57 protein-coding genes and 2 pseudogenes (1 of these 59 only partly in view) are annotated in these 56493 nt (G+C 56.7%); 34 read left to right on the top strand and 25 right to left on the bottom strand.

From position 1 onward, the window contains the following. The 3 genes from LDK53_RS10210 to LDK53_RS10200 form a co-directional block, all read left to right on the top strand. A protein-coding gene (locus tag LDK53_RS10210) for an SDR family NAD(P)-dependent oxidoreductase (protein ID WP_045286216.1) crosses the window boundary here: on the top strand, positions 1 to 179 show its final stretch. 565 nt of this gene lie to the left of the window's left edge; only the last 179 of its 744 coding nucleotides appear in the window; its start codon lies off the left edge, out of view; it ends in the stop codon at positions 177 to 179. Positions 180 to 362: 183 nt separating this feature from the next. Next, a complete protein-coding gene (locus LDK53_RS10205) occupies positions 363 to 668 on the top strand; it encodes a type II toxin-antitoxin system RelE family toxin (RefSeq protein ID WP_047957999.1) in 306 nt (101 codons plus the stop codon). Beyond that, on the top strand, positions 640 to 1044 hold the full coding sequence (locus LDK53_RS10200; RefSeq protein WP_025756303.1) for a helix-turn-helix domain-containing protein: 405 nt from the start codon (positions 640 to 642) through the stop codon (positions 1042 to 1044). The genes LDK53_RS10205 and LDK53_RS10200 overlap by 29 nt, the downstream gene beginning before the upstream one ends. On the opposite strand, the gene LDK53_RS10195 is transcribed toward LDK53_RS10200, so the two are convergent. Next, a complete protein-coding gene (locus LDK53_RS10195) occupies positions 1041 to 1238 on the bottom strand; it encodes a YbdD/YjiX family protein (protein ID WP_014169079.1) in 198 nt (65 codons plus the stop codon). The two genes, LDK53_RS10200 and LDK53_RS10195, sit on opposite strands and share 4 nt — an antisense overlap. 60 nt (positions 1239 to 1298) lie before the next feature. Beyond that, entirely contained in the window at positions 1299 to 3404 is a 2106-nt protein-coding gene (cstA, locus tag LDK53_RS10190; RefSeq protein ID WP_047957998.1) for a pyruvate/proton symporter CstA, read from the bottom strand. Positions 3405 to 3672: 268 nt separating this feature from the next. On the opposite strand from cstA, the gene LDK53_RS10185 reads away from it, so the two are divergent. From LDK53_RS10185 to LDK53_RS10175, 3 genes are read left to right on the top strand one after another with little or no spacing between them, the layout of a single operon-like run. Beyond that, the gene (locus LDK53_RS10185) at positions 3673 to 4368 is read left to right on the top strand and encodes a nucleoside recognition domain-containing protein (protein ID WP_095449377.1); all 696 of its coding nucleotides are present in this window, start codon (positions 3673 to 3675) and stop codon (positions 4366 to 4368) included. Further along, a complete protein-coding gene (locus tag LDK53_RS10180; protein ID WP_045286221.1) occupies positions 4365 to 4829 on the top strand; it encodes a YjiG family protein in 465 nt (154 codons plus the stop codon). The genes LDK53_RS10185 and LDK53_RS10180 overlap by 4 nt, the downstream gene beginning before the upstream one ends. A 13-nt stretch (positions 4830 to 4842) precedes the next feature. Further along, positions 4843 to 5955, top strand: coding sequence for a M20 family metallopeptidase (locus tag LDK53_RS10175; RefSeq protein WP_225286757.1), 1113 nt, complete (start codon positions 4843 to 4845; stop codon positions 5953 to 5955). 67 nt (positions 5956 to 6022) lie between these two features. On the opposite strand, the gene entH is transcribed toward LDK53_RS10175, so the two are convergent. From entH to entC, 5 genes are read right to left on the bottom strand one after another with little or no spacing between them, the layout of a single operon-like run. Then, positions 6023 to 6436, bottom strand: a complete 414-nt coding sequence (gene entH / locus LDK53_RS10170) for a proofreading thioesterase EntH (RefSeq protein ID WP_225286755.1) — start codon at positions 6434 to 6436, stop codon at positions 6023 to 6025. Next, on the bottom strand, positions 6436 to 7188 hold the full coding sequence (entA, locus tag LDK53_RS10165; protein WP_225286748.1) for a 2,3-dihydro-2,3-dihydroxybenzoate dehydrogenase EntA: 753 nt from the start codon (positions 7186 to 7188) through the stop codon (positions 6436 to 6438). The genes entH and entA overlap by 1 nt, the downstream gene beginning before the upstream one ends. Next, complete coding sequence (locus tag LDK53_RS10160; protein WP_225286729.1) at positions 7188 to 8042, bottom strand: isochorismatase; 855 nt, start codon at positions 8040 to 8042, stop codon at positions 7188 to 7190. Before LDK53_RS10160 ends, entA begins: the two co-directional genes overlap by 1 nt. A gap of 10 nt (positions 8043 to 8052) precedes the next feature. After that, entirely contained in the window at positions 8053 to 9663 is a 1611-nt protein-coding gene (gene entE, locus LDK53_RS10155; protein ID WP_225286727.1) for a (2,3-dihydroxybenzoyl)adenylate synthase EntE, read from the bottom strand. A gap of 9 nt (positions 9664 to 9672) precedes the next feature. Further along, on the bottom strand, positions 9673 to 10848 hold the full coding sequence (entC, locus tag LDK53_RS10150) for an isochorismate synthase EntC (protein ID WP_225286716.1): 1176 nt from the start codon (positions 10846 to 10848) through the stop codon (positions 9673 to 9675). A gap of 189 nt (positions 10849 to 11037) precedes the next feature. On the opposite strand from entC, the gene fepB reads away from it, so the two are divergent. After that, entirely contained in the window at positions 11038 to 11997 is a 960-nt protein-coding gene (gene fepB / locus LDK53_RS10145; RefSeq protein ID WP_225286704.1) for a Fe2+-enterobactin ABC transporter substrate-binding protein, read from the top strand. 77 nt (positions 11998 to 12074) lie between these two features. Here fepB and entS read toward each other — a convergent pair. Then, positions 12075 to 13312: pseudogene (gene entS, locus LDK53_RS10140) on the bottom strand (enterobactin transporter EntS). A gap of 108 nt (positions 13313 to 13420) precedes the next feature. Here entS and fepD point away from each other — a divergent pair. The 3 genes from fepD to fepC are packed head-to-tail and all read left to right on the top strand — an operon-like array spanning position 13421 to position 16205. Further along, positions 13421 to 14425, top strand: a complete 1005-nt coding sequence (gene fepD / locus LDK53_RS10135; RefSeq protein WP_225286691.1) for a Fe(3+)-siderophore ABC transporter permease — start codon at positions 13421 to 13423, stop codon at positions 14423 to 14425. Further along, positions 14422 to 15414, top strand: a complete 993-nt coding sequence (gene fepG / locus LDK53_RS10130) for an iron-enterobactin ABC transporter permease (protein WP_225286685.1) — start codon at positions 14422 to 14424, stop codon at positions 15412 to 15414. The genes fepD and fepG overlap by 4 nt, the downstream gene beginning before the upstream one ends. Next, positions 15411 to 16205, top strand: a complete 795-nt coding sequence (fepC, locus tag LDK53_RS10125) for an iron-enterobactin ABC transporter ATP-binding protein (protein WP_225286684.1) — start codon at positions 15411 to 15413, stop codon at positions 16203 to 16205. Before fepG ends, fepC begins: the two co-directional genes overlap by 4 nt. An 82-nt stretch (positions 16206 to 16287) precedes the next feature. Here fepC and entF read toward each other — a convergent pair whose 3' ends face one another. From entF to fes, 3 genes are read right to left on the bottom strand one after another with little or no spacing between them, the layout of a single operon-like run. Continuing rightward, on the bottom strand, positions 16288 to 20145 hold the full coding sequence (gene entF, locus LDK53_RS10120; RefSeq protein WP_225286679.1) for an enterobactin non-ribosomal peptide synthetase EntF: 3858 nt from the start codon (positions 20143 to 20145) through the stop codon (positions 16288 to 16290). Further along, a complete protein-coding gene (locus LDK53_RS10115; protein ID WP_025759969.1) occupies positions 20142 to 20354 on the bottom strand; it encodes an MbtH family protein in 213 nt (70 codons plus the stop codon). Before LDK53_RS10115 ends, entF begins: the two co-directional genes overlap by 4 nt. Before the next feature lie 10 nt (positions 20355 to 20364). Then, complete coding sequence (gene fes / locus LDK53_RS10110; RefSeq protein ID WP_225286660.1) at positions 20365 to 21564, bottom strand: enterochelin esterase; 1200 nt, start codon at positions 21562 to 21564, stop codon at positions 20365 to 20367. A 144-nt stretch (positions 21565 to 21708) separates the two neighbouring features. Between fes and LDK53_RS10105 the strand changes: the two genes are divergently transcribed. The 5 genes from LDK53_RS10105 (at position 21709) to LDK53_RS10085 (ending at position 26233) form a co-directional block, all read left to right on the top strand. Then, complete coding sequence (locus LDK53_RS10105) at positions 21709 to 23949, top strand: TonB-dependent siderophore receptor (protein ID WP_225286648.1); 2241 nt, start codon at positions 21709 to 21711, stop codon at positions 23947 to 23949. A 61-nt stretch (positions 23950 to 24010) separates the two neighbouring features. Beyond that, the gene (entD, locus tag LDK53_RS10100) at positions 24011 to 24652 is read left to right on the top strand and encodes an enterobactin synthase subunit EntD (protein WP_225286626.1); all 642 of its coding nucleotides are present in this window, start codon (positions 24011 to 24013) and stop codon (positions 24650 to 24652) included. Between the two features lie 158 nt (positions 24653 to 24810). Further along, on the top strand, positions 24811 to 25371 hold the full coding sequence (locus LDK53_RS10095; protein ID WP_225286613.1) for a type IV secretion protein Rhs: 561 nt from the start codon (positions 24811 to 24813) through the stop codon (positions 25369 to 25371). Next, the gene (locus tag LDK53_RS10090; RefSeq protein ID WP_095441072.1) at positions 25368 to 25721 is read left to right on the top strand and encodes a putative T6SS immunity periplasmic lipoprotein; all 354 of its coding nucleotides are present in this window, start codon (positions 25368 to 25370) and stop codon (positions 25719 to 25721) included. Before LDK53_RS10095 ends, LDK53_RS10090 begins: the two co-directional genes overlap by 4 nt. 2 nt (positions 25722 to 25723) lie before the next feature. Continuing rightward, complete coding sequence (locus LDK53_RS10085; protein ID WP_059386208.1) at positions 25724 to 26233, top strand: Hcp family type VI secretion system effector; 510 nt, start codon at positions 25724 to 25726, stop codon at positions 26231 to 26233. Positions 26234 to 26390: 157 nt separating this feature from the next. Here LDK53_RS10085 and betT read toward each other — a convergent pair whose 3' ends face one another. Next, positions 26391 to 28424, bottom strand: coding sequence for a choline BCCT transporter BetT (betT, locus tag LDK53_RS10080; RefSeq protein ID WP_025759672.1), 2034 nt, complete (start codon positions 28422 to 28424; stop codon positions 26391 to 26393). A 128-nt stretch (positions 28425 to 28552) separates the two neighbouring features. Here betT and betI point away from each other — a divergent pair, with 128 nt between their 5' ends. From betI to betA, 3 genes are read left to right on the top strand one after another with little or no spacing between them, the layout of a single operon-like run. Continuing rightward, a complete protein-coding gene (gene betI / locus LDK53_RS10075; RefSeq protein ID WP_025759674.1) occupies positions 28553 to 29140 on the top strand; it encodes a transcriptional regulator BetI in 588 nt (195 codons plus the stop codon). Positions 29141 to 29153: 13 nt separating this feature from the next. Further along, positions 29154 to 30626 (top strand): betaine-aldehyde dehydrogenase, encoded by a 1473-nt coding sequence (gene betB / locus LDK53_RS10070; protein WP_225286611.1) that lies wholly within the window; start codon positions 29154 to 29156, stop codon positions 30624 to 30626. 13 nt (positions 30627 to 30639) lie between these two features. Beyond that, complete coding sequence (gene betA / locus LDK53_RS10065) at positions 30640 to 32304, top strand: choline dehydrogenase (RefSeq protein WP_225286600.1); 1665 nt, start codon at positions 30640 to 30642, stop codon at positions 32302 to 32304. Positions 32305 to 32392: 88 nt separating this feature from the next. On the opposite strand, the gene LDK53_RS10060 is transcribed toward betA, so the two are convergent. Further along, on the bottom strand, positions 32393 to 33091 hold the full coding sequence (locus LDK53_RS10060) for a GNAT family N-acetyltransferase (protein WP_225286590.1): 699 nt from the start codon (positions 33089 to 33091) through the stop codon (positions 32393 to 32395). Between the two features lie 199 nt (positions 33092 to 33290). Between LDK53_RS10060 and LDK53_RS10055 the strand changes: the two genes are divergently transcribed. The 5 genes from LDK53_RS10055 (at position 33291) to LDK53_RS10035 (ending at position 38324) form a co-directional block, all read left to right on the top strand. Beyond that, positions 33291 to 34859 (top strand): ABC transporter substrate-binding protein, encoded by a 1569-nt coding sequence (locus tag LDK53_RS10055; RefSeq protein WP_104557809.1) that lies wholly within the window; start codon positions 33291 to 33293, stop codon positions 34857 to 34859. Positions 34860 to 34957: 98 nt separating this feature from the next. Beyond that, positions 34958 to 35971 carry an ABC transporter permease gene (locus LDK53_RS10050; protein WP_047957974.1) on the top strand — a complete coding sequence of 338 codons (1014 nt, stop codon included), beginning with the start codon at positions 34958 to 34960 and terminating at the stop codon, positions 35969 to 35971. Continuing rightward, the gene (locus LDK53_RS10045) at positions 35971 to 36804 is read left to right on the top strand and encodes an ABC transporter permease (protein ID WP_225286579.1); all 834 of its coding nucleotides are present in this window, start codon (positions 35971 to 35973) and stop codon (positions 36802 to 36804) included. The genes LDK53_RS10050 and LDK53_RS10045 overlap by 1 nt, the downstream gene beginning before the upstream one ends. Continuing rightward, positions 36797 to 37633 carry an ABC transporter ATP-binding protein gene (locus LDK53_RS10040; protein WP_225286568.1) on the top strand — a complete coding sequence of 279 codons (837 nt, stop codon included), beginning with the start codon at positions 36797 to 36799 and terminating at the stop codon, positions 37631 to 37633. Before LDK53_RS10045 ends, LDK53_RS10040 begins: the two co-directional genes overlap by 8 nt. Continuing rightward, complete coding sequence (locus LDK53_RS10035) at positions 37620 to 38324, top strand: ABC transporter ATP-binding protein (protein WP_225286547.1); 705 nt, start codon at positions 37620 to 37622, stop codon at positions 38322 to 38324. Before LDK53_RS10040 ends, LDK53_RS10035 begins: the two co-directional genes overlap by 14 nt. Before the next feature lie 69 nt (positions 38325 to 38393). Here the strand turns inward: LDK53_RS10035 and LDK53_RS10030 are convergent, their stop codons facing one another. From LDK53_RS10030 to budA, 4 genes and pseudogenes are all read right to left on the bottom strand, one after another. Continuing rightward, positions 38394 to 38867 carry a cold-shock protein gene (locus tag LDK53_RS10030; protein WP_008499407.1) on the bottom strand — a complete coding sequence of 158 codons (474 nt, stop codon included), beginning with the start codon at positions 38865 to 38867 and terminating at the stop codon, positions 38394 to 38396. 138 nt (positions 38868 to 39005) lie between these two features. Continuing rightward, complete coding sequence (locus LDK53_RS10025; RefSeq protein ID WP_023618768.1) at positions 39006 to 39776, bottom strand: (S)-acetoin forming diacetyl reductase; 771 nt, start codon at positions 39774 to 39776, stop codon at positions 39006 to 39008. A gap of 20 nt (positions 39777 to 39796) precedes the next feature. Continuing rightward, positions 39797 to 41517 (bottom strand): annotated as a pseudogene (gene alsS, locus LDK53_RS10020) (acetolactate synthase AlsS). Next, complete coding sequence (gene budA, locus LDK53_RS10015; RefSeq protein ID WP_025759687.1) at positions 41489 to 42268, bottom strand: acetolactate decarboxylase; 780 nt, start codon at positions 42266 to 42268, stop codon at positions 41489 to 41491. The pseudogene alsS and the gene budA overlap by 29 nt, the downstream one beginning before the upstream one ends. 105 nt (positions 42269 to 42373) lie before the next feature. Here budA and LDK53_RS10010 point away from each other — a divergent pair, with 105 nt between their 5' ends. The 11 genes from LDK53_RS10010 (at position 42374) to LDK53_RS09960 (ending at position 51430) form a co-directional block, all read left to right on the top strand. Beyond that, entirely contained in the window at positions 42374 to 43255 is an 882-nt protein-coding gene (locus LDK53_RS10010; protein ID WP_225286545.1) for a LysR family transcriptional regulator, read from the top strand. Between the two features lie 214 nt (positions 43256 to 43469). Then, complete coding sequence (locus tag LDK53_RS10005) at positions 43470 to 44327, top strand: MurR/RpiR family transcriptional regulator (protein ID WP_025759689.1); 858 nt, start codon at positions 43470 to 43472, stop codon at positions 44325 to 44327. Between the two features lie 127 nt (positions 44328 to 44454). Then, complete coding sequence (locus tag LDK53_RS10000) at positions 44455 to 45783, top strand: aspartate aminotransferase family protein (protein WP_059386198.1); 1329 nt, start codon at positions 44455 to 44457, stop codon at positions 45781 to 45783. Further along, positions 45780 to 46334, top strand: coding sequence for a carboxymuconolactone decarboxylase family protein (locus LDK53_RS09995; RefSeq protein ID WP_176472018.1), 555 nt, complete (start codon positions 45780 to 45782; stop codon positions 46332 to 46334). Before LDK53_RS10000 ends, LDK53_RS09995 begins: the two co-directional genes overlap by 4 nt. Before the next feature lie 126 nt (positions 46335 to 46460). Further along, the gene (gene glnH, locus LDK53_RS09990; RefSeq protein ID WP_225286543.1) at positions 46461 to 47213 is read left to right on the top strand and encodes a glutamine ABC transporter substrate-binding protein GlnH; all 753 of its coding nucleotides are present in this window, start codon (positions 46461 to 46463) and stop codon (positions 47211 to 47213) included. 51 nt (positions 47214 to 47264) lie between these two features. After that, positions 47265 to 47921, top strand: a complete 657-nt coding sequence (glnP, locus tag LDK53_RS09985) for a glutamine ABC transporter permease GlnP (protein WP_025759694.1) — start codon at positions 47265 to 47267, stop codon at positions 47919 to 47921. Between the two features lie 2 nt (positions 47922 to 47923). Then, positions 47924 to 48646 (top strand): glutamine ABC transporter ATP-binding protein GlnQ, encoded by a 723-nt coding sequence (glnQ, locus tag LDK53_RS09980; RefSeq protein ID WP_225286772.1) that lies wholly within the window; start codon positions 47924 to 47926, stop codon positions 48644 to 48646. Positions 48647 to 48667: 21 nt separating this feature from the next. After that, positions 48668 to 49702: a C45 family autoproteolytic acyltransferase/hydolase gene (locus LDK53_RS09975; RefSeq protein WP_225286531.1), complete on the top strand. Its 1035-nt coding sequence runs from the start codon at positions 48668 to 48670 to the stop codon at positions 49700 to 49702. A 224-nt stretch (positions 49703 to 49926) separates the two neighbouring features. Next, positions 49927 to 50382, top strand: coding sequence for a hypothetical protein (locus LDK53_RS09970; protein WP_059386195.1), 456 nt, complete (start codon positions 49927 to 49929; stop codon positions 50380 to 50382). Between the two features lie 121 nt (positions 50383 to 50503). Then, on the top strand, positions 50504 to 51094 hold the full coding sequence (locus LDK53_RS09965; protein WP_225286511.1) for a hypothetical protein: 591 nt from the start codon (positions 50504 to 50506) through the stop codon (positions 51092 to 51094). 69 nt (positions 51095 to 51163) lie between these two features. Continuing rightward, entirely contained in the window at positions 51164 to 51430 is a 267-nt protein-coding gene (locus LDK53_RS09960) for a hypothetical protein (RefSeq protein WP_225286492.1), read from the top strand. 249 nt (positions 51431 to 51679) lie between these two features. On the opposite strand, the gene LDK53_RS09955 is transcribed toward LDK53_RS09960, so the two are convergent. The 8 genes from LDK53_RS09955 to LDK53_RS09920 all read right to left on the bottom strand — a co-directional run. Further along, on the bottom strand, positions 51680 to 52066 hold the full coding sequence (locus tag LDK53_RS09955; RefSeq protein WP_047957963.1) for a hypothetical protein: 387 nt from the start codon (positions 52064 to 52066) through the stop codon (positions 51680 to 51682). Positions 52067 to 52225: 159 nt separating this feature from the next. Then, positions 52226 to 52810 (bottom strand): hypothetical protein, encoded by a 585-nt coding sequence (locus tag LDK53_RS09950; protein WP_225286480.1) that lies wholly within the window; start codon positions 52808 to 52810, stop codon positions 52226 to 52228. Between the two features lie 109 nt (positions 52811 to 52919). After that, the gene (locus LDK53_RS09945; protein ID WP_225286470.1) at positions 52920 to 53264 is read right to left on the bottom strand and encodes a hypothetical protein; all 345 of its coding nucleotides are present in this window, start codon (positions 53262 to 53264) and stop codon (positions 52920 to 52922) included. A 145-nt stretch (positions 53265 to 53409) separates the two neighbouring features. Beyond that, a complete protein-coding gene (locus LDK53_RS09940; RefSeq protein ID WP_225286468.1) occupies positions 53410 to 53973 on the bottom strand; it encodes an imm11 family protein in 564 nt (187 codons plus the stop codon). 123 nt (positions 53974 to 54096) lie between these two features. Beyond that, positions 54097 to 54498, bottom strand: a complete 402-nt coding sequence (locus LDK53_RS09935; protein WP_225286457.1) for a hypothetical protein — start codon at positions 54496 to 54498, stop codon at positions 54097 to 54099. 244 nt (positions 54499 to 54742) lie between these two features. Beyond that, positions 54743 to 55309, bottom strand: a complete 567-nt coding sequence (locus LDK53_RS09930; protein WP_225286447.1) for a hypothetical protein — start codon at positions 55307 to 55309, stop codon at positions 54743 to 54745. A gap of 186 nt (positions 55310 to 55495) precedes the next feature. After that, positions 55496 to 56002, bottom strand: coding sequence for a hypothetical protein (locus tag LDK53_RS09925; RefSeq protein WP_225286445.1), 507 nt, complete (start codon positions 56000 to 56002; stop codon positions 55496 to 55498). Further along, positions 55995 to 56493 (bottom strand): RHS repeat-associated core domain-containing protein (locus tag LDK53_RS09920; protein WP_225286443.1); only part of this gene is annotated, 499 nt, incomplete at its 5' end. The genes LDK53_RS09920 and LDK53_RS09925, both read right to left, overlap by 8 nt.

Here is a 56493-nt window from a genome sequence, read left to right as displayed (position 1 = left end):
CCAACAGCGACATGAACCCGGAGGACGGAGAGCAGGCGGAAGCGCAGCGCCAGATGATTGCCGTCGGTCACTACGGCCAGCCGGAGGACATCGCCGCGGCGGTCACCTTCCTTGCCAGCCCGGCCGCCGGGCAGATCTCCGGCACAGGGCTGGACGTGGACGGCGGTCTGAACGCCTGATCGCACATTCTCTGCAAGCCTCTGTCGCCCGGCAGAGGCGTTTTGAAGCCGCCTCGAGGGAATGCGTTTTGCCTCTTACCGGCGTTTATTCTCCGCTCTACAGTACCCCATAAGAAATTCGGAATTTATCTAATAGTCTTATTATTTCCTTATATTTTGTGTGGGCGTACAGTGGAGGTACGGATGAAGATTGTCTGGTCCAATGGTGCAAAGAAGGCGTTTTCAAAGATTGACGAGCGGTATCAGCGACGCATTGAGGTAAAGCTTGCTGAGCTGGATGATCGTTCCGCTCCCCGGCCCGATATCAAAAAAATATCGGCGACAGAAGATCATTTCCGGCTACGCGTTGGCGATTACCGCATCATCTATACGCTTCGGGACGATCCCGATGACCATTGTTATGTTTTGGCCATCAAGCGTAGAACTTCAACGACTTACCTGCATGAGGAGAGTGCAACCTATGGCTGTACAGCTAATCAAGGACGATAACGGGAAAACGCAGTACGTCGTTATTCCCTATCACGAATATTTTCGTATGCTCTTACAAATGGCAGAAATTGACGACGAAACTGACGACGACCTGGAGGATATTGAAGTCGAACACGATAGTCTGGATGACGTTGAGCTTCCTGGCGAGGTTTGCAGCATCATGACCTGGCAGAACGTCAGCCTGCAGGCCGCATGGCGCATCCTGCGCGGCATGTCCCAGCAGGAGGTGGCAGAGAAACTGGGCATCAGCCAGTCCGCCGTGTCACAGCTGGAAGCGCTGGACTCGCGCCCGCAAAAGCGTACCCGCGAAAAACTCGCGGCACTTTACGGCTGTAAGCAGGAACAGATCAGCCTCTATTTACCGAAAGAGGGTTAACAGCACTTCGCACCGCCCTTACCGCCGTAGCGGGCGTCCTGGCGATCGCGGAAAAATGCTTCGTAGGTCATTGGCGTCTGGTCCGGATGGTTGACCCGCATATGTTCGACGTAGTTGTCGTAATCCGGTACGCCGATCATCATTTTGGCGGCCTGGCCCAGGTACTTACCTGCTTTGGAAAGGGTGTCGAACATAATTCTCATCTCACAGGAAAAGTAGGCCGGGTAAGGCGAAGCCGCCACCCGGCACAAAGGTTAATGCGCCCCTTTCGCCTGGGTGACAATCGTTTCCAGGTTTTCAGGCATTGGCTCATACGGTGTCTCTTTCGCCGTCGGCTTGTCTTCTTTCAGCGCCGCCAGCGCGGTCTTCAGAGAATACAACGCCAGCACCACGACCACCACCATAAAGAAGATGGTCAGCCCGGCATCCAGACGGTTGTTAAAGACCAGTTGCGACAGCTGTGATTCCGTGTACTGCGCCGGGATCTTACCGCTGTCGATCATCGCCTGGAACTTGTTGGCAATCGCCAGGAAGCCCACTTTATTGTCCGGACTGAAGGCTTTCTGCCAGCCCGCCGTCAGGGTACAAATCAGCAGCCAGGCGGTTGGTACCAGCGCCACCCATGCATAACGTTGACGTTTCATCTTGAACAGCACCACTGCACACAGCATCAGCGCCATGCCTGCCAGCATCTGGTTGGCAATCCCGAACAGCGGCCACAGGGTGTTAATCCCACCCAGCGGGTCGACCACGCCCTGATGCAGGAAGTAGCCCCACGCCAGCACGCACAGGGCTGTCGCCAGCAGGTTCGCCGGTAACGACTCAGTACGCTTCAGGTTCGGGGAGATCACCCCCAGCAGATCCTGCAGCATAAAGCGCGCCGCACGGGTTCCCGCATCCACCGCCGTCAGGATAAACAGCGCTTCAAACAGAATGGCGAAGTGATACCAGAACGACACATCCATCAGCCCGCCCAGCGCGCCGTGAAGGATATACGCCATACCGACCGCAAGCGTAGGCGCCCCGCCCGCTCGCGAGATAATGGACTGCTCGCCCACTTCACTGGCAATACTCGTTAACGTATCAGGGGTAATCGCAAAGCCCCAGCCGCTCACCACCTGCGCGGCAGACGCCACGACGTCAGCGGTGCCCGCCGGTGCCAGCACCGCCATCGGGCTGTTCATCGCAAAGTAGACGCCCGGGTCGATAACGCAGGCGGAGACCAGCGCCATAATCGCCACGAAAGACTCCATCAGCATGCCGCCGTAGCCAATCAGACAGGCCTGATTTTCATTCGCCAGCATCTTCGGCGTGGTGCCGGAGGCAATCAGCGCGTGGAAGCCTGAGACTGCACCGCAGGCGATGGTGATAAACAGGAACGGGAACAGGTTGCCGGTCCAGACCGGGCCGGTGCCGTCAATGAATTTGGTCAGCGCAGGCATGGTCAGGGTCGGGCGCATAATCAGAATGCCAATCGCCAGCCCGACGATGGTACCGATTTTCAGGAAGGTGGAGAGGTAATCACGCGGGGCCAGCAGGAGCCACACCGGCAGCACCGCCGCCACAAAGCCGTAGCCCACCAGCATCCAGGTGAGCTGTACGCCGGTAAAGTCAAAGAACGGTGCCCAGGTCGGACTTTCCGCTACCCAGCCGCCGGAGATAATGGCGAATACCAGCAGCACCAGACCAATGACCGACACCTCACCAATGCGTCCTGGACGCAGGTAACGAATGTAGATCCCCATAAAGATAGCCAGTGGAATGGTGAACGCGACGGTGTAGGTCCCCCACGGGCTGTGGGTCAGCGCTTTCACCACAATCATCGCCAGCACCGCAAGGATGATCACCATGATCATAAAGGTCGCCACCAGTGCAATCACCCCGGCGGTGGCCCCCATCTCCTCTTTCACCAGCTCGCCCAGTGAACGGCCGTCGCGACGGGTGGAGACGAACAGCACCATAAAGTCCTGCACCGCCCCTGCCAGCACCACGCCGGCGAGGATCCAGATCATCCCCGGCAAATAGCCCATCTGCGCCGCCAGCACCGGCCCCACCAGCGGGCCCGCTCCGGCAATCGCCGCAAAATGGTGACCGAACAGCACTTTCTTGTCCGTCGGAACGTAGTCCAGCCCGTCGTTATGGCGAACGGCGGGGGTCATGCGCGTGGCGTCAACCGCTAAAACGTTCTTCGCGATATAGCGGCCATAAAAACGGTACGCGATCAGGTAAATGCAGACGGAGGCAACGACGATCCACAGCGCGTTGATCTGTTCCCCCCGGTTGAGGGCGATATAACCCAGGGCAAAGGCTCCCACAACGGAGAGCCCTGCCCATAAAAGGTGTTTCCCTGAGTTGTTCATAATGGTGATCCGTTGTTGTGAAACAGTGAGATGTTACATTTTGTTTCTAGAACAACAGCGAAAATTTAACAACTTTGAAACGCAATAATGCGTGGTCAAACCAGACATTTACACCACATTGTTAAGCAGATCACTTTCGTACCGTCACCGGTCACACTTTTGCCTTTTTCGTCCCGCCCCGGCCTTACGGGATGATTTATATCATTTTTTTTGCCCGAAACCCCGCCAGAATGACCCTGCGCAATGGCGTGCATACAAGGAAAAGGATATGAACAGTTCAGTACCTCAGGATAGTAAGGTCGGGCCCGGCGCGTACTTCGCCCTGGCGTTTGCAGCCGTCTTCTTCTCTGGCCTGTTGGGCGGAAAAGAGTGGTACGGCGTGTTTGATTTCACCACCCTTAACGGTGCGTTTGGCAAAGTGGTCAGTAAAGCCAGCCTGGAGGATGGCACTCTGACGACGGCCAGCAGCGCCTTTCGCGGCACAGGCGGCAGCGGTGCGATGGACGGCTTTCTCTTCGCGCTCGGTCTCATTCCGGCCGTGATGTTTGCGCTTGGGATGATCAACGTACTGGAGCACTACGGCGCCCTGCGTGCCGCCCGCAAGCTCTTAACCCCGCTGCTGCGCCCCCTGCTGGGCATTCCCGGCACCACCGGGCTGGCACTGATAGGCAGCCTGCAAAGCACCGACGTGGGCGCGTCCCTCACCCGAAACCTGTCTGATGAAGGGCAAATCAGCGAAAAAGAGAAAGATGTCTTCGCCATGTTCCAGTTTTCCGCCGGGGCGATGATCACCAACTTTTTCTCCTCCGGCGCCATCCTCTTTACGCTGGTGGCCGTCGACGGCACGGCTGCCGTTCCCACCTCCATCGGCGCCTGTATCGCTGTGATGTTCATCATGAAAATCGTGGGGGCAAATCTGCTGCGTTTGCTCCTCTCTTTCACCGCTAAAGGAGACGCCGCATGAGTGCTCCACAATCCAACCCGGTTATTACTGATGTCTTCGTCGAGGGGGCACGCAAAGGCTGGAGCATTGCCACCAGCAGCACCCTGCCCAACGTGGTAATGGCGTTTATCATCATCAAAGCGCTGGAGATCACCGGCGCGCTAAAAGGACTGGGGATGCTCTTCGCCCCGCTGATGGGGCTGTTTGGCCTGCCGGGCGAAGCCGCCGCCGTGCTGATTGGCGGCTGGATGTCGATGGGCGGTGGGATAGGCGTCGCCATTGGCCTGTTTGATAAGGGCATTCTCACCGGCGAGCACCTGGCGATTCTGGCGCCTGCCATCTACCTGATGGGCTCGCAGGTGCAGTACCTGGGCCGCATTCTGGGGGTGATCGGCACCCGCGCCAGACGCATTCCGCTGATGATCGCCATCTCGGTAGTCAACGCATTCTTAGCCATGCTGCTGATGCGCATTATTCTCTGAACAGGACGTGAACATGAATCTTGACCATTACATCGAAGAACTGAAAAGCCTGGTGAACGTAGACTGTGGAACCCAGACGATTGCAGGCGTCGCCACCGTGGCAGCCATTATGCAGCAGCTCTGGCAGCGCGAGGGCTGGCATACCGAACAGGTGAACCTGGGCGACAAGGTGGGTCCCGGCGTTTTCGTCAGCAACAAGCCGCAGGCACAACAGTTTGACGTGCTGCTGGTGGGCCATCTGGACACCGTGTTTGCCCCCGGTACCGTGGCCGGGCGCCCGCTGAGCGAGGACGATACTCGTCTGTACGGCCCCGGCGTCTCGGATATGAAGAGCGGACTGCTGAATGTTTTATGGGCAATGCGTGAACTGGACACCGCTGACAAAGAACGTCTGGCGATAGCCGTGGCGATGAACCCGGACGAAGAGACGGGTTCCGTCTATTCCCACGAATGGATTGGCGCGCTGGCAAAACGCTCCCGCTGCGTGCTCGTCTGCGAAGCCGCCCGCGCCGACGGCTCGCTGGTGAAAGCGCGGAAAGGCATGGCGGGCTATCACCTCACCTTTAGCGGCGTGGCGGCGCATGCGGGTAACGACCCGGAAAAGGGCCGCTCGGCGATCGCCGCCCTGGCGAACAGCGTTATCGCCATTAATGCCCTGACGAACTGGGATCGCGGCACCACGCTGAACGTTGGGGTGATACAGGGCGGCAGCGCGGCCAACGTGGTCGCGGACAGCGCTGTAGCCGAACTGGACGTTCGCTTCTGGGAAAACGATGAGTACGACCGGGTAAATCAGGCGCTGGAGGCGTTATGTGAAAAAGGCTTTTTAGACGGCGTGACCACCACGCTGACGCGGGTCAACCACAAACCGGCGATGGCAGCAAGCGTTGCCACGCAGGCGCTGATGCATCAGGTTGAAGCGGCGGGGAAAGCGGAAGGTATCGCCATTACCTGGCAGGCGGTTGGCGGCGGCAGCGATGCCAACCACACCGCGGCGCTCGGCATCCCGACGCTTGACGGCTTCGGGCCCGTTGGCGCCGGGTTCCACAGCCCCGCGGAGTGGCTGGATAAAGCGTCCATAGCGCCGAGAATTCGGTTACTTAAGCGCGTCGTTTCAATGCTCTAATTTTGCACGACACTGTCCCCTCTCCCTGTGGGAGAGGGTTAGGGTGAGGGCAACAGGCCGCACAACACTAACCCAGCACCATCGTACTCAACCGGCAGGTACAGCACCGCCGTCCCTGCTCGTCGAAGACCACAATCTCCCAGCTCTGGCTGGAACGCCCCAGATGCAGCGGCTGACACACCCCGCGCACCTTACCGTGCGACACCGCGCGATGATGGGTGGCGTTCAGTTCCGTTCCCACCACGTTCTGCCCGTCCCGGGTCATCAGAAACCCGGCCATCGAGCCGAGCGTTTCCGCCAGCGCCGCCGAGGCCCCGCCATGCAGCAGACCAAACGGCTGGTGGGTACGTGCGTCCACCGGCATCTCCGCTTCCAGCGTGTCGTCACCGAGGCGGGTATAGACGATGCCAAGATGCGCCACCAGGGTGTTCAGGCTGGTCGCGTTCAGTTCATCGAGGGATAAATGACGTTTCCAGATCATTACGCCCCCAGCGTGGAGCCACCGTCCACCACAATATCCTGCAGGGTGATATGGCTGGCGGCATCGGAGGCGAGGAACAGCACCGTACTCGCAATCTCCTGCGGACGGGCGATTTTGCCGAGCGGAATGCCGAGCTTAAACTGCTCGCCAAAGCCGCGAATGCGCTGCTGCTCTGCATCGTCGCTTTTCCACAGCGTGCGCTGCATATCGGTGTCCGTTGAACCCGGCGACACCAGGTTGCAGCGCACGCCGCTGGCCGCCAGCTCCAGCCCGACGGTCAATGCCAGGCTTTTCAGCGCCGCTTTCGAGGCGCCGTAGGCGCTCATGCCAATGCGCGGGGTATGCGCCGCATCCGAAGCCACCGTCACAATCGCCCCGCCCTGCTGACGGCGAAACTGGCCCATCGTCTGCTGGAACAGATTAAACGCGCCGCCAACGTTGACCGCGAAGGTCTGCTGCCAGTCCGCCTGCGAGAGCTGGTCGGTTGCCCCCATCCGCAGAATACCGGCCGCGTTAACCAGTACGTCCAGACGTTCAACGGTAGTGAGCAAATGACCGCACACCTCGCTGACCTGCGCATCATTCGCCACGTCCAGCGCTTTGGTTGCAAAAGGATAATCGCCCAGCGGAAACGCCAGGTCGAACCCGGTTACCTGTGCGCCCGCCTCAGCGAACGCCAGCGCCGTCGCATAGCCAATGCCTTTACCCGCCCCCGTCACCCAGACGGTTTTACCGGTGAAGTCAAATCCCATTACTGCACCTCGCGGGAGAGCAGCGCCCACCAGGCGTCGAGAGTGGGATTTTTGGCCAGCATCACGAAATCAATGTCGCCATGCACTTTGCGCCAGCGGGCGGCCAGCGCCATCATGCGCACCGAGTCCAGACCGTAGTCGATCAGGTTTTCGTCATCCATCGGCTCGTCGGACTCGTCCAGCAGCGGCAGGATCATCTCACGCAGCGCGGCTTTTGAGGGCGGAACCGACGGCAGCAGATCGTCGGTCATCACCACGCGGCCAGAGCGCCCGGCCACGTAGTTCAGCGACATCAGATGCTCATCGCGGGTGAAATCCGCCAGCGCGTCGGCAATAAAGAACGGTTTGATGTCGCGCATAAAGGCATCGGTGGCGGTAGTCATGCAGCCGATGTGGGCGTACACACCGCTAATCAGCAGCTGGTTGCGGCCCGTCTCTTTCAGCATCTGCTCCAGCGGCGAGCGGTGAAACGCGCTGTAGCGCCACTTCACCAGCACGGTGTCCGCTTCGTCCGGCGCTAGCTGAGAGACGATACGCTGCTGCTCCGGCGAGCGGGTCAGGCCCGGCCCCCACATGTCGTTGAGCAGCGCGCGGTCTTCATCACTCTGCTCTTTCGGCTGGGCGGTGTAGTACACCGGAATATGATGCGCTTTGCAGTACGCGCGAAGTTTAGCGATGTTCGTCACCACCTGCTGCATCATCGCGCTGTTTTCGCCCCAGAAGTTCAGGAAGTATTCCTGCATATCGTGGATCAACAGCGCGGCGCGTTCAGGTTCAAAGGCCCAGTTCACTTTACTGGTTGGCAGCTCTGCGGCAGTTGGCAGCGCGTAAGCGGTTAATTTTGGGATAGTCATACTCTGTTCCTCAGCCCCGGGCGCGTTCAGCCAGCCACAGGCGCAACTGTTTCTTATCAACTTTGCCGACCGGCGTCAGCGGGAGCGCCTCCACGCTCTCCACGCGGTCCGGCAGCTTGAATTCGGCAACGCCCTGCTCGCGCAGGAAGCGACGCACCTCGACCGCGCGCAGGGGCTGTTTCACCACCAGATACGCACAGCTCTTCTCGCCAAGCAGGCTGTCCTCCATGCTCACCAGCGCGGCGTGGATCACCGCCTCATGGCGCAGCAACAGGTTCTCGATCTCTTCGGCGGCGATCTTCTCGCCGCCGCGGTTGATCTGATCTTTCTCACGCCCCTGCACGGTGATGTAGCCCTGCTCGTCGATGGCGATCAGATCGCCCGAGCAGTAAAAACCCTCAGCGTCGAAGGCGCTGGCGTTGTGTTCCGGGCTGTTGAAATAGCCGCGGAAGGTATAGGGTCCGCGCGTCATCAGACGACCGACTTCCCCGCGCGGAAGCGGGTTGCCGTGCTCGTCCGCTACCCACACTTCATCATCCGGGCACATCGGACGGCCCTGCGTGTTGATGATGCGCTCGGGCGCGTCGTCGAGGGCGGTGTAGTTCACCAGCCCTTCCGCCATGCCGAACACCTGCTGCAGCTGGCAGCCCATCTCCGCCGGAATACGCGCCGCGAGCGTGGCGGAAAGACGCGCGCCACCCACCTGCAGCAATTTGAGAGACGTCAACTGCGCGTTGCCCACCCCGTCGGCGATGGCCTGCAGCCACAGGCTGACCGCCGGAGGAACGAGCGAGGTGACGGTAATCTGATGCTGTTCAATCAGCGGGAAGCAGAGCGTGGCGCTCGGATCGCTCGCCAGCACCACGCAGCCACCCGCGGTAAAGACCCCTAACGATCCCGGCGAGCTCATGGCGTAGTTATGCGCCGCAGGCAGCGCGTTGAGGTAGCGAGTGTCGGCGGTAATGCCGCAAATTTCGTTGCTGCGGCGGATGCTGTAGTCGTAATCGTTATGCGTGCGCGGGATGAGCTTGGGCGTGCCGGTGCTGCCGCCGGAAAGCTGGAAGAAGGCCACTTCATCGGCGGGCGTCGGATTGGCAATAAAATTATCCGCCGGGCGGGAGATCGCCGCCTCCAGCGCATGCTCCCCCCTGTCACCGCGCAGCAGGACGACGCGTACCGAACGGTGTTCATCCACGAAAGCATTGAGGAAATCATCGCCTGCGAACAGCGCGTGGTCGCGGTCGGCAATCAGCACGGCGGGTTTGATTTGCACGGCGTAGGCATTCAGCTCGCTGCGCTGGTGGCTAAAGAGCGCGTTAACCGGCGCGACGCCAATTTGCAGCAGCGCGAAGAAAGTAATATAGAACTCGGCCACGTTGCCAAGCTGCACCAGCGCCGTCTCGCCGCGCTGCAACCCGCGCGCCTGAAGCGCTGAGGCCAGGTTGTTCACGGCCTGATTTAACGCGCGGTAGGTCACGCGACGTTCGCCATCGATAATCGCCACCGCATCGCTGTCCGCGCGATCGGTCAGGATGTGGGTTAACGGCAGATCCTGCCAGTAGCCTTTTTCTCGGTAGCGCCGGGCGAACGCCTCAGGCCAGCGGGTAAAGGGAATGGTCATCAGTCTTCCTTAGTGCAAACCAAAAACATTGAGCATGGTGGAGAGCTTCACACCGGTTTCACGCCACTCGCCCACCGGGGAGGAGGCAGGCACAATGCCCGCACCGGCAAACAGGCGAACGCGATTTTTATGCAGCCGCGCGCAGCGGATGGTCACCACCCACTCGCCGTTGCCTTCGCTGTCGCACCAGCCGACGATGCCGCCGAACAGCTCGCGGTCGAACGGCTCCAGCTCGGCAATCAGCGCTTTTGCCGCCTGATGCGGGAAACCGCTCAGGGCTGGCGTCGGGTGCAACAGGCAGGCCAGGGTCAGGGCATTCTCGTTTTCGCACGCCTCGCCTTCCACGGGCGTCGCCAGGTGCCACAGCGTCGGCGTGGTGATCAGCTGCGGAGAGTCAGGCATGCTGAGGTGATGGCTCCGGGGCGCGAGAATGGCTTTCATCGCCTGGGTCACGAGGTCGTGCTCGTGGCGGTCTTTTTCGGAGGCCAGCAGCTTATTGCCCGCTTCACGATCCAGCACATCGTCCGGCTGGCGGCGCGCCGAGCCTGCCAGCGGCAGCGAACTAAAGTGCGCGCTCTCTTTGCGCAGCAGCAGCTCCGGGCTTGCCCCGAGCAGCACCCCGCCGTCTTCCAGCGGTACATGGAAGTTAAAGCTCGCCGGGTTCTGGGCGATAAGACGCTCCATCAGGGCGCCGCTGTCCATCGGCTTGTCGGTCGCGATATCAATCAGGCGCGACAGCACCACTTTGTTCACCTGCGGCGTGGCGGTGAGCGACGCGGCGCGGGCGACCATCTCTTCAAACACGGGCTGCGGCGGGATCTCGGTGCGTTGTTCCACCTTCAGCGTCTGCGAGCCGGAAAAATAGCGCGCGGACTGCTGACGTGCAGGACGGGAAAAGGTCTGCCAGTGCTGCGGAATAAACAGCGATGAGGGCTTGCGGGTATCGAACGGGATCGCCCCTACCATCACCGGATGAGCGATACCGCTGGCTTTGGCATTCCGGAAGGCCTGGGTTAATTTTTGCTGGAAGTGACCCGTCGGATCGTCGCCGCCGACTGCGGGCTCATTGAAGCGAGAAAAGCAGCCTGACGTGGTAAAGCTGCGGTAAGGCGACATAAAGAAAAAGCGGTCTGATTGCAGCGTGCTTGCGGTGTGCTGAACTTCCTCAGCCAGGGACGTATCCATATCATCCTCCTCAAAAATGATAAAAGAAGCAATAATGATTATCATTTATATTTTCGTCGGCTAACCTAATCCCACATCGCTTCGCTGTCAACCGTTGGGCAAATAACGTGTGCGACAAAAGCTTGCATCCCTGCGCGGCAACCATGAAAATGAGAAGCATTATCTTCAACAAAAACAGGATACCGCGCTGTGAAATGCCCTGCCGTTTACCGTACTCCCCTGCTTTTATTGGGACTTTTTGTTTTAGGACTTACCTCAGCCGCCGCCGCCGACTGGCCCCGCCAGGTGACCGACAGCCGCGGCGTGCATACCCTGGAGAGCAAGCCGACGCGCATTGTCTCCACCAGCGTGACCTTAACCGGCTCCCTGCTGGCGATTGACGCCCCGGTTGTCGCCAGCGGTGCAACCGCACCGAACAACCGCGTGGCGGACGCGCAGGGTTTCCTGCGCCAGTGGGGGGATATTGCGAAACAGCGTAAGGTCGCGCGGTTGTATATCGGTGAGCCGAGCGCCGAAGCGGTGGCAGCCCAAATGCCGGACCTGATTTTGATCAGCGCGACCGGCGGGGATTCCGCCCTGGCGCTGTACGACCAGCTCTCCGCCATCGCCCCGACGCTTGTCATCAACTACGACGACAAAAGCTGGCAGGAACTGCTGACCCAGCTCGGTACTATTACGGGTCAGGAAAAACAGGCCGCTGCGCGTATTGCCGCATTTGATAAACAACTTGCGCAGGTGAAGCAGCAGATGACACTGCCGCCGCAGCCGGTGAACGCCATCGTCTACACCGCCGCCGCGCACAGCGCCAATTTGTGGACCGCGGAATCGGCCCAGGGCAAGCTTTTGCACCAGCTGGGCTTTACGCTGGCAGACTTGCCTGCCGGGCTGCATACCTCAAAAAGCCAGGGCAAACGTCACGACATTATTCAGCTGGGTGGGGAAAGCCTGGCGACGGGGCTCAACGGCGAAGGGCTGTTTGTGTTTGCCGGGGACGAGAAAGACGTCGACGCGATTTATGCCAACCCGCTGCTGGCGCATCTGCCAGCAGTGAAGAATAAGCGCGTCTGGGCGCTGGGAACGGAGACGTTCCGTCTGGATTATTACAGCGCGATGCTGGTGTTGCAGCGTTTAAATTCAATGTTTAAATAAGTGGCACGTTCTCCGTAGGCCCGGTAAGCGCAGCGCCACCGGGCGTTTTGTCGGGTGGCGGCTCCGCCTTACCCGACCTACGTGGTCACCACACTCTCCTGCCTGAATCGCCGCAATTCTGCCAACGACATCAATAAGATCCCGCCAATAGCGGCTAATACAAACCCGCTGCTGCTCGCCGATGCCACCGGGGTCATTATCGTCCCCAGGCCGCCGAGGATCGCCGCACCAATGGCATCGCCCGTCACGTTCTGCGCGGTCCACAGGCCGTTAATGCGCCCCAGCATCCCTTCCGGCGTCTGGGTCTGGATCAGGGTGTACTGTAACAGCGAGCTGATGGCGCTCAGCCAGCCGAAAATCACCAGGCACATCACGCCCAGCGCCCACACCGGCATCAGGCTGAAGAAGCCAATGGCGATAAACGAGGCCAGCGTGGCAAGCAGCATAATCAATCCCGGACGCGCGGTCTGCGCCAGGTTACGCTGGTCAGCGCACCGCACGCCGCGCCGAGCGGAATGGCAGCGTAGAGAATGCCTATCTCCGAAGCGCTCATCTGCCACTCGCCCGCCAGCGCCGGGTACAACACGCGCACCGCGTTTGCCATGGTCAGCAGGCCGCCGAGCAGCGCAATCCCGCCGAGCAGCGGGTTGCTGAACAGAAAACGAATCGCCGCCATCAGTGATTTCAGCGGATGCTCGCGCGGCTGCGTCGGCGGGGGCAGAAGCGGCAGGCGCAGCAGCGTCAGCGTGGTGATAAACGTGCCCGCTGCCGCCAGCCCGTAGTTCCAGGCCACGTTACCCGTTGCCAGCAGCAGACCGCCCACCATCGGCGAAATCACCGAACCCAGACGGACGGTGAGCATGGTAATCGCCCCGGCCTGCATCAGGTTTTCGCGCCCCACCAGCGCAGGCGTGGCCGCCAGCAACGCCGTCACGCCCAGCGAGGCAAAGAAACCGTCCCACAGGCCAAGCGCGTAAATGACCACCAGCGACGGCTCAGGCAGCAAGGCGTTCAGACACAGCCCGACAAACCCCACCCCGCAGGTGCCGCGCGCCAGCAGGATCAGCTTTTTACGCTCGTAGCGGTCCGCCAGCACGCCGCCGACCATCAGGCCGATAAACATCGCCCCACCGGTTAAGGTGACCGAAAGGCCCACCAGCCAGCTGGAGTGCGTCATGGTCTGGATCTGTACCGGCACGGCCACGCCGAGCAGGCCGAGGGACAAAATGGAGATAAAGCGGGCGATAAACACAGCGCGATACGCCGGGTGTGTTTTAAGCAGGCTGAGGTTGAGCAGCCAGGATTTTTGATTCATGACAAAGCCTTGAGTGTAATTCTACCCTTTCCATGGGCGCACATGCTAACATAGCCAAATAAGATAGATAACGATAATCACTATCATTATCAAATCATGGATGTTGCTATGTCGTTTTCCTCTTCTTCGGTGCGCGCCCTTGCCGTGCCCGTTTTATTGCTGCTGTTAATTCTGGCGATTGCACTCAGCCTGCTGGTCGGCGCGAAGCCGCTGCCTGCATCCATTATCGTTGATGCGCTCACCGGCACCTGTCAGAGCGCCGACTGCGTTATCGTGCTCGACGCCCGTCTGCCCCGCACGCTCGCCGGGCTGCTGGCCGGTGGCGCACTCGGTCTTGCCGGTGCGCTGATGCAAACCCTCACCCGTAACCCACTGGCGGACCCCGGCATTCTCGGCGTTAACGCCGGAGCCAGCTTTGCCATCGTGCTCGGCGCGGCGCTGCTCGGTTTGACCTCGCCGTCTGAACAACTGGTGATGGCCTTCTGCGGCGCGCTCGCCGCCTCGCTGGTGGTGGCGTTTACCGGCAGCCAGGGCGGCGGCCAGCTGAGTCCGGTTCGCTTAACGCTGGCAGGCGTGGCGCTCGGCGCGGTGCTGGAAGGGTTATCCAGCGGCATCGCCCTGCTCAACCCGGACGTCTACGATCGGCTGCGTTTCTGGCAGGCCGGCTCGCTGGATATCCGCACGCTGGACACCTTGAAAGTGGTGGCGATCCCGGTGGTTATCGCCGCCGCCGTGGCGCTGTTTTTAAGCCGGGCGCTGAACAGCCTGAGTCTCGGGAGCGACACCGCCACCGCGCTCGGCAACCGCGTGGCACGGACCCAGCTGACGGGATTACTGGTCATCACCGTTTTATGCGGCAGCGCGACGGCGGTTGTCGGCCCGATAGCCTTTATCGGCCTGATGATGCCGCACATGGCGCGCTGGCTGGTGGGGGCGGATCACCGCTGGTCGCTGCCGGTGACGCTGCTGGCAACGCCCGCCCTGCTGCTGGTGGCCGATGTTGCGGGTCGTCTTCTGGTGCCCGGCGAGCTGCGCGTCTCGGTGGTCAGCGCCTTTATCGGCGCGCCGGTGCTGATCTTCCTCGTGCGCCGTAAACGCGGAGGTGCCGCATGATGGCCCCGTCCCGTCGTTTAATGACCAGCGTCGCGCTGCTGCTTATCGCCATTCTGCTGCTGGCGGTCTGGAGCCTGCGCAGCGGCGCGGTCACGCTCGATTTTACTCAGGTCTTTAACGCCCTGCTCGGCAGCGCACCGCGCAACCTCTCCCTGGTGGTCACCGAATGGCGACTGCCGCGTGTGGCGATGGCGATTCTGGTGGGCGCGGCGCTCGGCGTCAGCGGTGCGATATTCCAGTCGCTGATGCGCAACCCGCTCGGCAGCCCGGACGTGATGGGCCTCAATACCGGCGCCTGGAGCGGCGTGCTGGTGGCGATGGTGCTGTTTGGTCAGCACCTGACGGCCATCACCTTTACGGCGATGGCGGGCGGCATGCTCACGTCCCTGCTTATCTGGCTGCTTGCCTGGCGCAACGGTATCGACACCTTCCGCCTGATCATCATCGGTATCGGCGTGCGCGCCATGCTGATGGCGTTTAATACCTGGCTGCTGCTGCAGGCCTCGCTGGAAACCGCGCTCTCCGCCGGGCTGTGGTACGCCGGCTCGCTCAACGGTCTGACCTGGGGCAAAACCTGGCCCGCCGCGCCATTGATTGTGCTGATGTTTATTGCCGCATTGCTGCTGGTGCGGCGCATGCGTCTGCTGGAGATGGGCGATGACAGCGCCTGTGCGCTGGGTGTCGGCGTTGAGCGCTCGCGCCTGATGCTGATGCTGGCGGCGGTCTTGCTGACCGCTGCCGCTACGGCCATCGCCGGGCCAATCTCATTTATCGCCCTCGTGGCACCGCATATCGCCCGTCGTCTTAGCGGCACCGCGCGCTGGGGTCTGACCCAGGCGGCGCTGTGCGGTGCGGTGCTGCTGCTGACTGCGGATCTCTGCGCCCGGCAGCTGTTTATGCCTTATCAACTGCCGGTGGGCGTCGTGACCGTCAGCCTCGGCGGGATTTACCTCATCGTCTTGCTCGTTCAGGAGTCACGCAAGAAATGACCGATACCACCTCCCGCCTGCGCGGCGAAAACCTCACCCTCGGCTACGGCAAAAAAATCATTGCCCGTGATTTAACCGTCGCGATCCCGGACGGCCATTTTACGGCAATTATCGGCCCGAACGGCTGCGGTAAATCGACACTGCTGCGCACGCTGAGCCGCCTGATGACGCCGGTTGAGGGCAACGTGTTCCTCGACGGCGAGCAGATCCAGCGCTTCCCCAGTAAAGAGGTGGCCAGGCGCATCGGATTGCTGGCGCAAAACGCCACCACGCCGGGAGACATCACGGTGCTGGAGCTGGTTTCGCGCGGGCGCTACCCGCACCAGCCGCTGTTTACCCGCTGGCGTAAAGAGGATGAGGAGGCGGTCAACCGCGCAATGCGGGCGACCGGGATTACCGATCTCGCACTGCAAAGCGTGGACACCCTCTCCGGCGGGCAACGCCAGCGGGCGTGGATCGCGATGGTGCTGGCGCAGGAGACCGCCATCATGCTGCTGGACGAGCCGACGACCTGGCTGGATATCAGCCATCAGATTGACCTGCTGGAGCTGCTGAGCGAGCTGAACCGCACGCAGGGCTACACCCTGGCGGCGGTACTGCATGATTTGAACCAGGCGTGTCGCTACGCCACGCATCTGATTGCGCTGCGCGACGGCGAGATTATGGCGCAGGGCGCGCCGAAGGAGATTGTGACGCCAGAGCTGATCGCGCGGATCTACGGCATGCGCTGCATGATTATTGACGATCCAGTGGCGGGAACGCCGCTGGTGGTGCCTTTAGGTCGGCGGTAATTGCCGGGTGGCGGCTTCGCCTTACCCGGCCTACACTCAGCTCCCGTAGGCCCGGTAAGCGCAGCGCCACCGGGCAGTTTCACTACCCCAATATCTCCCTCAACACCGGCCCAATCTTTTCAAACGCCTGCGGTGAAATGATGTCCACGTGGGCACAGTCCTGGCTATACACCTCCAGCTCCCCCACCCACGGCGACCAGGCCTGCTGCGGATCCTGCGTGCGCGTGCGCTCGGCCACAAACAGCGTCGCTTTACCCTCGAAGCGTGCGCTGTGTGCCGTGGTGAGCAAGCGCACCGCGTCAGCGTAGTTGCCCTCAATAGCGCTAAACAGTTCGCTGGAGCCCTGTCCCTGCTGAGCGGCGATAAACGCCTGTCGCTCGCGCTCGATTTCCGCCAGCACTGCCGGGTCGAGGCCGTTCGCCTCTTTCTCTGCCCAGTTCTGGGTTTCCGGCGGCCAGGTATCCAGCAGGCCGAGGAACGCGACGACTTCCCCCTGCGCGCACAGACGCGCGGCAATGCCCTGCGCCAGCGTGCCGCCAAGGGAATAACCGAACAGGTAATACGGTCCCTGCGGCTGCTGTGCGCGCAAGGTTTTCAGGTGATGTTCGATGACCTCATCCAGATCCGCACACTGCTGCATCGGCCCGTCCGGGCGAGGTGACTGAATGCCGGTAATGGACCAGCGCGGACTAAGATAGCGAGCCAGCACGCTAAACTGCCACGCAAAACCGGAAGCCGGATGGAAGCAGAACAGCGTTGGGCCGTCGCTTTCACGCAGCGGGAGAAGGGTTTCAAACCCCAGACGCTGCGCCTGCGCGTCGCTCATCGACGAGTCCAGCAGCGCGCTGAGTTTGCTGACCGTGGAGGCGACCATAATCTGCCCCGGCGTGACCTTGCGGGCAAACGTACGGCTGAGCTGCGCCGCCAGGCGCATCGCCAGCAGCGAGTGGCCGCCAAGGGCAAAGAAGTCGGCTTCGGTATCATTGACCTCGCAGCCCAGCAGCGCGGCAAACGCCTGCGCGACGCCGATTTCGGTTGCGCTTTCCGGCGCGCGACCGGATGTTTTGCTGGTCAGCTCCGGCAGCGGCAGCGCCTTGCGGTCGAGCTTGCCGTTGGCGCTTAACGGCAGCGCGCTGATTTGCAGTAGTACCACCGGCACCATATGCGGCGGCAGCTGTGCTTTGAGTGATGCCAGCAGCACGTCGCGATCCAGCGGCAGACCCGATTCAGAGACCACATACCCCACCAGCTGGCGCGCATCGCCGCCCGTTGCCGCCGCCTGATTGAACACGCAGGCGTGCGCCACGGCCTGGGCCACGTCCGGCAGCGACAGCATCGCCCGGTCGATTTCGCCGAGCTCGATGCGCTGGCCGCGAATTTTCAGCTGATCGTCGCTGCGGCCCAGATACTCCACCGCGCCGTTGTCCAGCCAGCGGGCGACGTCGCCAGTGCGGTACATCCGCTCGCCAGGGGCGAACGGATCGGCGATAAAGCGGCTGGCGGTCAGATCAGGACGACCCAGATACCCCTGCGCCAGCTGGATGCCGGTCAGGTAAAGATCCCCCGCCACGCCAAAGGGCACCGGGCGCATCATCGCATCCAGAATGCGCAGCCCCGTGTTCCACACCGGGAAACCGATCGGCACGCTGTTGCCTTCAACAGCCGCCAGTTCCGGGCCAAACGCCGGATACCAGCTGACGTCCACCGCCGCTTCGGTTGGACCATAGAGGTTATGCAGCGGCACATGGGTCAACGCTTCCCACTCGCGGCACAGCGCCGTCGGCAGCGCTTCGCCGCTGCAGAACACCTGCTTAAGCGTGTTGCAGCACCCGACGTTTTCTGGCGTCAGCGAGGCGACAAACGCCGCCAGCATCGACGGCACAAAATGGGTAGTGGTTACGCCGTAGTGCGCGAAGAAGCTCTGCATCGCCTGCGGATCGCGATGCGCATCCGGCTCGGCCATCACCAGCTTCGCCCCGGCGATAAACGGCCACCAGAACTCCCACACCGACACGTCAAAGCTGCACGGCGTTTTCTGCGCCACCACGTCGCTCGCGTTCAGCGGGTAGTGATCCTGCATCCACTTCAGACGGTTAACGATGGCAGTATGCCCGACCATCACCCCTTTCGGACGCCCCGTCGAACCGGAGGTAAAGATGATGTACGCCGTCTGCTCCGGCTTCGCCAGGCGCAGCGGCTCAGCCCCCGCGGTCGGTAATAGTGTGTTGTAACTAAAGGAGGGAATCGGCAGATCGCTAAAGCGCGGACGCTGCTCGTCGGTGGTAATGAGCAGGGACGGCTTCGCGTCCTCCAGCATCATCCGCAGGCGGTCGTCCGGGTAGCCGGTGTCCAGCGGCAGCCACGCGGCACCCGCTTCGACAATGCCGTGTAAGGCCAGCGTCAGGAACACCGAGCGCGGCAGCGCCACCGCCACGCTGTCGCCCGGCTTCACGCCGCGCTCGCGTAGCAGGTTTGCCAGAGCCACCACCTGCTCACGCATCTGGCGATAGGTAAGCTCGATGTGCGCATCCGCCAGCGCGGAGGCGTCAGGCGTGTTGCTTGCCTGCTCCGCCACCAGATCGGCGAGCGTAGTGGACGGCAGCGCCAGCCCGGTATTGTTGATGCGCGCGAGCTGCGCGTACTCCTGTTCCGAAACGGTCTCCACCTCGCCACAGCGCAGGTCCGGGTTGGCGGCAAACTGCATGAGCATCGCATTCAGACGGGCAACATGACGGGTAAGCGTCGCTTCATCATAACGCAGCTTACTGGCGAGGATTTCAATACTGAGTCCCCCCTGTTCATCCGGGAACAGCGCCAGCTCAAGGTCATTCACCGGGCCGGTCGCCAGCGTGTGGGTGATGGCCTCCACACCGTCGAGTTCCAGCCGGTAGTCGAACACCTTCACGTTCAACACGGGGCCAAACAGGGGCTCGTCGCCCGCCGCCTTCCCGCTATCGCGCACGATCTGCTCGGCGTCGTAGCGCTGGTGGCGGCGCATTTTTTTTAGCTGGTTTGCCAGGCGCTGCGCCAGGTCCGGCAGGCTCTCCTGCGGATTGATATTCACCGCCAGCGGCAGGACGTTGAGCACAGGCCCGGTTGCGGTCAGCGCGGCCGATCCCATCCTGCGCATAAAGATAAACCCGGCGGCGTAGTCCAGCCGTCCGGTGAGGCGCCCTAGCCACAGCGTCACCAGCGCAAGCGCCAGTTCGGCGCGCTGCACCTGCCCTGCCGCCTGTACAAGCTGGCTAAAGGCGCGACCGTCAGTGGCGATTTTCAGGCGCAGAATATCCGTTGTCGCGGCACGACCCGGCAGCGGCGCAGAAGAGAGCGAGACCGGCGAAGGCAGCTGCTTGCGCTGTTCGGCCCAGAAGGCACCGTCGCGCCGCCAGGCTTCACTGTCGCGATAGCGCTGGTACTCTTCCACTACCTCCGCAAACGGCGTGAACGGAGACTCAGGCGTGGGTTCGCCCTTTTGCCATGCGGAATAAATTGCAGCAATCTGGCGGGCAATGGCCGGGAAACTGAAGCCATCCACCACCAGATGGTGATAACGCTGATACCAGTACCAGCACTGCTCCCCCACCTGAATCAGCTGGTGAAACGCCAGCGGCTGGCCGCTGTCAACGCGCAGGTTCTGGTTGAGATCGCCCTCCATCAGCGCCATAGCGGCCTCATGCGAGTCGACGCGCACGATGGACGGTTCCGGCAGAATGAAGGTTTCATCAACCCACTGCCACACCTCACCGTTCTCTTGCGTAAAGCGCGTGCGCAGGGTATCAGCCTGCATCATGCCTGCCGCAATGGCTTTTGCCATCAGCGGCGCGTCGATATCCCCTTTCAGCTCGGTGTAGTGCGCCACGCTCCAGGCGTTTGGCAACGTGGATAACTGTTCCGCCATCCAGATACCCGGCTGGGCGGCAACGAGAGGCAGACGGTTCATGCGTTCCCCTTTGCAAAATGAGACGGTTCCAGCGTTTGCCAGCGTTCCGCCAGCCACTGCTGGCACGCTTCCTGGGACTGTGCTTCGCACACCACACGCCACCCTGCCGGCAGTTCGCACTGCTGCGGCCACAGGCTGTACTGCCCCTGGTCGTTTTGCAAAATGGCAAACTGTCCCTGCGGATTATCGAAAGGATTGCTGAATTCCATACAGACTCCGTTATTGAATAAGCGGCTGCCAGAGGGTGATCAGCCCCTGCGTCAGCCCCCCGCGCCAGCAAAGCGCGTCGTGCCCGCCGTCAACCTGACGCCAGTAAACCTGCTGTTGCGCATGCAGTTCGGCGTAAATCGCCTGATTCGCGTTGAAAATGAGCGGCTCGTTGCGCCCGGCCTCCAGGACAATGCGCAGCCCACGCGCGGTTATCTCCCCCGCCCTGAGTTGTTCGATAAGGCGTCCCTCCTGCTGCCCGCCGCGATGCGGCCACCAGTAGGAGCCGGACTGGCTTAGCACGCAGCCAAAACGCTGCGGCCAGTTGAGGCCCGCATACAGGGAAGAGAGTCCGCCAAAGCTTTGGCCCGCCACCACCGTACGGTCGGCGCGGTCGCTGAACGGCGCACGTTTTTTGACAAGCGGGAGAAGTTCTTCCTGCACCGCCAGCCAGAAATCGGGGTTACAGGGCAGTTCGCTGTTGCGATGCGCCATGTCGATCACATCGATTAACACGTAGACGGCTGGCGGCAGCTTGCGCCCGGCAGTAAGCGACGCCAGCGCAGGCCAGACGGGCATGCTTTCGGCCCAGAACTGACCGTCGAGCAGCACGGCCAGCGGGCGTTCAGGGTTATCGTCCCCGGTGGTAAAAATCCATACGCGGCGGCGGTTTTTCAGGCGCGCGCTTTCCCATTCAATGCAGACCGGCGCGTTGTGAGGGGTATCGGAATGTTGCCAGCCCGGCTGAACCGGTGCTTCCGGCATCTCCAGCGCCGAGACGGCATGGCCGCGCCCGCCGCGCCAGCTCTGCGGATTCAGCGGGTCAGACACCGCGTGCGGCAAAAGTTTTCGCCAGCCTTCGCGCAGCGCCAGGCGGTCCGGCTTCTGGCCTGCGAACACGGCGTCGGCAAAATCGTTTTCATTCACAGAGGGGATAAAACAGTAGCTCCCGCGCCACGCGGGGAAAAACTCGCCCTGCCACTGCCAGACGTCGGTATCCGGGATGCGTTCGAGGGATTGCGGGCGGGCATTCTGGTGGTGATCGGTCACGCCGGTGATGTAGAGCCAGACGCGTTTGATCGGTGACGTTCTTTGCGTTCCTGCCGGGTCACGCCACCAGAACGTGACGCGATATTTCCCTTTTTCCCGTGTCCATTCAGGCCCGTTTTTCGACTGCCACCACGATTCACTGCCCGTTGTTAACGCCGTCACCCTTATAACCTCATGTTTAACAGTCTTTTTTGTTTCAGAGCAAATTTTATTGATAATATTATTGATAACTATTTGCATTTGCAATAGCGTAGTGGCCGCGCTGTGGGAAGCGCTCATAAAACAACCATAAAAGCAGGACGTACAATGAATAAGAAGATTCACTCTCTGGCCTTGCTGGTCAATTTAGGGATTTACGGCGCCGCGCTGCCCGCGCTGGCAGACGATAACAACGCCTCCGCGCAGCACGAAGACACCATGGTCATCACCGCCGCCGAGCAGAACCTGCAGGCACCGGGGGTATCAACCATCACCGCCGATGAGATCCGTAAAAACCCGCCCGCGCGCGACGTGGCGGAAATCATCCGTACTATGCCGGGCGTGAACCTGACCGGGAACTCCACCAGCGGGCAGCGCGGGAATAACCGTCAGATTGATATTCGCGGCATGGGGCCGGAAAACACCCTGATCCTGATCGACGGCAAGCCGGTGACCAGCCGTAACTCCATCCGTCTGGGCTGGCGCGGCGAGCGTGATACCCGCGGCGATACCGGCTGGGTACCACCAGAGATGATCGAGCGCATCGAAGTGATCCGCGGACCGGCGGCCGCGCGCTACGGCAACGGTGCGGCAGGCGGCGTGGTGAACATCATCACCAAAAAGTTCGACGACCAGTGGCATGGCTCCTGGAACACCTACCTGAATGCGCCAGAACACAAGGACGAAGGTTCCACCAAACGCACCAACTTCAGCCTGAGCGGCCCGCTTGGCGGCGATTTCAGCTTCCGCATGTTTGGTAACCTGGACAAAACGCAAGCCGACGCGTGGGACATCAACCAGGGTCACCAGTCTGAGCGTACCGGCGCCTACGCCAATACTCTGCCGGCTGGCCGGGAAGGTGTGGAGAACAAAGAGATTAACGGGGTGGTCCGCTGGGACTTCGCGCCGATGCAGTCCCTGGAATTTGAAGCAGGTTACAGCCGTCAGAACAACCTCTACGCGGGTGATACTCAGAACACCAACAACGACAACGCGCTGGTGAAAAAGAATTACGGCAAAGAGACCAACCGTATCTATCGCCAGAACTTCGCCGTTACCTGGAACGGCGGCTGGGATAACGGCATAACCACCAGCAACTGGGCGCAGTACGAGCACACCCGCAACTCCCGTCTGGGCGAAGGGCTGGCAGGGGGGCTGGAAGGCCTGTTCAACAGCGAAAAATTCACCGACACCGACCTGGCCGACGTGATGCTGCACAGCGAGATCAACCTGCCGATTGATTTCCTCGTCAACCAGAATCTGACGCTGGGCACCGAATGGAACCAGCAGCGCATGAAGGATTCCACCTCCTTCACGCAAACCCAGCAGGGCGGCACTATCCCGGGGATGAGTAACGATCGCAGTCCGTACACCTCGGCAGAGATTTTCTCCCTGTTCGCCGAGAACAATATGGAGCTAACCGACAGCACCATGCTGACCCCGGCGTTGCGCTTCGACCATCACACCATCGTCGGCAACAACTGGAGCCCATCCCTGAACCTGTCGCAAGGTCTGGGGGATAACTTCACGCTGAAGATGGGGATCGCGCGGGCTTACAAAGCGCCGAGTCTGTACCAGACCAACCCAAACTACCTGCTCTACAGCAAAGGCCAGGGCTGCTACGCCAGCTCCGATGGTGTGGGCTGCTACATGATGGGTAATGAGGATCTGAAGGCCGAAACCAGCATCAACAAAGAGATTGGTCTGGAGTGGAAGCGCGACGGCTGGCTGGCGGGCGTGACCTGGTTCCGCAACGACTACCGCGACAAGATTGAAGCGGGCTACGCGCCGATTGGTCACACCTCTTCCGGTAAAGTGCAGACCGATATCTACCAGTGGGAAAACGTGCCGAAAGCGGTAGTTGAAGGGCTGGAAGGCTCCCTGAACGTGCCGGTCAGCGACACGATTAACTGGACCAATAACATCACTTACATGCTGCAGAGCAAGAACAAGGAGACCGGCGATCGTCTGTCGATTATCCCGGAGTACACGCTGAACTCGACCCTGAGCTGGCAGGTCCATCAGGACGTGTCGCTCCAGTCAACTTTCACCTGGTACGGCAAGCAGCAGCCGAAGAAGTACAACTACAAAGGTCAGCCGGTGACCGGTTCTGAGAAAGACGAAGTCAGCCCGTACAGCATCGTGGGTCTGAGCGCGACCTGGGACATGACCAAAAACATCAGCCTGACCGGCGGCGTGGATAACGTATTCGACAAGCGCCAGTGGCGTGCGGGTAATGCCCAGACCACGGGTAACGCCACCACCGGCGCGTATATGTACGGTGCAGGGGCGTATACGTATAATGAACCGGGTCGCACCTGGTATATGAGCGTGAATACGCGTTTTTAAGGCACTGAAGTCAATCCTTCCCTCTCCCCTCAGGGGAGAGGGTCAGGGTGAGGGGAAAACCATGCACACCACCCACCGCACGCTCATTCTCGCCAACCACACCGTCCACCACGTCACCTTCGATCCCACGACCTTCACCGACGCCGATCTCCTCTGGCTCCCTCATCACGCTGAACTTGCAAACGCCGGACGCAAACGCAAAGCAGAGCATCTGGCTGGCCGCATCGCCGCCGCGCATGCCTTACCTGACCACACCGTTCCCGGCATCGGCCCCAGCGGCGAACCACTCTGGCCAGAAGGCATTTCAGGCAGCATCACCCACAGCGGCACGCAGGCAATGGCGGTTGTCGTCCGTCATCCCGATGCGCGGGTGGGTATTGATTGCGAAGCCATACTTCCAGACCGTGAAGCCCGGGAAATCCAGGACGGTATTATTGATGCGCAGGAAGCGATGTGCCTGACGCGTTCGGGCTACCCTTTCGCGCTGGCGCTGACGCTGACGTTTAGCGCCAAAGAGAGTCTGTTTAAGGCGCTCTTTCCGCAGGTGAAGACTTTTATGGATTTTGACTGTGCTCGTATTACGCGACTCGATGAAAGAATACTTACGCTGGCGTTGACCCGCCCACAGGCGGATTTTAAAGAAAACACGCTATTTACACTTCACTGGTTACTTGATGGTAATCAAGTCATCACTTTGCTGTAACGCGCGTCAGGCATCGAAAATCTTTATTCAGCCACTCTTTCACTTCTTTTATTTCTCGCAATGCAAAAAACACTTTTTAGGAATATATCAATCTTCTTTTCCATTTCGGCAGGAGTAGGATAAAAACCCAACAACCATAAACTTTAAATGGATTTATAATGCCGGTAAATGAACGCATTATTCCCACCTCAGGTACCCCGATTAATCCAGGCGGTATTCGACAACTAACCATCGGTGAGATAGCCCTCGCGAAGACGCTTTACGGTTACAGTATCCATTATCATCTGGTGTGGGTACACAGGGAAAGTTATCTTCCTTTTAATCTCCAGCCTGTCGATATAGCGATGAGTCCCAATGGTGAAATGTGGTTTAGAGAAGAAACTTATTCACCTGATTTCTCTTTAGAGGACGACTTAGTTAAGAAACATAGATTTATGCATGAGATGATGCACGTCTGGCAAACACAAAAGGGGATGTTTGTCAGGACCAGAGGATTATTTTCCGGTATTGCTGACTATACTTATAGTTTAGATAAAGTAGATTTATTGCATTATGGGTTAGAGCAGCAAGCATCAATTGTAAGCGATTACTGGTTATTGAAATGCTTTGGCCTGGAAAAAAATCAGAATTTATTACAATACAGGGATATGCATCTTAAAGAAACGCTCTATTACCTCCTGAGTAAATATAAAACAGTTTTAAAAGGATTTCCTGGATGAAAAAACTGCTGATTATTATTGCCATGAGCATTTCAATTACCGGTTGTCCCGGTGGTAAACGAGCCCCCAAAACACGACTAACTTTTATTAACGGCAATCACATTTGTTTCAGCACAAATAAAAATGACATTTTGAAATATTATACAATTTATTCAAGCAAAGCCCATCAGATAAGCATAGTGACGGGTTCCGGATACGGTGATTTAAACGCTTCCTATCCTGATACCTGTATGAATGTTAAATGGGAGAATGAACATACCTACGTAATTCACTACGGCTTAAATGGCAAAGAATATGTACATCAGTTCGATATTGATAAAAATGGCAAGCTAATAAATTTAGGAGAATGATAATGTCACTACCCGCTTACCTATTTCTCTACGACGAGAACGGAATGCTCGTTCAGGGCGAATGTATGATGCCAGGTCGAGAAGGTGCTATCGAAATCATGAACAGCAGCTATGGTGTAAAACAAGCCGTCGATAGCCATACCGGAAATATGACCGGAACACGACAGCATGGCCCGGTTACGCTGCATAAGCAATTAGATAAGGTCAGTCCTTACCTTGCCATTGTCGCTTGCGAAGGAAGACGCCTGCAGAAAGCTATTATTAAATATTATGAAATTATTGAAGCGGGAGCAGAAAGAGAGATCTACACCATCACGCTTGATAGCGTGGTAATCTCATCTTTAGATTTTACACATGTATACTATCCAGGTAGTTCTGCGCCTAACATGCATGAAGTAGTAGGCCTGCGATTTCGGGGCATTCAATGGAACTATGTGAAAGGAAATATCAGATATGATGATGCATGGATGAAACCTGCGCAGAAAGAAAAACAGAATGGTGAATATAAATAAAAAAAATATTGCCCTTCAGTCCCATAGCACATTTAACGCCTGATGGCGCTTCGCTTATCAGACCTACGGTAAACCGGTTTTGTAGGCCGGGTAAGGCATCGCCGCCACCCGGCATGAGGGATGCGACGATGCCTTTGTACGTTCTTCAGATCAAGCCTCAAACATCCGGAAACATCACACTATTCCCCGGCGCTTCCCTGTGCAGATGGATAAAGTTCAGGTGCCGTTCATACTGGTCCAGAATGTCCGTAATCACCTGCTCCTTGCTGTAATCCATCAAATCATTCCCCTGGCTCCCTTCCAGCAGGAAGGTCTCCAGCCGGTAGTAGGTCGATTTCCCGCTGCGCGCCCGGTAGGTGAATCCGGGTACCGAGTACTGCTGCGGCCAGATCTGGTAGACAAAGTTCTGCTCGTCGCCCATATGCACCAGCAGATCCAGATGCCCCAGGTTTTCCCCCTCTTCCGGCGGCAGGTTTTTCAGCTCCACATAAGCACCACGCAGTTTCAGCTCCTGCGCCACCTCCTCCATCGCCGGGAAACAGACCGTCTCCATCATCTGGCGTGTGTAGCGCGTGCCCGGGTAGTTCATCAGACGCGACAGACGTTTCTTCCAGCTCAGCCTGTCCTGCGCCCCCATCGGACGTGGCGCGGTGTCGCGGCTGGCGCTGACGCGGCGGTAATCTTCCACTTTGAGCGATTTATACAAACCGGCCATCACGAAGAAGATGACGAAGCTGAACGGCAGCCCCATGATCACCGTGGTGTTCTGCAGGGCGGAAATGCCGTTGGTCATCAGCATGCCGAGCGTCAGCAGGCCGATGGCGACGGACCAGAAGATGCGCAGCCAGTTTGGCGCGTCGCTGTTGATGTCTTTAAGCTTCGAGGTGAAGTTGCCCAGCACCAGCGCGCCGGAATCCGCCGAGGTGACGTAGAACAGCAGGCCGGTAATGGTCGCCACGGACGCGCTAAAGGTAAACGCCGGATACTGCGCCAGCAGGCTGTAGAAGCCGCGCTCCGGGTGCGCCATCGCTTCCTGCGCAAAGGTCGCGTTGCCGTGGATAATCTCATGCAGCGCGCTGTTACCAAACACCGACAGCCACAGCAGTGTAAAGGTGAACGGGATAATCAGCGTGCCCATCACAAACTGACGGATGGTGCGGCCACGTGAAATACGCGCCAGGAACAGGCCAACGAACGGCGACCAAGCCACCCACCACGCCCAGAAGAAGAGCGTCCAGTTGTTCATCCACTCCACCGGACGATCAAAGGCGAAGCTGTTCAGCGTCATGCCCATAAAGCGGTTCACGTAGTCGCCCACGTTCAGTACTAAGGCATTGAGCAGGAACGAGGTATCACCCATAAACAACACGAACAGGATCAGACCCAGCGCCAGCGCGACGTTCAGCTCGGAGAGCACGCGGATGCCCTTATCCACGCCGGAGGTCACCGAAATGGTGGCGATAATCACCGAGAGCGCAATCAGCGCCGCTTTCGCCGCCATCGAATCCGGAATATCAAACAGCACGCTCAGCCCATAGTTGAGCTGCACCACGCCAATCCCCAGCGTGGTGGCGATCCCGAAGATGGTGCCGATCACCGCTGCAATATCCACGCTGTGGCCAATCGGGCCGTTTATTTTTTTCCCGAATATCGGGTACAGCGCGGAGCGGATGGTCAGAGGCAAATTATAACGGTAGCTAAAGTATCCCAGCGCCATCCCCATCAGGGCGTACATCGACCAGCCGGTCAGGCCGTAGTGGAACAGGGTCCAGACCATCGCCTGGCGCGCGGCCTCCATCGTCTGCCCTGCCCCTTCCGGCGGCTGCATATATTGCGTGACCGGTTCGGCCACCGAGAAGAACATCAGATCGATGCCGATACCTGCGGCAAACAGCATCGCCGCCCAGCTCAGCAGGCTGAACTCGGGTTTTGAGTGCTCGGGCCCGAGCTTCACGGAGCCGAAACGCGAACAGGCCACGCAGACCACAAAGACGATATAGAGCGTCGCCGCCAGTAAGTAGTACCAGCCGAAGGTCTTCGACACCCAGTTCAGGGTGCGTCCAATCCACTCGGCAGAGAAGTTGCTAAAGAAGATCGTCGTCAGGGAAAACAACAAAATCAGTCCTGCGGAGGTATAAAAAACAACCGGATTGATTTTGTCCTTTTCTCTGTTTTGCGAAAGATCTGTCATCCAGTATCCCCACTGTTTTTGTAACTATTAAAATCCAAATCCGCAACAATTAAGACACATTTTATATTGAACGTCCAATCAAAAACCGCTTTAATGGTTAACCAACGCTGATGAATGGAGTGGCAATAATGCCCAAAGTGGGGATGCAGCCGATCCGGCGCAGGCAACTGATCAACGCCACGCTGGAAGCAATAAATGAAGTGGGAATGCATGACGCGACGATCGCGCAGATCGCCCGTCGCGCAGGCGTTTCCACGGGGATCATCAGTCACTACTTCAGAGACAAAAACGGCCTGCTGGAAGCGACCATGCGCGACATTACCGGCCAGCTGCGCGACGCGGTATTAAGCCGCCTGCATGCCCTGCCGGACGGCAGCGCGGAGCAGCGCCTGCAGGCGATTGTCGGCGGTAACTTTGATGAAACCCAGGTCAGCAGCGCGGCGATGAAGGCCTGGCTGGCCTTCTGGGCGAGCAGCATGCACCAGCCGATGCTCTACCGCCTGCAGCAGGTGAGCAGCCGCCGCCTGCTCTCAAACCTGGTGTACGAGTTCCGCCGCGAGCTGCCGCGCGAACAGGCCCAGGAAGCGGGCTACGGGCTGGCGGCACTGATTGACGGCCTGTGGCTGCGTGCCGCCCTGAGCGGTAAACCGCTGGATAAAAATCTGGCCCAGTCGCTCACCAGCCACTTCATCAGCCAGCATTTACCGACCGAATAACCGAGGAGAATTTATGTCCCGAATGGCAGAACAGCAGCTTTATATCAATGGTGGTTATACATCCGCCACCAGCGGTCGCACCTTCGAGACCATTAACCCGGCCAACGGTGAAGTCCTGGCAAGCGTGCAGGCCGCCGGGCGCGAGGATGTGGACCGCGCCGTGGAAAGCGCAAAGCGCGGGCAAAAGATCTGGGCGTCAATGACTGCGATGGAGCGTTCGCGCATTCTGCGTCGCGCCGTCGACATCCTGCGCGAGCGTAACGACGAGCTGGCAAAGCTGGAAACCCTCGACACCGGTAAAGCGTATTCCGAAACCTCAACCGTGGACATCGTCACCGGCGCGGACGTGCTGGAGTATTACGCGGGGCTGATCCCGGCGCTGGAAGGCAGCCAGATCCCCCTGCGCGAGACGTCGTTCGTCTACACCCGCCGCGAACCGCTGGGCGTAGTGGCGGGCATTGGCGCGTGGAACTACCCGATCCAGATCGCCCTGTGGAAATCCGCCCCGGCGCTGGCGGCAGGTAACGCGATGATCTTCAAGCCAAGCGAAGTGACCCCGCTCACCGCCCTGAAACTTGCCGAAATCTATACCGAAGCGGGTCTGCCGGACGGCGTGTTTAACGTCCTGCCGGGCGTGGGTGCGGAGACCGGCCAGTACCTGACTGAACATCCGGGTATCGCTAAAGTCTCCTTTACAGGCGGCGTCGCCAGCGGCAAAAAAGTGATGGCCAACGCGGCGGGCTCGTCCCTGAAAGAGGTGACGATGGAGCTGGGTGGCAAATCTCCGCTGATTATTTTCGACGATGCGGATCTCGATCTCGCGGCCGACATCGCCATGATGGCGAACTTTTTCAGCTCCGGCCAGGTGTGCACCAACGGCACCCGCGTGTTCGTCCCCGCAAAGGTTAAGGCAGCGTTTGAGCAGAAAATCGTTGAGCGCGTGGGCCGCATCCGCGCGGGCGATCTGTTCGATGAACGCACCAACTTTGGCCCGCTGGTCAGCTTCCCGCACCGTGACAATGTGCTGCGCTACATCGCCAAAGGCAAAGCAGAAGGCGCGCGCGTGCTGTGCGGCGGTGACGTGCTGAAGGGCGAAGGTTTTGATAACGGCGCGTGGGTAGCCCCGACCGTGTTCACTGACTGCACCGACGAGATGACCATCGTGCGCGAGGAGATCTTCGGCCCGGTGATGTCCATCCTCACCTACGCGTCCGAGGAAGAAGCGATCCGCCGCGCCAACGACACCGACTACGGTCTGGCGGCGGGTATCGTCACGGCCGACCTGAACCGCGCCCACGGCGCCATTCATCAGCTCGAAGCGGGCATCTGCTGGATCAACACCTGGGGGGAATCCCCGGCGGAGATGCCGGTTGGCGGCTACAAACACTCCGGCATTGGCCGCGAGAATGGGGTGATGACGCTGCAAAGCTACACCCAGGTGAAGTCCATCCAGGTTGAGATGGGTAAATTCCAGTCCATATTTTAACCGGGAGGTTTTTTTGCAATTTGACTACATCATTATCGGAGCTGGCTCTGCCGGCAACGTTCTGGCGACACGACTGACTGAAGATCCGGCTACCACCGTCCTGCTGCTTGAGGCGGGCGGCCCGGATTACCGCTTTGACTTCCGCACCCAGATGCCCGCCGCGCTGGCGTTTCCGCTGCAGGGCAAGCGCTACAACTGGGCGTACGAAACCGAACCTGAGCCGTACATGAACAACCGCCGCATGGAGTGCGGACGCGGCAAAGGGCTGGGCGGCTCGTCGCTGATCAACGGCATGTGCTACATCCGCGGTAACGCGATGGATCTGGACAACTGGGCCAAAGAGCCAGGTCTGGAACACTGGAGCTATCTCAACTGCCTGCCCTACTACCGCAAGGCAGAAACCCGTGACGTGGGCCCGAACGACTACCACGGCGGCGACGGCCCGGTGAGCGTCACCACCTCTAAGCCGGGCGTGAACCCGCTGTTTGAAGCGATGGTGGAAGCGGGCGTGCAGGCGGGCTACCCGCGCACCGACGATCTTAACGGCTATCAGCAGGAGGGCTTCGGCCCGATGGACCGCACGGTGACGCCGCAGGGCCGACGCGCCAGCACCGCGCGCGGCTATCTCGATCAGGCCAAACCGCGCCCGAACCTGACCATCCGCACCCACGCCATGACCGATCGCATTCTGTTTGACGGCAAACGTGCGTCAGGCGTCGAGTGGCTGGAGAGCGAAAGCACTATTCCGTCCAGAGCGACGGCGAAAAAAGAGGTGCTGCTGTGTGCAGGCGCGATTGCTTCGCCGCAGATCCTTCAGCGCTCCGGCGTGGGCAACGCGGACCTGCTGAAGCAGTTCGATATTCCGCTGGTCCACGACCTGCCCGGCGTGGGCGAAAACCTGCAGGATCACCTGGAGATGTACCTCCAGTACGAATGCAAAGAGCCGGTCTCCCTGTACCCTGCCCTGCAGTGGTGGAACCAGCCGAAGATTGGCGCCGAGTGGCTGTTTGGCGGCACCGGCGTGGGGGCGAGCAACCACTTCGAGGCGGGCGGGTTTATCCGCAGCCGCGAGGAGTTTGAATGGCCGAACATTCAGTACCACTTCCTGCCGGTAGCCATTAACTACAACGGTTCAAACGCGGTAAAAGAGCACGGCTTCCAGTGCCACGTGGGCTCCATGCGCTCGCCAAGCCGTGGGCACGTGCGTATTAAATCGCGCGATCCGCACCAGCATCCGGCGATCCTGTTCAACTATATGTCCCACGAGCAGGACTGGCAGGAGTTCCGCGATGCGATCCGCATCACCCGTGAGATCATGCACCAACCGGCGCTGGACAAATACCGCGGCCGCGAAATCAGCCCGGGTATCGAATGCCAGACCGACGAGCAGCTGGACGAGTTCGTGCGTAATCACGCCGAAACCGCCTTCCACCCGTGCGGGAGCTGCAAAATGGGCTATGACGAGATGGCAGTGGTCGACGGCGAAGGCCGCGTTCACGGGCTGGAAGGGTTACGCGTGGTGGATGCGTCGATTATGCCGCAGATCATTACCGGCAACCTGAATGCCACGACCATCATGATTGGCGAGAAAATTGCCGACGCCATTCGCGGGCGCGAGCCGCTGGCGAAGAGCACGGCGGCGTATTATGTGGCGAACGGGGCACCGGTGAGGCGCTGAGTGCCCCTCACCCTAACCCTCTCCCCAAAAGGGCGAGGGGACTTAAAACACCCTCTCCCCTTTGGGGAGAGGGCTGGATGAGGGAAAATTACGTCCGAAACGCCTCTAACCGCGTAATCTGCCGCCCTTCTCCGTCAAAATTCTCCGCCGCCAACCAGGCGCGCAGCTCTGCGTCTCTTTGCGGCCATTCGCCGTCTATAATAGAAAGCATATCGCTGTCGCGGTTACGCCCTTTGCGCACCAGCTTCTGCCGCAGGCGCCCTTCCCAGACAAACCCCAGCCGCTCTGCCGCCCTGCGCGAGGCGATGTTCATCGAATCGCACTTCCACTCCACCCGGCGGTAGCCGTGTTCGAACGCATTTTTCAGCAGCAGCCATACCGTTTCGGTGCCGATGCGGGAGCCTTTCATCTTCCGCGACCAGGTCACGTGACCGATTTCGACCGACCCCAGTAGCCGCTCGTTGGCCATATAGCTCACCAGCCCCACCGCGCGCTCGGTGCGTAAATCAATGACGGCAAACGGCACCAGCTCATCGTCCATCACCTTCGCCATGATCCAATGCGCAGTGGCTTCCACACTCATGGGCTGTGTGCTGGCAAGCCACGTCCAGTCGCTGTCGTCGCCCAGCGCGTAGGCCTCGTAAAGATCGGCCGCGTGGCGATCGGCCTCCAGCGGCTCCAGACGGCAATACTGGCCGAACAGCGGCGTGCGGGTCAGCACGCGCGCGCCTTTCCAGTCGGGAACAATATCGTTGACGGTTTGACCATGTTGATTAATTTCGGGCACGGCAGTGACTCCCTGAAAGGTAAGGATTTTGTTATAGCAGGTTAAAAAGCGGGCGAAAAGCAGCGTATGTTAATAGCCCGAACGCATGCATTATTCCTGGAGGGCATAAGCAAAGCAGAATTTCGACTTTGCGTATGTCCTTCGCCAGCCTAACGTAGCGGAACATAAAACAAACAATATATTTTCTTCAGGGATCGCTATGACAAAAAAACTGCTGCCTTTACTGGTGCTGGCTACACTCTCCGCTGCGGCTCACGCGGCTACGCCCCCCAATACGCTGGTTGTCGCCCAGGGACTTGATGACATTGTGAGCCTCGACCCGGCCGAAGCCAACGAGCTTTCCAGTATCCAGACCGTGCCCAGCCTGTATCAGCGCCTGGTGCAGCCGGACCGCAACAACCCGGAAAAAATCACCCCGATTCTGGCAGAAAGCTGGCAGGCGGACGCGGCAGCAAAAACCCTGACTATCAAACTCAGGCCCGATGCCAGATTTGCCTCCGGCAACCCGCTGCGTCCGGAAGACGTGATCTTCTCCTATACCCGCGCCGTGACGCTGAACAAATCCCCGGCCTTTATTCTCAACGTGCTGGGCTGGGAGGCAAGCAACATCGCCAGCCAGCTGAAGAAAGTGGATGACCACACCGTGCAGCTGCACTGGACGGCGGACGTCAGCCCTGCCGTGGCGCTCAACATTCTCTCCACGCCGATCGCCTCCATCGTCGATGAGAAGCAGGTCGCGGCGAACGTGAAGGATAACGACTTCGGCAACGCGTGGCTGAAAATGCACTCGGCGGGCAGCGGCGCGTTCAAAATGCGCGTCTACCAGCCGCATCAGGCCATTGTGCTGGAAGCCAACGACTCGGCGCCCGGTGGCGCGCCCAAGCTTAAGAGCATCATCATTAAAAACGTTCCCGATCCGGCTTCCCGCCGCCTGCTGATCCAGCAGGGCGACGCGGACGTGGCGCGCGATCTGGGTGCAGACCAGATCAGCGCGCTCGACGGCAAGCCGGGCGTGAAGGTACTGAGCATCCCGTCTGCGGAGCAGAATTACCTGGTGTTTAACACCGGCAACAGCGCCAACCCGCTGCTGAACAACCCGGCCTTCTGGGAAGCGGCGCGCTGGCTGGTGGACTATGACGGCATTACCAAAAACCTGCTGAAAGGCCAGTATTTTGTCCATCAGAGCTTCCTGCCGGTCGGTCTGCCGGGCGCGCTGGAAGATAATCCGTTTAAATTTGATCCGGCGAAAGCGAAAGCCATCCTCGCCAAAGCGGGTATTAAAGACGCCCACTTCACCCTGGACGTGGAGAACAAACCGCCGTTTATCACCATCGCGCAGTCGATGCAGGCGAGCTTTGCGCAGGGTGGCGTGAAGGTGGATCTGTTGCCCGCCGCCGGTAGCCAGGTGTACGCCCGCGTGCGCGCGAAGCAACATCAGGCGGCAATTCGTCTGTGGATCCCGGACTACTTTGACGCGCACTCCAACGCCAGCGCCTTCGCGTGGAACGACGGCAAATCCAGTACCGTGGCCGGACTGAACGGCTGGAAAATTCCGGAGCTGAACAAGGCCACGCTGGCGGCGGTGGCCGAGCCGGATCCGGCGAAACGTCTGGATCTGTACAAGAAAATGCAGGAACAGCTGCAGCACAACTCGCCGTATGTGTTCGTCGACCAGGGCAAAACCCAGATCGTGGTGCGCGAAAACGTGAAGGGGTATCAGCAGGGGCTGAACGCGGATATGGTCTGGTACGATCGCGTCACAAAATAGCCCTTGTTGCCGGGTGGCGCTGCGCTTACCCGGCCTACGTTCTCGGTTTTTGTAGGCCGGGTAAGGCGAAGCCGCCACCCGGCATGAAGAGATTTCCCATGCCACATCTTTCCACCCGCGTGCTTCAGGGTCTGCTGACCCTGCTGCTGACGCTTTTCGGGCTGCTGCTCGTCACCTTTGCGCTTTCGGCGTTTTCCCCGGTCGATCGCGTGCTGCAGATCGTCGGCGATCATGCCAGCCAGTCCACGTACGATCAGGTTCGCCACCAGCTCGGACTGGATCGGCCTCTTCCCGTGCAGTTCTGGCACTATCTGCAGAGCCTCGCCCACGGTGATTTAGGCACCGCCAGCGCCACCGGACAGCCGGTGCTGCAGGATCTGCTGCACGCCTTTCCCGCCACGCTCGAACTGGCCACGCTGGCGCTGATTATCGGCACCGTGCTCGGCGTGGTTGCCGGGATACTGTGTGCCCGCTACGCCGGTTCGCCGCTCGATTTAGCCATCAGAACGCTCACCCTGCTCGGTAACTCGGTGCCGATTTTCTGGCTCGGGCTGCTGATGCTGGCCCTGTTCTACGCAAAGCTGCAGTGGAGCGCGGGCCCCGGCAGGCTGGACGACATCTGGCAGTTTACCGTGGAGCCGCGCACCGGCTTTGCACTGATTGATACCTGGCTTTCCGGCGACCGGGAGGCATTTCGTAATGCCGTCAGCCACCTGGTGTTGCCGGTGCTGCTGCTGGCCTACTACTCGCTGGCGAGCATTACCCGCCTGACGCGCTCGGCTTGTCTGAGCGAGATGAACAAAGAGTACATCCTGCTCGCCCGCGCCAAGGGCGCCGGGGAGATGACCATTCTGCTGCGCCACGTGCTGCCGAACATTCGCAGCACCCTGCTGACGGTGATTGCCCTGGCCTATACCAGCATGCTGGAAGGCGCGGTGTTAACGGAAACCGTCTTCTCGTGGCCGGGCATCGGGCGCTATCTCACCACCGCTCTGTTCGCCGGAGACACTACGGCGGTGATGGGCGGCACGCTGCTGATTGGTATCTGTTTTGTGCTGATCAATAACCTTACCGACCTGCTTGTGCGGGCAACCGATCCCAGGGTGCGCTGATGCCGTTTTATCTTTTCTTACGCCGCCTGCGCCGCTCCCCCGCCGCCTTTTGCGGGCTGGTCGCCATCGCGCTGCTGGTGCTGACAGCCCTGTTCGCGCCGTGGCTTGCGCCGGTGGACCCAAACTGGCAGGACGCCGCCGCGCGCCTGCAGGCACCGAACGCCCAGCACTGGCTGGGCACCGACAGCTACGGGCGCGATCTGCTCTCGCGCCTGATTTACGGCACACGCCCGGCGCTCGGGCTGGTCGCTTTAGTGACCGTTATCACCCTCCCCGCCGGTCTGCTGGTGGGCATATTATCCGGTTACTACGGCGGCTGGCTGGAGCGCATCCTGATGCGCTTTACCGACGTGGTGATGTCGATGCCGCGTCTGATCCTCGCCTTCGCGTTTGTGGCGATGCTCGGCCCGGGGCTGGTCAACGGTGCGCTGGCGCTGGCCTTAACCACCTGGCCGGCCTATGCGCGTCAGGCCCGGAGTGAAATTCAACGCCTGCGCCACAGCGATTACCTGTCCGCCGCCGAGATGATGGGCATTCGCGGCCTGCGCCTGCTGGTCGGCCATATTCTGCCCCTGTGTCTGCCCTCCGCGATTGTGCGCTTAGCGCTGGATCTGGCAGGGATTATTCTGGCTGCCGCCGGGCTGGGCTTCCTCGGCCTCGGCGCACGTCCGCCGATGGCTGAATGGGGAGCGATGATTGCCGACGGCATGCAGGTGATTTTCGACCAGTGGTGGATTGCTGCCATTCCGGGCGGGGCCATTCTGTTTGCCAGCCTGGCCTTTAACCTGCTGGGCGATGGCCTGCGCGACGTACTGGAGCCACAGCATGACTGAACACCGCGTTATCGTCGATGCGCTGAGTATCGACTACCCTTCCGCCCGCGTGGTCAACGGCCTGAGCTTTACGTTAGGCAACGAGCGACTGGCGCTGGTGGGTGAATCCGGCTCGGGGAAATCCATGTCTGCCCGCGCCCTGATGGGGCTGGTACGCCAGCCCGGCATCGTGCGCGCTAAGCAGCTTAACGTGCTGGGCAATGATGTGCTGACCCTGAACAGCCGCTGCTGGCAGGCGCTGCGCGGCAACGGCATTGCGATGGTCCTGCAGGATCCGCGCTATGCGCTTAACCCGGTGAAAAGCGTCGCCGCTCAACTGCAAGAGGCATTGACTCTGCATCAGCGCCTGCCCCGTTCAGAACGCCTTGAACGTATACACGATATTATCCGCGCCGTCGGGCTCAATGAGCACGTGCTTCAGCGTTACCCCGGCGAACTCTCCGGCGGCATGGGGCAGCGGGTGATGATTGCGATGGCGCTGATCAACAACCCGCAGGTGCTGATTGCCGACGAACCGACGTCGGCGCTGGACGCCCGCCTGCGTAACCAGATCCTCGAACTGCTGGTGCAGCAGTGCGAAGCGCGACAGATGGCGATGCTGTTAATCAGCCACGACCTGCCGCTGGTGGCGGAGCACTGCGACCGGGTGCTGGTGATGTATCAGGGCGAAAAGGTCGACGAGATGGCGGCACGCCAGCTCCCGCAGGCAACGCATCCGTACACCCGCACCCTGTGGACCTGTCGTCCGAACGCCAGTACCTATGGACAGATGCTGCCGACGCTTGACCGTTCGCAGCCGTGGAAGGAGGCCGACAATGTCGCTCGTTGAGGTGAATCAGCTCCACGTGAGCTTTGGGGAGAAAACGGCGGTATCCGCCGCCAGCTTTAGCGTCGAAAAAGGGGAAACCTTCAGCCTGATTGGCGAATCCGGCTGCGGGAAATCAACCCTTCTGCGCGTGCTGGCGGGGCTGCAGCGCGAGTGGCGCGGAAGCCTCTCGCTGCTGGGCGGCGCGGTTCGGCCTGGGCAGCGTTTTACCGGCCCGCTGCGCCGCAACGTGCAGATGGTGTTTCAGGATCCGTGGGCCTCGCTGCACCCAAACCACACGATTGCACGCACCCTTTCGGAGCCGTTAACAATCCACGGTGAAACGCAGATTGCCCGAAAAGTCGAAGACGCCTTGCAGCAGGTAGGGTTGCCTGCCGACGCGGGTAAACGTTATCCGCACCAGCTTTCCGGCGGCCAGCGTCAGCGCGTGGCGATTGCCCGGGCGCTGCTGCTGCGCCCGCAGCTTCTGCTGCTGGATGAACCCACCTCGGCGCTGGATATGTCCGTCCAGGCGGAAATTCTGAACCTGCTCAACCGCTTAAAAGCCAGGCACGAGATGACCTATCTGCTGGTGAGCCACGACGCGGACGTGATTGCCCATATGTCCGACCGGGCGGCGTTTATGGCGCATGGGGAGATCCAGAAGGTGTTTGACCGGGAGGCGATGTTGCGGGGCGAGCACAGGATGAGGTAAACCGTGCGGCGGCGAGTGCCGCACGGATTTCGTAGGCCGGGTAAGGCGTCGCCGCCACCCGGCAACAAATCACTTGAGCAGCTTCACCGTGGCATCGATGTCGATCTCATCTTCGGTGAAGATCAACGTCGTATTCTGGAAGGTGGTGATCGCCAGTTTCTTCACCGTGCGCATTTCGCCCGGCTTTTTGTCGGATTTCGGTTTGATGCTGTTCATCAGCAGCCCGACCGACAGCACCGCATTCTCTTTATCGATTTTGGTATCCACGGGCTCTTCTTCGCTGAACACCACGAAGGATTTGATCGAGGTGAGCTTCACGCGCTCGCCCGCAATATAGAGATGCTTGCTTTCCGGGATCACCTTCACCGCATAGGCGGAAAGCCCTTTGTTGTTGGTGGTCGGCTCGAAGGTGACCGCCGCGTCTTTCTTAATCAGATCAGGGTTGGCGACCTTAATCACATGAAAATAGCGGTTGTCGCCGTTTTCATCTTTGATAAATCCAAAGCCTTTATCTTTAAACCACGTCGTGATTGTTCCGTTCATCGCTGTTACCGCCTGTCAGATCGTAATGACTAAAGTTTTGCAGCGCGCAGTGTAATGCACAATGGCGGAGGAGACAAAAAAAAGCCCCTGCACGGGGGCAGGGGAAAACTCATGTCAGAGCTTATTAGTATTGAGTATTTAGTTGAACACCATCCCACCATCAATCAACAGCGACTGGCCGGTCATGTAGTCGGAATCGGGTCCTGCCAGGTATGAGACGCAGGCAGCGACATCTTCCGGTTCGGACAGGCGGCCAAGCGTGATGCGTTTGGCAAAGGTTTCGGTCCCGTAGCCGAGCGGTTTACCCGCTGCCTCGGAGACCTGACGGTCGATCTCCGCCCACATCGGCGTTTTCACGATGCCCGGGCAGTAAGCGTTAACGGTGATCCCCAGCGGCGCGAGATCCCGTGCGGCGGTCTGGGTTAAGCCGCGCACCGCGAACTTGCTGGAACTGTAGACGGCCAGCTCCGGGTTACCGGTGTGGCCCGCCTGGGAACAAGCGTTGATGATTTTCCCGCCGTGCCCCTCTTTACGAAACGCGTCAATCGCGGCCTGAATGCCCCAGATCACCCCTTTCACGTTAATGTTGTAGACCTTATCGACAATCTCCGGGGTGATGGATTCGATCGGGGTGGACGGCGCGATCCCGGCGTTGTTAACGATCACGTGGAAACCACCCAGCGCAGTGCGGGCTTTCTCCACCGCGGCAAATACCTGCTCGCGGTCAGAGACATCCACCTTCACGGCGACGGCGTTACCGCCGTTGCGGATGATTTCGTCGGCCACGGCTCTTGCCGTCTCGGCGTTATAGTCGGCGATGGCGACGGCAAAGCCATCTTTCACCAGGCGCAGCGCAATCGCTTTACCAATCCCCTGGCCTGAGCCTGTTACGAGAGCAACTTTTTGCATTTCTCTGTCCTTATCGTGAGTCACAAAATCTGGCTGAGATGGAGCTGGCCCATCAGCAGCGGGTTATCGCTGTAGTCGACGGGAATGGCCACCACGGCCGGGCCATTGACATCCATCGCCGCGCGCAGCGTCGGCTCGAGCGCCTCGGCGCTCTCCACGGCAAAGCCCTTCGCGCCGAAGGCATCGGCATAGGCTTTGAAATCGACCGGGCCGAACTCGACGCCGGAAAGACGCTGGTACTTTTTCTCTTCCTGAATGGCGACCATGTTGTAGCCGTTATCCACCCAGATGATGTGCAGCACGTTGGCGTTGAGACGTACCGCAGTTTCCAGCTCCATGCTCGACTGCAGGAAGCCACCATCACCGGAGACCGAGACCACCTTGCGCCCCGGGTTGACCAGCCACGCGCCAATCGCCCACGGCAGGGCGACGCCCATGGTCTGCTGACCGTTGGAGATCATCACCTGACGCGCCCGGAAGCTGTAGAGGTAGCGGGCGATCCAGATGTGGAAGCTGCCCATATCCACGGTGAGCGTAACGTCGTTATTGACGATGTCCTGCATGGCGCGAACGATGCGCAGCGGATGCAGGGCAAACTGGTTGAGGGACGCGCCGCGGCGATCGAGCAGATCGCGCTGATGCTGGCGGTCGACCAGAATCTCTGAGGCTCGCTGGCTCAGCTCCAGCTTGTGATCGATGCGGTTCGCGAGCAGATTCAGGGTTTCGGCGATGTCCCCCACCAGCTCCAGATCCGGCACGTAGTTACGCTCTTCATAGGCGGGCAGCACATCAATGTGCACCAGCGTGGCATCACCGCTGTTCCACATCGACGGCTCGTATTCCACCGGGCTGTAGCCGATGCAGATAATCAGGTCCGCCAGATGGAGCAGCCTGTCGCCCGCCTGATTATTGAACAGACCGACGCGTCCGGCGAAGCGGGTGAAGTGCTCCTGGTTCACCGCCCCGGCGGCCTGATAGGTGCTGGTGACCGGAATACGGCTTTTCTCCAGTAGCTTGCGCAGCGCCGCGCTGTTGGCCGGCTGGCTCGCCATCAGCCCCAGCAGGATGACCGGGTTTTTGGCCTTTTCGATAAGCTTCGCCACGTCGTTAATGGCGGATTCCGGCGCCGGGCCCATCAGCGCCGGGCCGCTGGCAGGTAAAATTGCTCCGGTAGCGGGCTGGTCGACAATATCCTGCGGCAGGCTGACGAACGCGCCCCCCGGCCTGCCGTGCTCGGCGGCGCGAAACGCGTTCGATACCACTTCGGCAATCGCATCCGGTGAACTGACTTCCACCGCGTATTTGGTGACCGGGCTGAACATGGCGACAGTGTCCATGCTCTGATGCACCAGCTTGGCTTTATCCGCCCGCTTCACCGCCCCGCCCAGCGCCACCACCGGGTCGCCTTCGCTGTTGGCGGTGGCAATGCCGGTGATCAGGTTCGAGCAGCCCGGCCCGGAGGTGACCAGTGCCCCCCGGCTTTACCGGTCAACCGGCCTACTGCCGCCGCCATAAACGCCGCGTTGGCCTCGTGGCGCACCGGGATGATTTCAATGGACGAGTCCAGCAGGGAGTCAAAGACTTTGTCGATTTTCGCACCCGGGATCCCGAACACCTGCTTCACGCCCTGCGCTTCCAGCTGGCCGACAACCAAATCGGCGCCGTGCGCCCACTGACGTGACTGTTTCTCACTGTTCACGGTAGTTCTCCTGTTAGTTTTCGACGGAACGGATCGCGGCATCGAGGTCGCTGGGGTGCAGGTTGGCCTGTAAAAACGCGCTGTCGGCGGGCAGGTCAATCATCAGCTTGTGAATTTCACCGAAGGTGAGCACGCCGCTCTCCAGCTGGTAGTCGAGCAGATGGCCTCCGCCCTGGCGGTCGTCGGTGATGAAATGTTCGTGGTAACCCGCCACGTTGATCCCCTGCATATGCTGCGGCGTGCGGAACCCGACCAGCACCCCTTCGCGCTGGTTGAAGCGGAACACCGGCTGGTCGTCCAGCACGTCGGTCATCGCACGGTACGGCGGCGTCTGGCGCGGTACCGTGCGGGTGTGGGCGTGGCGGAAGTTGCCGTCGATACGCAGGGCGCAGAACAGGTTATCGGAGGGGATCTGTTGGTCGATCACGTCGTGGATCTGCTGACGGCTGACCGGCCCCTCGAAGGTTTTGCGATACTGCGGCTGGAACCAGGTCATCACCGCGAACGGCGTTTTCTGCTCTGGCTTCGCGGCCCGGGCGCTGCCGTCGGCGCGCAGCTGATACACCTGGCTGCTGAAGGCAATCATTTCGCCGTCCAGCTCGTTGAAGGTGCCCAGACCAAAATCACCGTGCGCCAGCAGATCGGCGATGGTGGTCTCCCCCTCATACACGCCGCTTAGCAGGGCGCTCATTAGCGATGTCTGATAGATCACGCTGTCAGGATGCCGGGCGGAGAACCCGCGCAGGGTCTCGCACAAGCTGGCCTCACAGTCGCAGGCAGATGAATGCATCATCATGCTCGTCCTCTTCAACTTTATTTAGAAAGGTTAAATAAATGTTGACCCGATTCAGCAGAGAGTTCCAATATAGAATCCATGGTGGTTTGAGACGTTTTTGATATGGAACTTCGTTATCTGCGGTATTTTGTCGCGGTTGCACGCGAGCGACACTTCACCAGGGCGGCCGAAGCGCTGGGTATTTCACAGCCTCCTCTGAGTCAGCAGATCAAACGGCTCGAAGAGGAAGTGGGCACGCCGCTGTTCAGACGCCTGACGCGGGGCGTGGAGCTGACCGAGGCGGGAGAAGCCTTCTACGAGGACGCCTGTAAGATTCTGGCGCTAAGCGACGCCGCGCTGGAGAAAGCCCGCGGCATCGCCCGCGGGCTGAACGGCAGTCTGTCGATTGGCATCACCAGCTCCGACGCTTTTCATCCCAAAATTTTTGCCCTGATTCGCCAGTATCAGGTGCAGAACATGGCGGTGCAGGTTCACCAGGTGGAAGCCAATATGTCGTCGCTGACGACGATGCTGGCGGAGGGTGAACTGGATATCGCCTTCGTGCGCCTGCCGTGCGAGAGCAGCAAGGCCTTCGAGTTAACAATCCTCGACCGGGAGCCGATGGTGGTGGCGCTGCATCGCGACCATCCGCTGGCGACAAGCGGCGATCTGGCGCTGGCTCAGCTCCGGGACACGCCGGTGGTGCTGTTCCCGCAGGAGGTCGCGCCCGGCCTGTACGACCGGGTTCACGGCTGCTGCGAGCGGGCCGGGATTGACGTGCAGCACGCGCTGCAGTCGTCACAGCTTTCATCCTCCCTGAGCATGGTTTCCGCGGGTGGCGGCTTCGCGCTGGTACCGAAATCCATGGCGGCCATTTCTCCGCCGAATGTCACCTACCACGCGCTGAGCTCGCCGGAGCTTTATACCGATATCGCGCTCTGCTGGCGGCGCTTTGAACGCTCGCGGACGGTGAAGCGGTTTCTGGCGATGATGAGCGAGGGATAGCGGCCAGTTTGGTTGGTGGTTTTTGTCGGCCGGGTAAGGCGTAGCCGCCACCCGGCAATGCCCTTCAGGGAGCACAACAACAGGGTTACAATACGGCTATCGAATGCTAAGGTAGATTCCCTTCTGTCTTTCGAAACCCCTGATGTAATGGAAAAGCCCCTGTCCCGTCCACTGACGCCAGCAACGCTAACCGTAAAGAGCGTAAATAGTAGCTATGAATCCAAGGGAAAATATTGTTAATACATTCAGAGAATTGTCTGCCGAATTACAGCGCGCTGCCGAGTTCTCGCTACAGAATACCAATCAACTGGTCGTGCTATCGATGCGCGCCTTCGCCGCTGAAGCCGGTGTAAAACCCGCTACGTTGTTACGACTGGCGCAGCGATTAGGGTACAACGGCTGGGGGGAACTTAAGGACGCTTTCATTGATGAGCTTGGACTGCGTAATGATACATATGTCTCCAAAGCCGAGAAACTGATCGCCAAAGGCACTCAACCCCAGCTGTATGAAGAGGTGTTTCAGGCACATCAGGCCAATCTGGCGTTTACACAAAATGAAAACCATCAGGCCATGGAGCAAGCGGTATCGCTGCTGGACGCGGCGGAGAATGTCTACATTTGCGGCTTCCGTGCCAGCTTTCCTATTGCCTGGTCGCTGTTTTATGTCTATCGATTGTTCAATCGGCAGGTGTCGCTCATTGATGGTCTGGCGAGCAACATCGAGGTGTTCACCCGCGAATTAACAGCACAGGATTGCCTGTTACTCACCAGTTTTGCGCCCTATTCGCGTGAGTCGCTGGATGTTTTACGCGCGGCCCAGCAGGCGGGCGCGACGATTGTCGCCATCACGGATTCCCCCGTCTCACCATTAGCACAGGCTGCCGATTGCACGCTGCTGTTCTCCACAGACAGCCCGTCGTTTTTCCCTTCCGTGGTTTCGGGCATGGGGCTGGCCGAGTGTTTACTGGCGATGCTGGTGGCTCGCCATGGTCGGGATGCGGTGAGTAAAATCGAAAATGCTGAACGCTATCTCATCGACTCGGGTGCGTATGTCGTGCCCCGGAAACCCTGAAAAATGATTCATTTGCCTCCGGCATAAGAAAAGAGAATGCATTTGAATCCAAATAACGTTGACGTGATACAAATGAATCCTGCAAGATGCGCTTTATTAACACAGCGTATTCAGGAGCAGGACCAGCATGAGTCATATTATTCACCGCAGCCTACGCAGCACGCCCGCCGTCGCGGCGCGTGCGCAAGGGGCGTACATTTTTGATGCACAGGGAAAGCAGTATCTGGATGCCTGCGGTGGCGCCGCCGTTTCCTGTTTAGGTCATGCGCATCCTGATGTGCTGGCGGCAATGCATCGCCAGATCGATCAACTGGCCTATGCCCACACCAGTTTTTTTACCAGTGACACCGTTGAACAACTTGCTGAACAGCTGACGCGCACGGCGCCTGGCGATCTTAACTACGCCTATTTCGTTTCGGGCGGTTCGGAAGCGGTCGAAACCGCACTCAAGCTGGCGCGTCAGTATTTTGTTGAGCTCGGCCAGCCGTCGCGCACCAAATTTATCGCCCGTAAACAGAGCTATCATGGCAATACCCTTGGGGCACTCGCGGTGGGAGGCAATGAATGGCGTCGCCGTCAGTTTGCTCCCCTGTTAATCGACGTTATCCGTGTTTCGGCCTGCAATGAGTATCGCGACCGCCGCGCTGACGAAACCCAGCAGCAATATACCACGCGTTTGCTGAACGAACTGGAGCACGCCATTCTTGAGGCCGGTCCGGAGACCATTATTGGTTTCTGCGCAGAAACCGTGGTGGGGGCCACCACCGGCGCCACTCCCCCTACTCCCGGCTATCTTAAAGGGGTACGCAACCTGTGCGATAAATACGGCATTCTCTACATCGCGGATGAAGTCATGTGTGGCATGGGACGCACCGGTACGCTGCATGCGTTTGAACAGGATGATGTGGTGCCGGATTTGGTGACCATCGCGAAGGGACTGGGGGGCGGCTATCAGCCGATTGGTGCAGTACTAGCAAGCGAGAAGATTGTCTCAGCGCTGCAAACCGGCAGCGGTCTGTTCCAGCACGGACACACCTACATTTGTCACGCGACTGCCGCTTCCGCAGCCCTGGCGGTGCAGCAGGTGATTGAGCGCGATAACTTGCTCCAGGCGGTCAGGCAACAGGGGGATTACCTGCACAACGCATTGCGTGAAGTGCTGGGGGAATTACCCCACGTCGGTGATACGCGTGGACGCGGCTTGTTTGCGGGTGTTGAGCTGGTCCGTGATAAAGGCAATAAAACCCCCTTCGATCCTGCTCTGAAACTGCATGCGGCGATCAAAGCAAACTGTATGTCACGCGGACTGATGGTCTATCCGATGGGGGGAACCATTGACGGGCAGTATGGCGACCATATTTTGATCGCCCCACCGTTTATTATCACCCCAGCCCAGCTTGATTTTGTGGTGGACACGCTGAACACCGTGATTCGCGAAGAGACGAGTAAATTATGATCAATCGTTTACCGCCCCTGGCGGAGCATGAGTGGGACGATCGGCAGCGTTCCTTAGCCGAAGAGATCATCAATGGGCCACGCGGTGCCCTGCTGCCTCCCTTCGAGCCGCTGCTGCGCAGTCCTGAGCTGATGGCGCATGCACAACGCATGGGGGAATACCTGCGTTATCGCAGTGCCCTGGGACAGCGTTTGTCGGAGCTGGCGATTTTAATGACCGCACGGCACTGGTCGCAGCCGGTGGAATGGGCAATTCATGCGCCAATAGCTCGCGAGAAAGGCATCTCTGCGGCAGCGGTGCAGGCGATTAATGAAAAACGGCTTCCTGAAGATCTGCAACCGGATGAATGGGTAATTTATCACTTCTGCAAGGAGTTACAGGAGGAGCAGAAGGTCAGCGATGCCACCTGGCAGCAGGCTGTCGCGCTGTGGGGTGAAAAAGGCGTGGTGGATCTGATCGGAATCACGGGTTATTACAGTTTTCTCTCAATGGTAATGAACGGCGCGCAGACGCCGGTACCCGACACGCGGGATGAGATTATTCCCGCATAAGCTATCGTTTTAACGTTGGCGCATGAAAGTGCGCCCTGCCTGTCACTATTTTTATTTCCCACTCCGTCGATTTTATTTCGCCGGATGATATTCATGCACGCTGTTTCACTGACGCCGAGGGTTATTATGTCTGGATTACTGACCAAATTAAAAGTTACGTTAGCGCTGGTCGCTTGTTCCGCCAGTTTTGTGGCAGGCGCGCAGGATAAATTAACAGTTGGAGTTGATACCGCTTTTGTACCCTTTGAATTCAAACAAGGCGATAAATATGTCGGTTTTGATATAGATTTGTGGGATGCCATTGCCAAAAAGATGAATGTCAGCTACGAATTGCGCCCAATGGATTTCGGCGGACTGATTCCCGGTTTGCAATCACGTAATCTTGATGTTGCAATGGCGGGGATTACTATAACCGACGCGCGTAAACAGGTCGTTGATTTCAGCGAGGGTTATTATGATGCTGATTTATTAATGGCGGTTAAAAGCAGCGATAATACCATTACTAAATTCAGCGATTTAGCGGGTAAGAAAGTGGGACTGAAGCAGGGAACAGCGGCGGCCAGTTTTATGAAAAGCAAATATAAGGCGAATTATGTCGAGTTCCCGAATATCGATAACGCCTATCTTGATTTGCAGGCAGGTAATCTTGATGCCGTGGTACATGACTCACCCAACGTGCTCTATTACGTCAAAACGGCAGGTGATGGCAAAGTGAAATCTACCGGCGAGACCGACAGCATTCTGCCGCAGCACTACGGCTTTGCGATGCAGAAAAACAGCACCCTGACGCCAAAGATCAACGCTGCACTGGAGGCCTTACGCGCGGACGGGACTTACAGCAAGATCTACGTGAAGTGGTTTGCGAAACAGCCAAAATAATCCCGCCAGGTCGGAGCGATCCGACCTCGTTGCATCTTAACGGGTAGAATGATGAATTTCGACAGTAAATATATTTGGGAGTCCCTGCCGCTATTGTTGCAAGGACTACAGCTGACGCTGATTATTTCTTTATCAGGTTTATTGGGTGGTTTTGTTATTGGCCTGCTGGCAGGAACCTGCCGTGCGCTTGGAGGAAAGATATCAAAAACCGTCTCGTTAGTCTTTGTCGAGTTAATCCGCGGAACGCCGATTATGGTGCAAGTGATGTTTATTTACTTCGCACTTCCCATGGTGTTACCCGTTCATATTGATCCGGTAACGGCAGCCATTACGACAATTGTGATTAACTCGGGTGCTTATATTGCAGAAATCACCCGCGGGGCGATTCTCTCAATTAATAAAGGATTCAGAGAGGCCAGCCTGGCGATGGGATTATCACAACGCAGTACGCTATGGCATGTCATTATGCCGCTGGCATTACGCCGTATGATCCCTGCGTTAGGTAATCAGTGGATTATTAGTATAAAAGACACCTCGCTGTTTATTGTGATTGGTGTGGCGGAATTGACGCGTCAGGGGCAGGAAATTATTGCCGGTAATTTCCGCGCACTGGAAGTCTGGACCGCAGTGGCAATGATTTACCTGCTGGTAACGCTGTGTCTGAGTTTCCTCCTGAAGCAACTGGAGAAAAGGATCCATATTTTATGAGCATGGTTGAATTTAGCGCAGTGTCGAAGAACTTCGGTTCCACTCTGGTGCTGCACGACATCAATTTAAAAATTGAAGCCGGTGAAGTGGTGGTGATCATTGGTCCTTCCGGTTCGGGTAAATCGACGCTGCTACGCTGCATTAATAAGCTGGAGGAGATTTCCTCCGGCACGCTGCTGGTAGCGGGAATGCATATTACCGATCCTCACGCGAATGAGTGCGATATCCGCCGCGAAGCCGGGATGGTGTTTCAGCAGTTCCATCTCTTCCCCCATCTGACGGCGCTGGAGAATGTGATGTTTGGTCCGGTTCGCGTGCGCAAACAGAGCAAAGCTGCCGCGCGTGAACAGGCACTGGCGCTACTGGACCGTGTGGGCTTACGCGAACGCGCTCATCACTACCCATCAGAGCTCTCGGGCGGTCAGCAGCAGCGCGTGGCCATTGCCAGAGCTCTGGCAGTGAAACCGAAAATGATGCTGTTCGATGAGCCGACCTCAGCGCTGGATCCCGAATTACGGCATGAGGTCCTGAAAGTGATGCGCTCGCTGGCCGAAGAAGGCATGACCATGGTGATAGTGACCCATGAAATCGGCTTCGCCCGCGATGTGGCATCACGGCTCATCTTTATTGATGGCGGCACCATTGCCGAAGATGGTCCACCTGATATGCTGCTGAACAGCAGCGCTAATCCTCGCCTGAAAGAATTTTTGCAGCATGTATCCTGAACAGAAGTGAATGATAACACCATGAAAAAATTAGAAATTAGTGGTTCCGCTTTTGCGGTGGGTCAGGAACTTGGCGCATTCGGCCGCGAGGCCTGGCATGCAAAACTGACGCAAACGGCATTGTGGCAAACCGTTACCGCCATGAAAGACGCAGAACAGACCCGGCGAATGCGCTCTCGCGTCCAGTCTCAGTTTCCCCTGATTTGGCAGGAGCTGGAAGGACTCGCCAGGGGGCTGGAGGCACCGCTTGATGAGGTGTTTGCCTGGAACTGTCGCGGCGATTTGGTGCGCTCTACCTCTGACGGTTGTACCACCGTAGCGGGAAGCACTGCGGAGGGGGAGCTGATTATTGCGCATAACGAAGACGGTTTCCCTCAGCTTCGCAATGATTGCGCCATCGTCAGTATCATCCCTGATGACGGCCTGGCGTTCACCAGTTTTGCCTATCCGGGATCGATTTGCGGACATACCTTTGCCGTAAACGAAAAAGGTGTGGTGAATACGGTGAATAACATTCGCGCTGTACACCGTCCGGACGGAATGCCGCGCCAGATACTCGCCCGCGCCGCGCTGAATGCCGCCACCCTGGATGAAGCCATCACCATACTGACCTCAGAGCCACGCGCCGGAGCCTTTCATCACACGCTGGGGCAACGGGGAGACCGTCGTCTGTTTAGCGTAGAAGCCACGGGAACAGGCTGTTCCATCATGCCGTTGCGGGAGGTTTTCGCTCATGCTAATCACCTTATCCACCCTCAGCTTGCTGCGGTTGAGCAGGTGATCACGGACAGTTCCCGTTCACGGCAAACACGGCTAAACGCCTGGCTTGAGACGCAATCTCAGCTTGATGGTGCGGCGGCACTGGATATTCTTTCTGACCAGCACGACTCCGCGCTCCCGATTTATCGTCTCTCGCCACACGATCCGGATGAAGAGAACACGCTAGCCACGGCCATTTTTACCCTGAGTACCTCGGCAATAAAATGGCAGATATTCACTCACGATCGGCAAAAACCCGTTTTACAGTCTTGTTCCGTCGGCCATAAATCTGGATGACCCAATCTGCAGTTTTTAGTAGGCCGGGTAAGGCGTAGCCGCCACCCGGCAATGGCCTTCTGGAAGCCGCCTCGCAAACCTGCAAGCAACCTTATGTAATTCAGGGGCATCCCTTTTCATCCCTTCATCACGGCCGTAAAGTGCCTGCGTTGCGGCATATTCGTAACCGGGCGTAGGAACCCGTTAGCATAACATGTCATTTTTTTGCCCGAAGAGGATGCTAAATGGCGACTATCCCTGCATTTTCTTACGCGCTCTCTGAAGAAAGCGCTGTTTATCACCTTATTAACCTTCAGCTCCCCGATTCTGCGGATCTTTTCGAGCTGGCTGATACCTGCGCTGCATATGTCAGCGTGCTGGTGGAAACTGACGATGCAGTAACGTTTGCCACACTCTGCAGACGATTGCTGGCCGTGCTCAAACGGCTGCGGGAGTGCTGTGACGCCGAGCTTCCGCCGTATCTGGTTGAACAGCTGATTGCGGGAGAAAAGCTGACCTCCTGCGTACCGGACTGCTGGCAGGAGACGGCGTTGCAGGTGGATTATGCTGTCGCGTTGACGCTGGCGGTAATGGGCGGTGCACTGCCTGCGAGCGTGGCGAGAGCGCTCACCGGGCTATTGCATGATATGGTCTGGTTGTTGGCGGAATTCGTGAAGGAGCCGTATCTCACGGCACACTGAGGCCGGAATGCTACCGAAGCAAGGTACGGTTTCGGCCAGATACCCCTCTCTTTTCCTGGTAATTGTCTGCGGCAAGCCATCTGTTACTCTGGCTGAGTTCAAAGGATGACAAGGAAGAGAGATGCTAAACCCAGGATTTGTTACCCACAAAGCGCTTTCTCACTGGCGTGATGCTCCTGTTTTCCTGCCCCAGTTTCAGTTTCATGAGAAACATCGAACGGTTATACATACTGCTCATCCAGAAACTATTCTGCCGTTGATTGCACACTTTGACGTCCGGCAAGACCCCGTGATTCGGCGACTAATGTCTTTGCGCCAAATACCGCAGAAATTACTGCGCAACACGCAGTCTAACGCGATCGGCAACTTTGGTTTGCACAGCTTTACCCTGTTGAAAAGTTCACCCTCTGAGCTGTGCTATGGCTTAAGAGGGCAATTCTGGCGTACGGATTTCGGTCTGGAAAACGTGCCGGACGCGAATACTTTTCAGACGCCCGCTGCGCCGGGCAGCGCGAAACTGCTGTTGCGCTATCAGGTAACGGAACTGGCGCCAGGCCAACATGAGCTCTCTACGGAAACCTTCGTCTATTGTCCGGACAGAAGCACCAGGCTAAGGATGACAGCTTACTGGCTGGTAATACGGGCGGGCAGCGGCTGGATCCGTAAGAGGACGCTGGAGGCTGTTAAAGCGAATATTGAAAGTCAGGAGTGAGGTTCGCCTGTGAAATGTTCCGCATGGGACCCTCGCGGGAAAAGTTTCCGCACGTAAATGGATTGAACAATGGAGATTTTAATGAATAAGCGCGCTATTGCCAGTTTGCTTTTACTTAGTGCATTTGCCGTAAATGCTGCTGATGGCGGTAAGGGTGGTGATGGAGGAAATGGGTCTGATGGCGGAAACGGTTCTGATGGCACCGTCTCATCTGATGGCCGGGCGGGATGTCCGGGCGGAACAAATCCGGATCGATCAGGGAATTTTTATCTTCCCGGAACAAAACAGCAATGCAACCCGGGGAAGCAGGATGCAATGAAAAACGCCAGGCAATAAGATAAAGCGTGGCGATACGCTAACTCATCCTGATTCCATTTCCTCACCAGCCCCCTGCTCCCGGAAAAAATTTAGCAAGGTAACAGACAAGCGTCCGCCAAACTGAACGAAGACACAGACAGATAAGCGTTTGTTGAAAGCTTCTCACGAAAAATCAATTTGAACTCTTCGGGTTGCATGAGGTTGAAAAGCGCTATCGGCCCAGTGTGATTTTAAAAATAAAATTGGCCTTATTTGGGATCGGTATATTCATCCTTTGTTTATGCGCCTGTTCACGATATCATTCACATAATGTTCAATCGAAATATTGTGCTCCCGATTAATCTGAGAAATGAATGCGCTGAGATGCTCTTGCGATGCATGCAGGACAGTGGCAATAAGGTTATCAAAATCGTTCTGCGTAAATCTGTTATGTCCCTTCAACGTCGAACGCTGGAGCAAAGTGTGAGCGGTCACTTCCAGGACGGCCCGCCGGTAATGATCGGACAGCAAGACGTCAAGATCGGTCTGACGAATATCAAACTCAAAATGAAAACTGACAAATCCCGATTCGACAGGTATTGAATAAATCAGTTTGTCACCTAATTGCTCAACGTACGGTTCATATCCTTCGCCCATTACTCGCGTCGTCTGCATGTAATCCCTCTCCTTTGATGTATTGAATTAATTTCACTTGAAAAAATATACAGCATTACTCTTTTAAATCTTGCTTAATATACCTGTAAGAAACACAGAGAACATCACCTCGCTAAAAATAACATTTTCGCCATACTGGTTTACCTTGAAAGAAAATAATTAGCCATAAAAATAATTATAAAACGCATTGAAATTTTCATTACCGATAAGTGGAACAATTCTTTCCCGCAACTCATCAATGAAATTATCTTTTACTTCGTCATTATCATCTGCTATATCAAAGATATCATAGTGACCATATACCAAATCAATTAGCTCAGCTAGAGAAAATATGAACCCAGAGAGACTACTGGCTATCTGAAACGGTTCAATGACATCATAACTTGCATAAACAGAGGAATTCCCTTCATCGATAACCGCAATTATAGGTTTACCTCCACCTAAATCATCACCAATAACAAGATAATTATCTGGTAAGTATTCATAACCACTTTGAGCCTTCGCGAGCTCATTGACAGAGTGAATTTTAATTGGTGTGAAACCTGTTTCAATCTTTAAGTTTTCAGGATTATAATTTTTATATAAGAAATCGACATCTGTTGAACGAGGTAAGTTGGACGGGAATGTATTATCCAGGTCACTGACGGTGCTGAAACTCCCGGACAGCGAGTGTTTATTGCAAATAATAATAAATTGTTTTAATGCTTTTTCAATCTCATTCACCATGATCTCAGACTCATCCATAAATATAGCCCTCAGTAATAACCCATTAATTTAGCACAACATTTGCAGAATGCATTATCTTCTGACAAGCTAAGTAAAGCAATTTCCGATTACTCTCTCGTTCTTTAAATCAAAGCTCTATGAAGTTATCGTTCTCGAGATAAAAATTCAAACCTGATATGAAATCCTCAACAGATGGTTTTTCTCTTTGGACAGAGATATTATATAATACATCAATAAATTGTTCTCCATAGAAAAAGAGCTCTAGCGAATTTTCGACAACAAAATCGGGGTATACTTCCTCATCGTCATCACTAATGACAGGATAGTTATCTAAATAACAAACAAGATCTTCTTTAGCAGAGGATTCATATTCTTTTGTATACACACAAAAATTATCCAATGTGTACCCATTCATAATTCCAAATATTAAATCATATAAACTATAAGCTTTTCTGTATTCTAAATGATTCATATACATAATCCTTAATTGTCTATCTTTTATGCTTTATAAAGAAAGTTGTTAATGATAGGATAATAAACCCATTGAATTATATTTTAAACAATTTTTATAATCTGGAAATCATTTCATGGACCATATTTACTTACTTTAATCATAGTTATATTAATAAAGAGGGGTCAACAAACTCTATTCCTTTCATGTTATTCTTAGAAAGTAACTCTTTAAATTCATTTGAAATAATTATGCAAGCTTTATACTCACTACATCTTGCCATACTAAAATCTTCAATAACATTTTCTTTGAAGACTATTTTACTAAACTTCCTTGGACCATTAGGCAAATAACTTAATATAGGTTGACTTTCCGAAGCTTCCATATCGATGCATGAAACCTCTCTTAGTATATTAATTATTTTATACCCTTGGTGCTTGTTTTCATTTACAGATACAGTAGCATCAATAAGTTGAAAATCAGTCCAAAAAACATCGTGACAAGAAATTAGCGATGCCAGCCTGGGGGATATGAATATAGGCCCATCACTATAATAAAAATCATATGCAAGCAGTGCCTTCTCACTCACCTTTGATTTTAATGTAAAAAAATGCCCCTCGTAAGTTTCAATTAATTTACATTGAGAAAAAGCACTTCCAGATATGTCAGGGTGCTGGTATTCAAACCAATAATTATTGGGATAATCACAAGCAATTCTTAACCAATACATATCTAACGCCCTCTATTTCAAAACATATTTATGAATGCTATATTCATTTTTTTAATTCTAGCTGTATAGCTTTTATACTCATTTTACTAACCGGGGTGAGTACGATACACTCCGCAACTTTATTTAAAGATAATTAATCTCACATTTCCCAATAATATCGAAAACGTGGTCGTATGTGCATAGAACTACTCGTTGCAGATCATCTTCCCTTTCAGTTTCGATTAAATCAAAGCTCGACTGTAAATTCCCATCATAAGGATAATCATCTATTTTATACACAGACATCATTTCGATGTTACTGAATAAAAACTCAATACGAACATCAGGAGCATCTTTTATACCTGGTTTACAAGAAGATAAACTTAAAGAAGCTTTCACCAAAAAATTAAAGGGGCAAAGTTTTAGCTCGGTGCCAGATACTATCAAAGCATCACGACCATAAATCAAACCATACTTTGTTTCTATTGCCTTTATATTCATATCAACGATACTCTGTTGTGCATATCGAATTAAATTCTTAACCATTTGAAACTATGTAGCTTTAAATATTAAAAATTTTGCGGAGTTAGTATTTAAAACACGGGTGCGTAATCATTTTTAAATTATATAAAATTTCTTTCCCTGATGCCTGGTATTAACACCATTATTATTTAGAGGAATTTTATAGACGTAAGTAAAAAATCAAAAAAACATTCTTCATAAAAATATCATCTGTATTATAAAAGCCGGAATAATTAATATTAATCCAGATTTTATTAATCAGTTATCTTTACGAGTACTGCCAAAAACCAGCTATAGTATTTCCGCCGGATATTTTTTTATACAAATACAAAGCACCGTAACCAAAGATGTAATCACCATCAAGCAATGCATCTGGATAATAGTCTTCATCTATCTGCATGAAAAATTGATAACCATCCTTTTGTAAAGCATCTAAATAATAATCTTCAGATTGTATTAACCTTGCTTCTTCGGTTTTAGTGATAAAATCAAACTCTTCACTTTCAACTTTATCATACCCAACAATAGCTGCCTTATTAATGTGTTTTATCGTAAATGCATCATTATTGCTTTCATCAGAAAAAGTATGCGTGAAAACTTTTACCGAACAATTAGGGTAGATATTGTTATCAATCATATCGTCATATCTTTCCGGAATAACTATCGTAATATACTCATGTCCATCATCAGGATTCTGAACTGTCAAATAAAACTTATAACCTTGAATATCATCTAGTTTATCTAAAAAGAATTCAGGAATATTTCCACCTATCCGCCCAATGACATTACCATCAGAAAAGATACTTATTTTAGAAATTAGATTACATTTAATCATTTCTTAAACTCACTCCCATAAAAAGTACATTCTCTCTTTCCTAATTCGCATAACCATTTCTGCGAACAAATTCTTCGCATCTTTAAGTCACATTTATGATTAACTACAATGCACGTCTCTTTAGGTATGATTAAAAAATAAACTAATAAAGACCGGAAAAGTTTATTTTTTTGCCAGCTAATAGATTTAATAAAGCCTGGAGTCTGAGCGTGTTTCAACATCTCTTGTACCAAGTTGATTCGTTTTTTCAAAAATCAAATCATAGCAATAGATAGTCTCTTCCCCCTTTAATAAATGAACACCTTCAAGGCTCACTTTATATATTCCTTTAGGAACATCAGCGTTAATCCAACCAGTATAATCTTCCCACTCCCAAAATACTGCCATATCAGCAACATATAAATCACCAGTTACATTAAGATAGAAATATTTATCCGTGAATATAACCTCTCTGTCTTCATTGTCGGGGAATTCATTTAAAAAGAGCCTAACAACATAGCCACCATCATCAAGGCCCATAATAGGTAAGGCAATACCTTCATTAAGCACAAGCTCCCCTTTGTCTGTGGTAGTGAACTCCTCGAGAATGTTTTCTCCATCATCTATCTTCCCACCAAATGGGGCCAGTATTCCTGGATAATCGAAAATTATTATCCCGTTAAAATCCACATCAGTGCCAATTGTTTTAACCACATCTGCCTCCTGATGCCTTACCTGTTTGTTTATTATTGAACCACTCCAACAGTTTTGAATGTGCTTCTTTAGGAGTGACATTTCTGGCTAAGATTTCACCCGTCGAAGCAATCTTTAAATCGCCTCTTATGTGTGAAACGGAATCTAAATTACGGCTAGACGCATTGAATAAATCTTCCGCGGCCCCCTGCCACGGCCCCTGAATTTTTCCAATATCGTTTTTAATAGCTCTATGTAGTTCTTCATGCATTCCAGCACTATAAGGATCCGGGAAAAACGTTGGCGTATTTTTCATAGTACCAGGATCGGTTAGCCCAATGCTGTTGGCCTTGTTTCGTGGGATTAAATGGTGTCCCATACCATTTGGGTTCCATGCCCATGGCATTAACCCTAATGGATCTATCCAGGTAATTGGATTAGGAACGTATGAATATAAATTAAAACCGCCATTCAACCCAATCGGATCCTGCACAATAAACCGCCCGACCTGT

Origin of the sequence: Enterobacter sp. K16B (assembly GCF_020216105.1) — a bacterium.
In the GTDB taxonomy this organism is placed as follows: Bacteria; Pseudomonadota; Gammaproteobacteria; order Enterobacterales; family Enterobacteriaceae; genus Enterobacter; species Enterobacter sichuanensis.
This window is presented reverse-complemented; position numbering and strand designations above follow the sequence as displayed.

Bases quoted from the DNA above. Each gene is read 5' to 3' on its own strand.
- LDK53_RS10205 (WP_047957999.1), top strand. From the start codon at position 363: ATGAAGATTGTCTGGTCCAATGGTGCAAAGAAGGCGTTTTCAAAGATT.
- LDK53_RS10200 (WP_025756303.1), top strand. From the start codon at position 640: ATGGCTGTACAGCTAATCAAGGACGATAACGGGAAAACGCAGTACGTC.
- LDK53_RS10195 (WP_014169079.1), bottom strand. From the start codon at position 1,238: ATGTTCGACACCCTTTCCAAAGCAGGTAAGTACCTGGGCCAGGCCGCC.
- cstA (WP_047957998.1), bottom strand. From the start codon at position 3,404: ATGAACAACTCAGGGAAACACCTTTTATGGGCAGGGCTCTCCGTTGTG.
- LDK53_RS10185 (WP_095449377.1), top strand. From the start codon at position 3,673: ATGAACAGTTCAGTACCTCAGGATAGTAAGGTCGGGCCCGGCGCGTAC.
- LDK53_RS10180 (WP_045286221.1), top strand. From the start codon at position 4,365: ATGAGTGCTCCACAATCCAACCCGGTTATTACTGATGTCTTCGTCGAG.
- LDK53_RS10175 (WP_225286757.1), top strand. From the start codon at position 4,843: ATGAATCTTGACCATTACATCGAAGAACTGAAAAGCCTGGTGAACGTA.
- entH (WP_225286755.1), bottom strand. From the start codon at position 6,436: ATGATCTGGAAACGTCATTTATCCCTCGATGAACTGAACGCGACCAGC.
- entA (WP_225286748.1), bottom strand. From the start codon at position 7,188: ATGGGATTTGACTTCACCGGTAAAACCGTCTGGGTGACGGGGGCGGGT.
- LDK53_RS10160 (WP_225286729.1), bottom strand. From the start codon at position 8,042: ATGACTATCCCAAAATTAACCGCTTACGCGCTGCCAACTGCCGCAGAG.
- entE (WP_225286727.1), bottom strand. From the start codon at position 9,663: ATGACCATTCCCTTTACCCGCTGGCCTGAGGCGTTCGCCCGGCGCTAC.
- entC (WP_225286716.1), bottom strand. From the start codon at position 10,848: ATGGATACGTCCCTGGCTGAGGAAGTTCAGCACACCGCAAGCACGCTG.
- fepD (WP_225286691.1), top strand. From the start codon at position 13,421: ATGTCGTTTTCCTCTTCTTCGGTGCGCGCCCTTGCCGTGCCCGTTTTA.
- fepG (WP_225286685.1), top strand. From the start codon at position 14,422: ATGATGGCCCCGTCCCGTCGTTTAATGACCAGCGTCGCGCTGCTGCTT.
- fepC (WP_225286684.1), top strand. From the start codon at position 15,411: ATGACCGATACCACCTCCCGCCTGCGCGGCGAAAACCTCACCCTCGGC.
- entF (WP_225286679.1), bottom strand. From the start codon at position 20,145: ATGAACCGTCTGCCTCTCGTTGCCGCCCAGCCGGGTATCTGGATGGCG.
- LDK53_RS10115 (WP_025759969.1), bottom strand. From the start codon at position 20,354: ATGGAATTCAGCAATCCTTTCGATAATCCGCAGGGACAGTTTGCCATT.
- LDK53_RS10105 (WP_225286648.1), top strand. From the start codon at position 21,709: ATGAATAAGAAGATTCACTCTCTGGCCTTGCTGGTCAATTTAGGGATT.
- entD (WP_225286626.1), top strand. From the start codon at position 24,011: ATGCACACCACCCACCGCACGCTCATTCTCGCCAACCACACCGTCCAC.
- LDK53_RS10095 (WP_225286613.1), top strand. From the start codon at position 24,811: ATGCCGGTAAATGAACGCATTATTCCCACCTCAGGTACCCCGATTAAT.
- LDK53_RS10090 (WP_095441072.1), top strand. From the start codon at position 25,368: ATGAAAAAACTGCTGATTATTATTGCCATGAGCATTTCAATTACCGGT.
- LDK53_RS10085 (WP_059386208.1), top strand. From the start codon at position 25,724: ATGTCACTACCCGCTTACCTATTTCTCTACGACGAGAACGGAATGCTC.
- betT (WP_025759672.1), bottom strand. From the start codon at position 28,424: ATGACAGATCTTTCGCAAAACAGAGAAAAGGACAAAATCAATCCGGTT.
- betI (WP_025759674.1), top strand. From the start codon at position 28,553: ATGCCCAAAGTGGGGATGCAGCCGATCCGGCGCAGGCAACTGATCAAC.
- betB (WP_225286611.1), top strand. From the start codon at position 29,154: ATGTCCCGAATGGCAGAACAGCAGCTTTATATCAATGGTGGTTATACA.
- LDK53_RS10055 (WP_104557809.1), top strand. From the start codon at position 33,291: ATGACAAAAAAACTGCTGCCTTTACTGGTGCTGGCTACACTCTCCGCT.
- LDK53_RS10050 (WP_047957974.1), top strand. From the start codon at position 34,958: ATGCCACATCTTTCCACCCGCGTGCTTCAGGGTCTGCTGACCCTGCTG.
- LDK53_RS10045 (WP_225286579.1), top strand. From the start codon at position 35,971: ATGCCGTTTTATCTTTTCTTACGCCGCCTGCGCCGCTCCCCCGCCGCC.
- LDK53_RS10040 (WP_225286568.1), top strand. From the start codon at position 36,797: ATGACTGAACACCGCGTTATCGTCGATGCGCTGAGTATCGACTACCCT.
- LDK53_RS10035 (WP_225286547.1), top strand. From the start codon at position 37,620: ATGTCGCTCGTTGAGGTGAATCAGCTCCACGTGAGCTTTGGGGAGAAA.
- LDK53_RS10030 (WP_008499407.1), bottom strand. From the start codon at position 38,867: ATGAACGGAACAATCACGACGTGGTTTAAAGATAAAGGCTTTGGATTT.
- LDK53_RS10025 (WP_023618768.1), bottom strand. From the start codon at position 39,776: ATGCAAAAAGTTGCTCTCGTAACAGGCTCAGGCCAGGGGATTGGTAAA.
- budA (WP_025759687.1), bottom strand. From the start codon at position 42,268: ATGATGCATTCATCTGCCTGCGACTGTGAGGCCAGCTTGTGCGAGACC.
- LDK53_RS10010 (WP_225286545.1), top strand. From the start codon at position 42,374: ATGGAACTTCGTTATCTGCGGTATTTTGTCGCGGTTGCACGCGAGCGA.
- LDK53_RS10005 (WP_025759689.1), top strand. From the start codon at position 43,470: ATGAATCCAAGGGAAAATATTGTTAATACATTCAGAGAATTGTCTGCC.
- LDK53_RS10000 (WP_059386198.1), top strand. From the start codon at position 44,455: ATGAGTCATATTATTCACCGCAGCCTACGCAGCACGCCCGCCGTCGCG.
- LDK53_RS09995 (WP_176472018.1), top strand. From the start codon at position 45,780: ATGATCAATCGTTTACCGCCCCTGGCGGAGCATGAGTGGGACGATCGG.
- glnH (WP_225286543.1), top strand. From the start codon at position 46,461: ATGTCTGGATTACTGACCAAATTAAAAGTTACGTTAGCGCTGGTCGCT.
- glnP (WP_025759694.1), top strand. From the start codon at position 47,265: ATGAATTTCGACAGTAAATATATTTGGGAGTCCCTGCCGCTATTGTTG.
- glnQ (WP_225286772.1), top strand. From the start codon at position 47,924: ATGGTTGAATTTAGCGCAGTGTCGAAGAACTTCGGTTCCACTCTGGTG.
- LDK53_RS09975 (WP_225286531.1), top strand. From the start codon at position 48,668: ATGAAAAAATTAGAAATTAGTGGTTCCGCTTTTGCGGTGGGTCAGGAA.
- LDK53_RS09970 (WP_059386195.1), top strand. From the start codon at position 49,927: ATGGCGACTATCCCTGCATTTTCTTACGCGCTCTCTGAAGAAAGCGCT.
- LDK53_RS09965 (WP_225286511.1), top strand. From the start codon at position 50,504: ATGCTAAACCCAGGATTTGTTACCCACAAAGCGCTTTCTCACTGGCGT.
- LDK53_RS09960 (WP_225286492.1), top strand. From the start codon at position 51,164: ATGGAGATTTTAATGAATAAGCGCGCTATTGCCAGTTTGCTTTTACTT.
- LDK53_RS09955 (WP_047957963.1), bottom strand. From the start codon at position 52,066: ATGCAGACGACGCGAGTAATGGGCGAAGGATATGAACCGTACGTTGAG.
- LDK53_RS09950 (WP_225286480.1), bottom strand. From the start codon at position 52,810: ATGGATGAGTCTGAGATCATGGTGAATGAGATTGAAAAAGCATTAAAA.
- LDK53_RS09945 (WP_225286470.1), bottom strand. From the start codon at position 53,264: ATGAATCATTTAGAATACAGAAAAGCTTATAGTTTATATGATTTAATA.
- LDK53_RS09940 (WP_225286468.1), bottom strand. From the start codon at position 53,973: ATGTATTGGTTAAGAATTGCTTGTGATTATCCCAATAATTATTGGTTT.
- LDK53_RS09935 (WP_225286457.1), bottom strand. From the start codon at position 54,498: ATGGTTAAGAATTTAATTCGATATGCACAACAGAGTATCGTTGATATG.
- LDK53_RS09930 (WP_225286447.1), bottom strand. From the start codon at position 55,309: ATGATTAAATGTAATCTAATTTCTAAAATAAGTATCTTTTCTGATGGT.